Source organism: Flavobacterium sp. UBA7663 (assembly GCF_002483315.1).
Taxonomy (GTDB): Bacteria; Bacteroidota; Bacteroidia; order Flavobacteriales; family Flavobacteriaceae; genus Flavobacterium.
The window spans coordinates 1-46,163 of the sequence record NZ_DLHR01000006.1; the positions used below are offsets into that span (position 1 = coordinate 1).

Consider the following 46,163-nt stretch of genomic DNA (forward strand, 5'->3'; position numbering starts at 1 on the left):
GGACCAAGAGTTTTATGGAATACTAAACGCCTGCTTCAAATCTTTTTTAACATTATACCTTATATATATTGTATGGATTTTATTAAAGGTTTATATTTGCACCTTATAAATTTTAAAAAATGATAAAAGTTACTTTACCCGACGGGTCGGTTAAGGAGATGGCTCAAGGAGTTACTCCAATGGATGTTGCGAAAAGCATTAGTGAAGGTTTGGCTAGAAATGTAATTTCTGCTTCCTATAATGGTACCACTATTGAAACGACAACGACCTTAACGACGGACGGTACACTTATATTATATACTTGGAATGACAAAGAAGGTAAAAAAGCTTTTTGGCATTCGACTTCGCACGTGATGGCGCAAGCTTTAGAAGAAATTTTCCCTGGGATTAAGTTAACTCTTGGTCCTGCGATTGATAATGGTTTCTATTATGATGTGGATTTTGGTGATAAAAGAATTACAGATGCCGATTTCAAAAAGATTGAAGACCGTGTATTAGAAATTTCAAGAGAGAAACATGAATTTAAAATGCGTCCAGTTTCAAAAGCGGAAGCATTGGAAGTTTATAAAAATAACGAGTACAAAACAGAATTGATTTCAAACTTAGAAGACGGAACGATTACATTTTGTGATCATGCCAACTTCTTTGATTTGTGTCGTGGTGGTCATATTCCGAATACAGGAATTATCAAAGCGATGAAAATTTTATCGGTTGCTGGTGCTTACTGGAGAGGTGATGAAAAAAACAAGCAGTTAACTCGTGTTTACGGTATTTCGTTCCCAAAACAAAAAGACTTAACGGATTACCTTGAATTATTAGAAGAAGCAAAACGTCGCGATCATAGAAAATTAGGAAAAGAATTGGATTTATTCCATTTTTCTCCAAAAGTAGGTCAAGGTTTACCTTTATGGTTGCCAAAAGGTGCTGCTTTACGCGATAGATTAGAGCAATTCTTGAAAAAAGCACAGAAAAAAGCAGGTTATGAACAAGTAGTAACTCCTCACATTGGAATGAAAGACTTGTATGTGACTTCTGGACACTATGCTAAATATGGTGCGGATAGTTTTCAACCAATTCATACACCAGCTGAAGGCGAAGAGTTCTTGTTAAAACCTATGAACTGTCCACACCACTGTGAAATTTATAATGCAAGACCTTGGTCTTATAAAGATTTACCAAAGCGTTATGCTGAATTTGGAACAGTATATCGCTATGAGCAATCAGGTGAATTACATGGATTGACTCGTGTTAGAGGATTTACTCAGGATGATGCGCATATTTTCTGTACACCAGATCAATTAGATGCTGAGTTCAAAAATGTTATCGATTTAGTATTGTACGTTTTTGGTTCGTTAGGATTTGAAAACTTTACGGCTCAGGTATCAGTTCGTGATTTAGATAATCCGGATAAATATATAGGTAGCGTTGAAAACTGGGAAAAAGCTGAAAATGCAATTATCAGTGCAGCGAAAGACAAAGGATTAAATTATGTGATTGAATCTGGTGAAGCAGCTTTCTATGGTCCGAAATTGGATTTCATGGTAAAAGATGCTTTAGGTAGAAGTTGGCAGTTAGGAACCATTCAGGTAGATTACAATTTACCAGAACGTTTTGAATTGTCTTATAAAGGTGCAGATGACAAGTTACATCGCCCAGTTATGATTCACCGAGCGCCTTTTGGTTCGATGGAACGTTTTATCGCTATTTTATTGGAACACACGGCAGGAAATTTCCCAATTTGGTTGATGCCAGAGCAGGCTATAATCTTGTCTTTGAGTGAGAAATATGAAAATTATGCGAAAAAAGTTTTAGATTTGCTAGAAAATCACGAAATTCGCGCCCTAATTGACAACCGAAATGAAACAATCGGTAAGAAAATTAGAGAAGCGGAGATGAACAAATATCCGTTTATGCTTATTGTTGGCGAGGAAGAAGAGAAAAACGGAACGATTTCTGTGAGACAACGCGGACAAGAAGGAAAAGGAAATATATCGGTTACTATTGAGCAATTTGCGGCAATGATAAACGAAGAAATCAATAAAACATTAAAACAATTTTAAGTTTAACTAAAATTTTACAGCCATAGCAATTAGAAACAACAGAGGTTTTCAACCTCGCGAAGAGAAAAAAGCAGCACACCGTATCAACAATTTGATTCGTGTTCCTGAAGTACGTTTAGTAGGCGAAAATATTGAGCCTGGAGTATACAAAATAGCGGAAGCCCTTCGTTTTGCTGAAGAGCAGGAAGTAGATTTGGTAGAAATTTCTCCAAATGCTGAACCACCGGTTTGTAAGTTGATGGATTATGGGAAATTTTTGTACCAACAAAAGAAGAGAGATAAAGAACTTAAAGCTAAATCAACTCAAATCGTTGTAAAGGAGATTCGTTTTGGACCTCAAACAGATGAGCATGATTATGAATTTAAGAAAAAGAATGCCCTTAAATTTTTACAAGATGGTGCTAAATTAAAAGCATTTGTATTCTTTAAAGGACGTTCGATTATCTACAAAGAGCAAGGACAAATTTTGTTATTACGTTTGGCTCAAGAATTGGAAGAGTTTGGAAAAGTAGAAGCGATGCCAGTTTTAGAAGGAAAACGTATGATTATGTACATTGCTCCGAAGAAAAAAGGAAAATAGTTTTAGTGATTAGTGACAAGTAATTAGTGATTAGTCTCTAAACTAAATAAATAGTGATTACCTAGTAATCCTACATGAAAAATAATAAGTAAGATAGATTATAAATACAGGAAGAAAATGCCTAAAATGAAAACGAAATCTAGTGCTAAGAAACGATTCAAAGTTACTGGTTCTGGAAAGATCAAAAGAAAACACGCTTTTAAAAGTCACATTTTGACTAAAAAATCTAAAAAGCGTAAATTAGCTTTAACTCACTCTGCTTTGGTTCACAAAACAGACGAGAGAAGCATTAAACAACAATTGAATATTATTTAATTCGTTGTTTGGTTAAAACAATTTAGTAACCCTGGAGTGGGCTGAACGAAGTACGAAGTATGAAATACAAAGTACGAAGTTTATAAGTGTTGAGAAACCGCCTTACTGCAAAAAACATTTAAAATTATGCCAAGAGCAACAAATTCAGTAGCTACAAAAGCTAGAAAAAAAAGAGTATTAAAACAAGCCAAAGGTTTCTTTGGAAGACGTAAAAACGTTTGGACTGTAGCTAAAAACGCGGTAGAAAAAGCAATGTGCTATGCTTACCGTGACAGAAAACAAAACAAAAGAAATTTCCGTGCTTTATGGATTACGCGTATCAATGCTGGTGCACGTTTACATGGTATGAGTTATTCTCAATTTATGGGGAAAGCAAAAGCTAACAATATCGAATTGAACCGTAAAGTTCTTGCAGATTTAGCTATGAACCACCCAGCTGCTTTCACAGCTATCGTTAACAAAATTAAATAATTACGTCTAACTCAGTTTATCTTACTTATATATTAAACCCCGATTTTATCGGGGTTTTTTATTTGGTTGTGGTTTTGATTGTGGGCACGGAATGCAATTCCGCGCTAGCGAGTTTTGATTCTTATATAAAACACAAAATAATGTTAAAAATACATTTTTTACTTGTATTTTGTTTTTTTTATATATATTTGCATAGTAAATAATTTGATTATGGGTTTATTTGATTTTTTTAGAAAAAGTAAAAAGCATAATGTTGCTTTACATTCCGTTGCCAAAAAATTAAAGATTTCAGAAGAATCTATAGTTGCTATTTTAAAAGAAGCTGGCTTTGAGATTTATAATTTTCCATACACATTTTTAAATGAAAAGCATTTAGAAATTTTATCTCAAAAGTATGTTGAAGCAATAAAAAGTTTTTATAGTAGTTCAAGTAAGAATTTTTATGATTTAAACAACTACCAACAAATAGAAGTAAAAAAATTCTTTACAAAGTTTATTCGATATAATTTATCCTTTAATACTTGCAATCAAGAATTAATTGATGATAATTTTTTTAAATCAAAATTAGATTCTGAATTAATCAAAGATTTCTTTTACAGATTAATTGATGAAATTGAATTTGAAGCAATACATGGAAATATCTATCATACGGATAGCATAAGTATTGAAGGAAAAGAATTTACAAAGTTTCTTTATAAAATTAAACTTAAAACCAAATCAACTTTTAATAACATAAAATCAAAATTATTTTCAATTTTAACAACCTGTCATTATTACATTTTTTCAGATGATGAAGATCATATCGCAAAAGCAAAATTAGAATTGTGCTTCTCTGCGATGAGAGATTTATCAGGAGAAGCTTTAAAAAATATTAATTATTTAAAGTTTCGTATCAAATGGAAAAAATTAAAATACTCATAGAAAATATAAAAAATTGCAATTTATCTGATGAAGATAAACAAATATTATTAGAAAAATTAGAAAACGAAAATCCCGATATTAATGGTTTTTTAGAAGCCTTTATTATGATTTGCAAAGTCAGTAAAGAATTTTTAAAACTATTTGACATTGATTTAGGGGATAACTAAAATTTAAGTTATGGATATTGGAACCGCTATTAAAATCTTAAGAAAAGAAAAAGGTTTAGGTCAGAAACAACTTGCAGAAATGTGTGGGATTTCAGTAAATGCACTTTCACAAATAGAAATTAATTCAACTTTTCCACAAAAAGGCACGATAAAGAAAATTTGTGAATCTTTACAAATTCCTGTTTCCTACTTGTTATTTTTTTCAATAAGTGAAGAAGATATTCCTGATGATAAAAAAATAGTATTTAAATCTTTAAATTCAGCTATCAAATCGGTTTTGATTGATTAAAAAAGAGCTTCGGCTCTTTTTTTGTTTTACTAAAATCTCGCGTAATCACTATTTTAATTAGCAAAACACTAACTTTGCTTCAAATACTTTTACTTTGAACACTACCAAAACCATAAGCGGCTTTCATCCGAAAAACAAACACCACGGCAATTACGATTTTAAGACTTTAATTGCAGCTAATCCTGATTTAGCGCCATTTGTTGCGGTAAATGAATTTGAAACAGAAACGATTGATTTTGCAAATCCAGATGCGGTGAAAATGTTGAATAAAGCGTTGTTATTGCATTTTTATGGTTTGAAAAATTGGGACATTCCAAAAGGTTTTCTTTGTCCGCCTATTCCAGGACGAGCAGAATACATTCATCAAGTTGCCGATATTTTAGAAGACACCTATGGAACGATTCAAACCAAGCATAAAATTCGCATTTTAGATGTCGGAATTGGTGCGAATTGCATTTATCCGATTATTGGTGTGTCTGAATACGATTGGCGTTTTGTGGGTAGCGAAATTGACAAACAAGCTTTTGAAGCGGCTCAAGAAAACATCAACTCCAATCAGAAATTAAAAGAAAACGTCACGTTGCGATTACAAACTTCAAAACGTAATATCTTTAAAAATATCATTCTTCCAGAAGACAAATTTGATATGACGATTTGTAATCCTCCTTTTCACAGTTCGAAAGAAGAAGCGAATAAAGGCACGATTCGAAAAAATAAGAATTTAGGCATTGAAGATTCGAAAAAACCAACGTTAAACTTTGGTGGCGTAAATAACGAATTGTGGTGCGAAGGTGGCGAACTAACGTTCATCAGCAATATGATTTATGAAAGTGTTCATTTTAAATCGCAATGTAAATGGTTTTCATCGTTAGTTTCGAAAAAAGATAATTTAAAACCGTTGCTATCGCATCTTAGAAAAGTAAAAGCTACCTACCAAATTACAGAAATGAAACACGGAAATAAAGTGAGTAGAATTTTGTTTTGGACGTTTAAGGAGGAGAAGAAAGAGTAAAGAGCAAAGAAAAAAGAGAATAGAAAACCCGAAAGTGCTGCTTTCGGGTTTTGTGTTTTTATATGATAAGTAAATATTTCTATTCAAAAACTTCCTCATTTTCTCCATCAAAACTGGCAAAAACCATACTTGGATGCGAATCTTGATGAAAGATATTTCCTTGTTTATCAATTCCGATGGCACCTGCGAAACCATCGTATGGTTTTAATTCGGAAAAGGTTTTTTCAAAGGCTTTTTCTATTGAAAATCCGTCGGTAACGCGGGTTACAATTTTTGCTGCTGTGGCGTTACTTACAATGTCTTCTCCTACTCCTGTTAAACTAACTCCACAAAATTCGTTGGCATAATTTCCAGCTACGGTTGCTGAATCTGAGATTCTTCCTGGAATTTCAAATCCTTTTCCACCCGTTGAAGTCGCTACTGCAATTTTTCCGTTTTTGTCTAAAGCTACACAACCTACGGTTCCCGTTCCTAATGAGTCTAATTTGGCTTCATATTCGGCTCTTCGTTGTGGAATTTCAGTTGAAAAAGGTTCAAATCCGTGTTTTCTGGCAAAATTTGTTGCTCCGCTTCCACCTAAAATTCGGTCATCGACTTGCATTAAAACTTGTGCGACTTGGATTGGGTTTTTCACTTCTTCAATATTGATAACACCGCTCATTTTCTGAGATTCGCCATCCATTAAAGAAGCACTCATTCTTATTTTTCCATCGGATTGAATTTGCGAACCAATTCCGGCATTGAACAATTCATCGTCTTCCAATTGAGAAACCGCATACACCACCGTTTCTAATGCCGAATGATTTTGTAAATACGCATACGAATCTTTCACAATACGTAAAAGGGCTTGTTGTTTGGCAATTTTTGTTTCTATATTGGTTGATGATTCTGAGAAAAATCCGCCGTGAATTATAATTTTTGACATAACAGTAAATTAAAAAGAAACACAGATTAAAGAAATTTTTAAATTAATATCATTTCCATAATCTGTGTTCCAAAAATATTTTAAAATTTAAACATATTGCGAAGAATGAATACTCATTTTGTGTGTATTCAAATCGAACTTATCGTATTGACTCATAACGTGTGTCACCAAGTGATTGATTGATATTGGCTGACCTAATTCAACTTGAGTTAAATTGGTGTCTTTTACTTCTCTTCCATCCACTAAAATTACTAATCCAGAACCAATGGCTTCCATTTGGCGGCCATGAGTGATTAATAATCCTGTGTCTTCTCCTAAACCTATTCCTAATACTTTTGGGTTTCCTACCACCGCTTGAAACAAACGACCAATTCTTCCTCGTTGCACGAAATGCGTATCGATAACTACATCGTCAATTAATCCTAAACCAGAAGTGATTTTTACTTCACCTTTAAGCAAAGCTTCCGAACTACTTCCTTGGTAAATCATATTGTTCGAAGCAGCAGCAGCACCTGCCGAAGTTCCTGCGTATATGAATTCAGAATTTCTATATTTGTCAATTAACATGTCGTCAAAAGGCGTTCCTCCTAAAATAGAAGTCAAACGCAATTGGTCTCCACCAGTAAACATTACCACATCTGCTGCTTTTAATCTTTCTAAGATTTCAGGATCGTTAGCTTGTTCTCTTTTCTCAATATATAAAACATCTACATTGTGAGCACCTAAATAACTGAAGGCTTTTACATATTCTGGGCCAATTTCTCTCGGGATTTTTGAAGCTGTTGTAATAACTTCTATGCGAGATTCCTCTTTATTTTTTGATTCTTTAATGATTCTTTTTAAGATTCCTGTTTCGAAAAAATTCAAATTCTTTGAAGCATCTTTATCCAAATTGGTTTCTGTAAAACTTCCTTTATCTACAGCACCACCAATGATTATTAATTTTCCTTGTATTTCCATGCCGTAAAAATAACTATTTCTTAATACTACACAAATCAAATTGAAATAAAGAAATGAAACTTTTTAATGATTTTTCAAGAAAAGGTAAAGATTACCCGTAAATTCTTACCAAATCAAAAATGAAGTACAACAAAAGCTAAAATTTGATAATTTTATTCAAAAAGTATCGCACTATAATATTATTTTTCTATTTTTAACAAAATCATTATTCATTTAAAATACAACTTTCAATTTTTATGAAAATATTAAAAATACAAGCCCTTAGAGGTCCGAACATTTGGAGCGTTCAAAGAAAAAAATTAATTCAAATGCGATTAGATTTGGAAGAAATGGAACAATTTCCTACCAATAAAATCGAAGGATTTAGAGAGCGAATAGAAGCCATGTTCCCAACTATGATTGAACATCGTTGTTCAGAAGGTTGCAGAGGTGGTTTCTTTTCACGTGTTGAAAGAGGCACTTGGATGGGACATGTTATCGAACATATTGCCCTAGAAATCCAAACCTTAGCCGGAATGGAAACAGGTTTTGGAAGAACCAGAGAAACTAAAACTCCTGGTGTTTACAATGTAGTTTTTAGTTATACCGAAGAAAACGTAGGCTTATTTGCAGCTGAAAGTGCTGTCGCTATTGCCGAATCATTAATTGCAGGAACTGAATATGATGTGGAAGCGGATATTCAGAAAATGCGAGAAATTCGGGAACGTGTTCGCCTTGGTCCTTCAACGGGAAGTATCGTGGAGGAAGCGGTTGCAAGAGATATTCCTTGGATTCGTTTAGGCACCAATTCACTAGTACAATTAGGTTATGGTGTAAATCAAATGCGTTTTCAGGCGACAATTACTTGTAAGACGAGTAACATTGCTGTAGATATTGCTTGTAATAAGGAAGAAACTAAGCGAATGTTAGAGTTGGCATCGATTCCTGTGGCAAGTGGTGGCATTTGCGTTGATGAAGAAGATTTAGAAACGGTAATTAAGAAAATTGGTTACCCAATTGTAATTAAACCTTTAGATGGTAATCATGGAAAAGGTGCTTCTATTAATGTAAAAAAATGGGAAGATGCCGTTGCTGGATTAGCTTACGCGAAAAATTACAGCCGAAGAGTTATCGTAGAAAAATTCATTACTGGTTATGATTTCCGTGTTTTGATTATTGATAACAAATTGGTAGCTGCTGCTAAAAGAGAACCAGCTCACGTTAAAGGAGATGGAACACATACGATTCAGCAATTAATTGAAGAAACCAATAAAGATCCAAGACGCGGTTACGGACATGAGAATGTGCTTACCCAAATTGACGTTGATAGAGACACAACCGATTTATTAGAAAAATTAGGGTATACCTTAGAAACCGTTCCAAGAAAAGACGAAGTGGTTTATTTAAAATCAACTGCTAATTTGAGTACTGGTGGAACTTCGGTTGATGTAACCGATATGATGCACCCAGAAAATATTTTCCTTTGTGAGCGAATTTCTCGCGTAATTGGACTGGATATTTGTGGTGTGGATATTATGGCAGAAAACTTAACACAACCATTGAAAGAAAACGGTGGTTGTATTTTAGAAGTGAATGCAGCTCCAGGATTTAGAATGCATTTAGCTCCTTCGGAAGGTTTACCAAGAAACGTGGCTGCTCCAGTTATTGATATGTTGTATCCTCCAGGAAAACCAAGTCGTATTCCAATTATTGCAGTAACCGGAACCAATGGAAAAACAACTACTACCCGATTAATTGCTCATATTGTAAAAAATAACGGATATAAAGTTGGTTTCACGACTTCTGACGGAATTTATGTGCAAAATCACATGATGGAAAAAGGAGATACCACTGGACCTATTTCGGCAGAATATATTTTGAAAGACCCAACAGTGGAATTTGCTGTTTTAGAAACGGCTCGAGGTGGAATTTTAAGAGCAGGTTTAGGATTTAGCCGATGCGATATTGGAATTGTAACGAATATACAAGAAGATCATTTAGGATTGAATGATATTGATACGTTAGACGATTTAGCAAGAGTAAAAGCTACTGTTGTTAAAAGTATCAAGAAAGATGGCTGGGCTATTTTAAATGCCGAAGACGAATATTGTATGAAACTTGTTAAAGATTTAAGTTGCAATATTGCTTATTTTAGTATGGATGAAAATTCAACTGTTGCAAAACAATTAGCTAAAGAAGGCAAAATTGTAGCGGTTTACGAAAACGGTTTCATTACCATTAAAAAAGGCGAATGGAAAATTAGAGTAGAAAGAGCTACTCACGTTCCGTTGACGTTAGGTGGAAAAGCAAAATTCATGATTGCGAATGTTTTAGCAGCAACTTTAGCAGCTTATTTACAAGGATTCAAAACCGAAGACATTAGTTTATCATTACAAACATTTATTCCAAGTGCAGCACAAACTCCTGGAAGAATGAATATTTTCGAATTCAAGAAATTCAAAGTATTGATTGATTTTGCTCACAATCCAGCTGGTTATCGTGGTGTTGAAGAATATTTATCTTCTGTAGAAGCTACCAAGAAAATCGGAATTATTGCAGGTGTTGGCGACCGAAGAGACGAAGATATTAAAGAATGTGCTACTATTGCCGCTCGAATGTTTGATCATATTATCATTCGTCAAGAAAAACACTTACGTGGTAGAACAGAAGAAGAAATAAATAATCTTATTATGGAAGGAATTGCTGCAAGTGGCAAAACCGTTACACATGAAATCATTACAAAAGAAGTTGAAGCTTTAAAACACGCTATTAATAGTGCCGAAGATGGAAGTTTTATAACTGCTTTAAGTGATGTTATTACAAATGCTATTGAAGTAGTTCAAGACTATTTAGACAAAGAAAACGAAGAAGCATAATAAAAGTTAATTCTTAAATATAAATCCCAAATTCCATAATGGTCTTTGGGATTTTTTATACTTTTATCATATTAAAACTACAACATGCAAAACTTACAAAACTTAATTAGCCAGTTAGAATCTAAAATCTCACAATTTGAAACTACAAATCTTGCGGTTTCTGGCGGAAGTGTAGGTTGGCATATAGAACACAGTTTAAAAACGATTGACCAAATTGTTACAGCTTGCAAAAATTCGAATCCTTCAGATTACCAATGGCATTTCAATTTCAAACGCTTTTTAATTTTAACAGTTGCTAAAAAAATTCCGAGAGGAAAAGCAAGAGCACCAAAAATTGTTAGACCAGAAGGCGATATTTCTCTTGAAACTTTGGTTTTGAGTTTGGAAAAAGTGAAAGAAAATTTAAAGAATTGGGAAAGTTTAGACAAGAACGCACATTTTCCACATCCGTTTTTTGGAGTTTTAAATAAAAAAGAAACTGAGAATTTTTTAGTACTTCATACGAAACATCATTTGATGATTATCAATGATATCTTAAAAACGAATTAGGTTTTTAGTTTTTTCTTTCTCGCTGCTGGAAACAAAACATTATTCAATATCAAGCGATAGCCTGGTGAATTTGGATGTAAATCTAAAACTGTTGGAGCATCTCCTACTCTGTGTTGATAATCTTCTGGATCGTGACCACCGTAAAACGTGAACATTCCTTTTCCTTTGGTTCCATGAATGTAGCGTGCTTCTCCATTGATTTTACATTCGCCCATTACTAAGACATTTGATTTTATTTTCTCAGCATCAAAAGCAGTAGTTTGTCCCATAAAACCTTTTACTAATTGGGTATGATTTTGACACAACATCGTAGGAATAGGATCCCATTTTGCGGAATATTCCATTAAAGTGAAGTAGTCTTTATCCATAGAAAAAGCGCCTTTTCCGTGTTCTTCAGTTGTATCGATATCTGAAAATTCATAAACCATTGGATTACGAACTAACGTATAATCTTTAAAAGCAAAAGTATTCGAATAATCGATTCTAGTTTGATAATTGGCTTCAGCATCATCTCCGTCAAACATTGGTTCGCAAATATCAACACCTTCTGCTGAAAGCGCAATATCAAAGCTATCAGTAGCCGAACACATCGCAAACATAAATCCGCCACCGATTACAAAGTCTCTGATTTTTTTGGCAACTGCCAATTTCTCTTCTGAAACTTTATTGTATCCTAATTTCTTTGCTAAAGCTTCTGCTTCTGCTTTTTGTTGAATGTACCAAGGTGTGCTTCTGTAATTTCCAAAAAACTTCCCGTATTGACCTGTAAAATCTTCGTGATGTAAATGCAACCAATCGTATAAAAGTAATTGATCTGACAAAACTTCTTCATCATAAACTTCGGTAAACGGAATTTCGGCATACGTTAAGACCATGGTTACAGCATCGTCCCAAGGTTGTTTGCCTTTTGGAGTATAAACAGCAATTTTAGGAGCTTTTTCTAATACAACCGTTTCCATATTTTGAGATGGAGAACTAATATCTTCTAAAATAGCATTAGTTGCCGCATCAGATAGCACTTCAAAAGTTACGCCTCGAATTTGACATTCTTTTCTGATTTCAGGTGCATCAGGTAATAGAAAAGAACCTCCTCTATAATTTAACAACCAACTTACTTTGTAACTTTTATCTAAAGCCCAATAGGTAATTCCGTAGGCTTTCAAGTGATTTTGTTGTCCTTCGGCCTCCATTGGCAATAATACAAAGGACGCCCTACTCGAAAAAGAGTAAAGAAAAAAAAGTAGTATATATAAGCTAATCGCTTTAGATTTCATTGTTTACTATTATAATTGGACTAATTTATAACATTTCTAACAAATATCATTTATCAAAATGTTAAAGTCGTACCCCCGTAAAAATACCTGGTTACCCCCGTAAAAATACCTGGTTTGAAAATCAGGTATTTTTACTCTTACACAGAACTTTTTTTTGATTTAGTTTTGACCTGTATCTAAATAATAGAAAAGATGAACACAAACAGTAGTAATTTATCGTTAATAAACTCGAAAGAAATGAAATTGTTAAAAAGAATCGGATATATTGTACTTATAGTAACTATCCTAGTATATTTTATTTTAGTTTTTCAGTTCTGTAGAAATTATTAATTTCCACTAATTCATTAAACAGTTTAAGACTCAATATCATTATTAGAGTCTTCTAAGTTTATAATTTTATTTTGTATTGCAAATATGACCAATCCTGCCATATTTTTTGAGTTGGTCTTTAATAAGAGGTTGTTTCTATGACCATCAACAGTTCGCGCACTCAAACTAAGCATATCTCCTATTTCGGTAGAACTATATTGTTTGCAAATTAATTCTAATACTTCTTTTTCTCTTTCGGTTAAAAAATCTTCATCTAAAATTGTTTTAGGAGTTGCATTTGAAATCATATTTTGATGAATTACTTCCATTACGATTTCGTTGTAATAAAATCCTTTTTGAGCTACTTCATTAACGGTTTTAATCATATCAATTGGGGAAGCATTTTTTACTAAATAAGATGCCGCTCCCACGTTAATCATATTCGCAATAAATGATTTGGTGTTATAACTCGTTAAAGCAATTATTCTAATACCTGGAAAATCTTTGTGAATAAGTTTGGTAGCTTCTACTCCGTTTAATAATGGCATTTTTAAATCCATCATTATAATATCGGGAAGTTCTGTGGTAGTTTTTAGATGTTCAACTAATTCACTTCCGTTTGAAGCTTCGAAAATAATTTCAATATTAGGTTCACGTTGTAGCAAGAAAAAGATTCCCTTTCGGAATAATTCTTCATCATCAGCTAATATTATTTTAATCTTTTGTTCCATTAATTGAAATTAAATGTCATTTTTACTCCTTCGTTTGGTTTTGAAATAAAACTAAAATCACCTCCTAAAAAGTTAATTCTACTTTCTATATTCTTCATTCCCAAACCTTTTAGATTTCCCACACTCAAACTATCAAAACCAACACCATTATCAATGTAAGTACAAGTTTTTCTGTTGTCGAAAGTAGTAAATTGTATTGAAACTTTTGTGGCTTTTCCGTTTCGCAATGAATTATTTAACAATTCTTGAAGAATGCGAAATATATGTAAATGTTTTTCAATAGGATAGCATTCAAAATCAACACTATTTTCATACGAAACTTTAACAGTTTTGGTACTATTAAACTCTTCCACAAGTTCTTCAATTCCGGCATGCAAACCAAACTTCTCTAAAACAGGCGGTAATAAATCGTGTGCAATGCGTCGGGAATTTTCTAAAGCTTTTTGAGTTAACTCAATAATGTTATTTGTAATTTCTAATTGTTCCGTTTCGTTTAGATTTGGAGTTTTTAATAAATGACTGTTAAGTGAAACCACATTAAGTTTCGAACTAATATCATCATGCAAATCTTGTGCAATTCTTTTTCGCTCTTCTTCTTGAGTAATTAAAACTGAATTCAACAACTCTTTCTGATGGTCGATTTCTAAGTTTTTCTTATCTACTTCAATTTGTACAATTTTCTTCCTTGAAAAATAAAAAAACAAAATCAGCACCAAGAACATAGATATGAAAGCCAGTAGTGTAAAAAACACCACTTGAATTATTTCGCTATTTTCTAAATTAATTGAGTTCATTTTTATTAAAGTAAATTAATTTCCATTGATAAAAGAAAAATCCAAATTTTATATATTGAAGAATGATATTTATATCAACCATTACATCATTAAACTCATCAAACTCAAAAACAAGAACCAACTTATAAATTAAAAAAATGAAAGTACTTGTAAATAAATAAAATAACAATCCTACATTTATAAAGTAAAACTCCGACTTTTCTCCTAGATTATTATACAAATGCATACTTGCATAAATAATTAAGGGCATTGTAGTTAAATAAGTTTCTAAAAGATTATACTCTAAAAATAAATTCGGATTGAAGAGATATCTTGAAAACAAAAAAATTGGTAGCACAATTAATATGATGTATACCGTAAACAATTGTGCTTTTGTTTTTAATAATAAAGAATAGAAATAACTCAATATTACAAATTGAAATAATTCATAAAAATGATGCATAAAAACATTATAAATACGAAACCATCTCCACAAGTTTGAACCAATGTAGTCAATTATCAAAACACCTATTATATAAATAGTAAAAATCTTATAGGCTTTTCCATTTTTGAAAAAGCCTATAAAATATAGCAAACATAATATTGCCGAAGTAAAATATAAGTATTTAGATTCTAACAAATTATGGATTATATAAAGGACTTGATGGATCACAACATTTTGGACAAGGCTGTGTCGTGTCATAAATCAAATGGTTTGCATCTATTAAATCCTTCCCATCTGAGTCAACTCCTACAAACATTAATTTTTGTGTTCCTGTTTCATCTACCCCCATATAAGCTCTTACATCAACAACTCCTTCCGTTGCTAATAATTCTGTTAAAGCTCCACCCGGAATTAAATGTCCTTTTGCTAAATCAGTTGGAGGATTTGTTCTCCATGATGTTGCCCACTCTTTGGCTACATCTAGAGTAATAGTGTAATCTGGCATATTTTATTTTTTTATAATTGAATTATAAATGTAATAAAAAAAATAATAAAAAAAAACAGGCAAATTGCCTGTTTTTAACTTTATTTTGAATTATTTAAAATGGAACATCTGAATCATCATCAAATGAATTCATGGTGCTACCAAATGCTTCATTAGGTGTTGGTAAATTTGGTGTAATGAACGGATTAGTTTCATCCAAATTCATTTTAGAAGGTAATTCATCAAATGGAGAACTAAAATCGTCTAAGTTTTCGAACTTTCCTAAGTTTCCTACGAACTTTAATCGGATTTCATCCAAACCACCATTTCTGTGTTTTGCTACGATAAATTCGGCCTGACCTTGTGTTGGCGTACGTTCTTCATCATCCCATTCATCAATTTTATAATATTCTGGACGGTAAATAAACGATACAATATCGGCATCTTGCTCAATCGCACCCGATTCACGAAGGTCGGAAAGTAAAGGTCTTTTACTTGAACCACGAGTTTCCACGGCACGCGATAACTGAGAAAGTGCAATAACCGGAACGTTTAATTCTTTTGCTAAAGCTTTTAAGTTTCTAGAAATAGTAGAGATTTCCTGCTCACGATTTCCACCGCCTTTTCCATTTCCACCAGCTGTCATTAATTGTAAATAATCCACAACAATCATTTTGATTCCGTATTGCGATGAAAGTCGTCTCGCTTTTGCACGTAAATCAAAAATAGATAATGAAGGTGTATCGTCAATATATAAAGGCGCCTTTTCTAAGTTTTTTACTTTGATAGAAAGTTGCTCCCATTCGTGTTTTTCTAATTTTCCAGTACGAAGTTTTTCAGATGATAAACCCGTTTCAGATGAAATCAAACGTGTAATCAACTGTACAGATGACATCTCCAAAGAGAATAAAGCCACTGGATGATTATAATCAACCGCCATATTACGTGCCATCGAAAGTACAAAAGCGGTTTTACCCATACCTGGACGAGCCGCAATAATAATTAAATCAGATGGTTGCCAACCTGAGGTTAATTTATCCAAGTTATGAAATCCTGTTGCAATTCCACTCAAACCTTCTTTACCTGCAATTTCTTCAATACGTTTTTTAGCCTGAATTACTAAACTTTGAGCTGTTTCTGAACTACGTTTAATATTTCCTTGAGTTACTTCATATAATTTTGATTCGGCTTTGTCTAATAAATCAAAAACATCGGTAGCATCATCATAGGATTCTTCGATAATTTCGCTTGAAATTTTTATCAAACTTCTTTGGATGAATTTTTGAAGAATAATGCGTGAATGAAACTCAATATGTGCCGAAGACGATATCTTTTGAGTTAGCTGAATCAAGTAAAAATCACCACCTGCTAATTCTAATTTACCGTTTTTCTTCAATTGTGCCGAAACAGTTAATAAGTCAACTGGTTGGGTTTCATTAAATAACTGAACAATTGCTTCAAATATATGCTTATGAGCCTCTTTATAGAAGGCATCTGGTTGTAAAATATCAATTACCTCATCTACCCCTTTTTTATCAATCATCATGGCACCAAGTACCGCTTCTTCAAGGTCTAACGCTTGAGGAGGTAGTTTTCCTTTTTCCAAATTGATAATCGTAGTTTTATCTACTTTTATCGGGTTCATATTTCTGACATTTTCCATATTGCGAAGGTAACGAAATTTTATAAAATATACTTTTGAGTTCTTAATACCGAACTGTTAATAACTCCAATTTATTGTTAATAAGCCAAAAAAAATCCGAAACTTGAGGCTTCGGATTTTAATTTATAATGAAAATAAGTGGTTATTCTTTGAATTCACCCATTTTGCTGTATTTATCCATTCGTTGTGCCACCAAATCTTTTGTTGATAAATCTTTTAACTCATTAAAAGCTTTAGTTACATATTCGGCTACCGATTTAAATGTTGTTTCTTTGTCATAATGAGCGCCACCAAGTGGTTCAGGAATAATATCGTCAATTAACTTTTGTTTTTTCATATCAAACGAAGTTAATTTTAATGCTTCAGCTGCTTGCTCTTTGTATTCCCAACTTCTCCATAAGATAGACGAACACGATTCTGGAGAAATTACAGAATACCAAGTGTTTTCCAACATATATACTCTGTCTCCTACTCCAATTCCTAATGCACCTCCTGAAGCTCCTTCACCAATAATTACTGAAATAATAGGTGTTTTCAAACGAGCCATTTCGAAAATATTTCTTGCAATAGCTTCTCCTTGTCCTCTTTCTTCGGCTTCTAAACCTGGATAAGCTCCTGGAGTGTCGATTAATGTTAAAACAGGAATATTAAATTTCTCAGCCATTTTCATTAAACGCAATGCTTTACGATATCCTTCTGGATTTGCCATTCCAAAGTTTCTGTATTGGCGCATTTTAGTATTAATACCTTTTTGCTGTCCAATAATCATAAATGATTGCCCGTTGATTTGACCTAATCCACCAACCATCGCTTTATCGTCTTTAAAACCTCTGTCTCCAAAAAGTTCTAAAAACGTCCCATTAGTAATATTAGTAATATGCTCTAATGTATAAGGACGATTTGGATGACGCGATAATTGCACACGTTGCCAAGCCGTAAGATTTTTGTATATTTTCTTCTTGGTTTCTTCTAATTTCTTCTCAATTTGCTTGCAAGTATTAGACACGTCAACATCCGATTCTTGACCAATGATTTGACATTTATCTAATTGGTCTTCAAGCTCTTTAATTGGTAATTCAAAATCTAAATATTCCATAATCGGTTTATTTGGGTTTGTGTTTGTTGTGACAAAGATAAAATTTTCAATTAACTTTGGTAAACTTATCGTTAATTAGTTGTAACTTTTTTATAACTTTTTACAATTCCGTTAGCAATAACAGTGGCTAAAATTATCAAAGCGCCTACATAAAACAGAGGCGACATTTCTTCTCCATCTTTGAAAATCAGTAAGGCTAAAATGATTCCGTAAATTGGCTCTAAATTAATTGTTAACATAACGGTAAACGGACTTAAAAATTTCATCACTTTTACCGATGCTGAGAACGCATACGCTGTACAAATAGACGATAACAAGAATAACCAAATTAAATCGTTTACAGAAAGTGCAAAGAAAGCAGGTGTAAAACTTCCTGCAAAAAATAAATAGATACTTAAAAAGAATACACCACTTGATAGTTCATATAGAGAAATAACATTTGGGTCATATTCTTTGGCATATTTTCCATTGATAACCGAAAAAAGTGCTGATAAAAATGCAGAAGTTACGGCAAGATAAATTCCAGTCTTAAATTTAGTCTCTACATTAAAAATGATTCCTAATCCTACAACAACAATAATTCCAAAAAGCAATTCGTACCAAATGACTCTTCGCTTGTAAAAAATAGGTTCTAAAATAGAAGCAAAAAAAGCGCCCGTTGACAAACAAGCTAAGGTTATCGAAACATTTGAAACTTTAATAGCTTGATAAAACGTGAGCCAATGTGCCGCAATAATTATCCCAGAAACTATAAATCCAATTAAAACATTGAATGGAACTTTAATTTTTTCTTTATTGAAGAGCACTACAAAAGTCATAATTACCGATGCAAAAAGCATGCGATACCAAACCAAATCTAAAGCTTCTAATGAAATTAGTTTTCCAAGAATAGCGGTAAATCCCCAAATAAATACAATTACATGAAGATGTAAATAACTTTTTAAATTATCGTTTTGCATTGCGTAGTAAGTAGGCTGCTAAAATTCCAAAAACTATATTTGGAAACCATACGGCTAAAAACGGAGGAATACTCGATTTTTCAGCTAAAGTTCCGAAAACTTTATCGAAGAAGATAAAGGTAAAAGCAATAACAATTCCGATGGCTAAATTAATTCCCATTCCACCTCTACGCTTCATAGAAGAAACAGCAACGGCAATAATAGTTAAGATAAATGCAGAAATTGGTAAACTAAATTTCTTATAAAAAACTACTAAATACGTATTGATATTTCCGTTTCCTCTAGCTCTTTCTTTATTTATAAACTTATTTAATTCACCAATAGTCATGGTTTCTGCCACATAAATTACTGGAGTTAAATCATCGGGTTCAAAATTGTAATCAACTTCATTTTTATCAATAGATATAATTTGATCGTCGGTTTGACCTATTATTCTTTTGTTGTAATTGTGTAAGGTATATTTTTTAGTTTCTTCTTTATAATGAATTCTAGTTGCTGTTACTTTTTCAACCAAAACATTATCTTGAAACTTTTCATAAGTAAAATTAAAACCAGTTTGCGATAAATAATTATAGTTACTTACATAAATATTTTCTTCAAGCTTCCCATCTTTCTTAATTTGTCTAAAAATATCGGAAGTTTCTCTAGTTTGTGAATTCCCTTTTAAGTTTTGATATCTAAAATCGTTAAATCCTTTACTAGCTTTTGGAACCAGAAAAAATCCCATTAATAAAGCAAAAACAGAAACAATTACGGCACCGTAAATAAATGGCCTAAGAAATCTTGAAAACGAAATCCCAGAACTTAAAATAGCAATAATTTCAGTATTGTTTGCTAATTTCGAGGTAAACCAAATAATAGATAAGAATAAAAAAATCGGAAATAATAGATTGGCAAAATACACAGTAAAATCACCATAATAAATTAAAATATCCTTCAAAGGGATTTTCTTTTCAATCATTTTGTTTACTTTTTCCGAAACGTCAATTGTAATTCCAATCGGAATAAACATAATCAACATCACCGAAAAAGTGACCAAATAGCGTTTTAAAATGTATTTATCTATTATTTTCATATTTCAAGAGAAAAGAGATTAGAAAAAAGAGAATAGACCATTTTACTTTATCTATATCTCATTTTGTATTCTTTGTTCTATATTCTTTGTTCTATATTCTTTGTTCTATATTCTCAAATTATAATCGTTGACTCATTTGCACCACCATTTTATCTTTCCATTCTCTAAATGTTCCAGCAATAATTTGTCTTCTTGCTTCACGTACTAACCACATGTAGAAACCTAAATTATGAATGGTTGCAATTTGTTTTCCTAAGAATTCATCTGCTGCAAACAAATGTCTAAGATACGCTTTTGAATATTCAGTATCTACCCAAGTGTGTCCCATTTCGTCAATTGGCGAAAAATCGGCTTCCCACTTTTTGTTTTTCATATTCATTGTTCCGTGAGCCGTGAACAACATTCCATTTCTAGCGTTACGTGTTGGCATTACACAATCAAACATATCAATTCCTAACGCAATATTCTCTAAAATATTGATTGGCGTTCCCACACCCATTAAATATCTTGGTTTGTCTTCTGGTAAAATTGCTGTAACAATTTCGGTCATTGCGTACATTTCTTCAGCTGGTTCTCCTACTGAAAGTCCGCCAATAGCATTTCCTTGTGCACCAGCATTTGCAATATATTCTGCCGATTGTTCTCTTAAATCTTTATACGTACTTCCTTGAACAATTGGAAAAAACGTTTGTTCGTAACCGTATTTAAAAGGTAATTTTTCTAAATGATTGATACATCTATCCAACCAACGGTGTGTCATGTGCATCGAACGTTTTGCATAACGATAATCACAAGGATAAGGTGTGCATTCGTCGAAAGCCATGATAATATCGGCACCAATAGTACGTTGAATTTCCATTACATTTTCTGGTGAAAAGAAATGATACGAACCATCAATATGCGATTTGAATTTTACACCTTCTTCTTTAATTTTTCTGTTCGAAGAAAGCGAGTACACTTGGTAACCACCAGAATCAGTTAAGATATTTCTATCCCAATTCATGAATTTATGTAAACCTCCAGCCGCCTCTAAAATTTTGGTTTGAGGTCTTAAATATAAATGATAGGTGTTTCCTAAAATAATATCTGGATTAATGTCTTCTCTTAGCTCACGTTGGTGCACTCCTTTTACAGAAGCAACCGTTCCTACGGGCATAAAAATTGGGGTTTCAATAACACCATGATCGGTTGTTATTTTTCCAGCTCTGGCTTTACTTTTTGGGTCTTTGGTAATTAAATCAAACTTCATATTGTGCTTTTACGAACGGCAAAGATAATTTATTTTAGAATTTAGAAATTGGAATTTAGAATTATTTATGATAAGACAATACATTGGCACGCGGATGAAACAGATTCGCTGATGTGAAACGCGGATTACAACTGATTTTTAATTTGAAAAAACTTTATGGCTTTGCGAGCAAAATAACTAAATTTTCAAAAACTAAATCCGTAATTTTCAGCGTTGCGTTGCATCAGCGTCATCCACGTTCCATTACTTTTACCCATAACAAATCAATTCTTAATAACTTCTAACAAAATGATTTGTACCACCAAAAAAATAAAATTACTTTTGCATCAATTAACACATATATATCTTTTATAATGTCTAACACGCAACAACTACAAGATTTTACAACACAAGTTCGAAGAGATATTCTTCGTATGGTTCATGCCGTAAATTCAGGTCACCCAGGAGGTTCTTTGGGATGTGCTGAGTTTTTGGTTACCCTTTACCAAGACGTTATGAAACGTAACGAAGGTTTTGATATGAACGGAATTGGTGAAGATTTATTCTTCTTATCAAACGGACATATTTCTCCAGTTTTTTATAGTGTTTTAGCTAGAAGCGGATACTTTCCAGTAGCGGAATTAGCAACATTCAGAAAATTAAATTCAAGATTACAAGGTCACCCAACAACTCATGAAGGTTTACCTGGAATTAGAATGGCTTCGGGTTCGTTAGGACAAGGAATGTCGGTTGCAATTGGAGCGGCTCAAGCTAAGAAATTGAACAATGATAACCATTTAGTTTTTGCTCTTTTAGGTGATGGTGAATTACAAGAAGGACAAAACTGGGAAGCTATTATGTATGCTTCAGCAAAAAAAGTGGATAATTTAATTGCTACTATCGACTTAAACGGAAAACAAATCGACGGAACTACAGACGAAGTTTTGGCAATGGGAAGCGTAAAAGCGAAGTTTGAAGCATTTGATTGGATTGTATTAGAAATCAAAGAAGGAAACAACATTGACGCTATCAAAGCTGGTTTAGCAGATGCAAAATCAAAATCAGGTAACGGAAAACCAGTTTGTATTTTATTGCATACTGAAATGGGCAACGGAGTAGATTTTATGATGCACACTCACGCTTGGCACGGAAAAGCGCCAAATGATGAGCAATTAGCAAAAGCGTTAGAACAAAATGTTGAAACTTTAGGAGATTATTAAATCGCTTTATGCATTATGCTTTAAGCCTTACGCTTATTGCCTATTGCCTATAGCTTACAGCAAAAAATAAAATGAAAAAATATACCAACACAGGCAGTAAAGATACCCGTTCAGGATTTGGAGCTGGAATGACTGAATTAGGTCAAAAAAACGAAAACGTAGTTGCACTTTGTGCGGATTTAATTGGATCATTAAAATTTGATGATTTCAAGAAAAACCACCCAGAGCGTTTTTTCCAAATTGGAATTGCAGAAGCAAATATGATTGGAATTGCAGCGGGTTTAACTATTGGTGGAAAAATTCCTTTTACAGGAACTTTCGCTAACTTTTCTACAGGAAGAGTGTATGACCAAATTCGTCAATCAGTTGCCTATTCAGATAAAAATGTAAAGATTTGTGCTTCTCACGCTGGATTAACGCTTGGAGAAGACGGAGCTACGCACCAAATCTTAGAAGATATCGGTTTGATGAAAATGTTACCTGGAATGACCGTAATCAATACGTGTGATTACAACCAAACCAAAGCAGCCACTTTAGCTTTAGCCGATCATCACGGACCAGCTTATTTACGTTTTGGTCGCCCAGTAGTGCCTAACTTTATGCCAGCTGACGAACCTTTCGTAATTGGAAAAGCAATCATGTTAAACGAAGGAACAGATGTTACGATTATTGCAACTGGACATTTAGTTTGGGAAGCTTTAGTTGCAGCAGAAGCTTTAGAAGCAAAAGGAATTTCGGCAGAAGTAATTAACATTCACACGATTAAACCTTTAGACGAAGAAGCTATTTTAAAATCGGTGAAGAAAACAGGTTGTGTAGTTACAGCGGAAGAGCATAACATCATTGGTGGTTTAGGAGAAAGCGTTTCTAGAACGTTAGTCCAAAACCATTTAGCACCACAAGAATTTGTAGCAGTAAACGACAGCTTTGGAGAAAGTGGAACACCAGACCAATTAATGGAAAAATACAAATTAAACAATCAAGCGATTGTGGAAGCTGTAGAAAGAGTTATCAAAAGAAAGTAATTTTCTTTTAAATTTATATAGAAATCCCCAAGCAATTGGGGATTTTTTTTGTTAATGGAATTTGTAAATAATTTTTTATATTTGAAAGACGCAACTTTGTAGCTCCAATCTAACCTATTATTAGGTGAAATATGTGAAAGTCTGTTGCACATATTTACTAGTTGGCAGTAATGCTAAAAAGACTGCATAATAGAAGAAAGCTTATGACCGATTCAAATTATTTTGACAGAAAAGAATTAGACAAATTTCTTTCATTATTGGTATCAGCAAAAAAACTAAATACAATTGAGAGTTACATTTATATCAAGAATATTCTCAATATGGTTGAGTTTCCTGTACCTTTCTTTGTATATCCAAAAGGACAAAGATTTGTAAGAACACGTGTCCACACAAATAATGAAGACTACTTTAGAGAAGTTGATCAACTAACTTATCGAAAAGACATCCAAAATATAACAAAGTTTGGACGTGCAAATGAACCTGGACAATCATTATTTTATTGTTCAAATGATGACACACTATCTTTTGTAGAAACAAGCCACATTGCAAGAAACCTTGAAGAGAAAGAATTTGAATTTTCTACAAATAGTTTATGGATTGCACAAGAGAATTTATCTTTAGTAAGTTTACTAACAAATGATGATATAAAAGGAAAACATTCAGAAATTGATTCTTTGAGTAAAAGTTTTGAATCCTTAATAAATAGTCAAGGTGACGAAAGTGCAGAAGTAGTTCGTGAATTGCTTAATTTCATGTCTAAAGAGTTTTCACGTGTTGCTGAAAACGATTCTAATCATTATAAAATTACCGCCGCTTTTTCAAATTATATATTTGACGAATTTGAAAACGTTGATGGAATTTTATATCCAAGTACTTTATATCCAACAAAAGGTTTCAATTTTGTATTCAAGCAATCGACAGTTGAAAATAAATTGAAATTTTATGTTGCTAGTAGGCGAAAAATGGTCTTCAATGGAGAGAAAAGTTATTATGAAACTGAAATGATAGATTCTCAAGTTAATACTAATCAAAGCAACACAATTATTTGGTAAAACATTACTGCTAACAGCGGTTTCATACAATTGCGAATTTTGTAGTAAAATCACGTTTACATTTCGCAAGAAATTTTATCATTAACAAAATAATAGGTTACGAAGTCTACCACATTGTAATAATTCAAAATTATTCGTATTAATTAATGATAGGCTAAATTGAACAGCATATTTTATTTCAAAGGTTTTTTTATTTTAAAAAAATTATATTATCATTGTATTCAACTAAACTAGTATTAAACCAAGCTCCATAAATATGAAAAAAATCCTTTTATTATTAGCATTGACTACGTTTACCATGAATGCCCAAGAAAAATTCGATTTCCCATTGAATGAAAACGGGCAGATTATCTTCTCGGAAGTTGTATCTGCGGAAGGAAAAACCAAAGATGACTTGTTTAACAACTCCAAAATGTTCTTTGTAAATATCTATAAAGAAACACAGGATAAGATTAAGCAGGATAAGGAAGCCTTGTCGGTTACTGACACTCAGTATTCTTTCATGACGATTAAGGCAAACGGAAGCGAGACAAAAGTAAAATTATTTTATACTATTTCTATTATGTCAAAAGACGGCAAATACAAATACGAAATAAAAAATATCTTCATCAAGTCGAGTGCTGAAACAACTGTAGAGAAAATGTTTGATAAATTGGCTTCCGAAAAAGCGGTGGAAAATCCAAAATTAATGGAAACTCTTAAAGCTTATTATGCAGGAATCAATTCTACAATTGAAACCATTAAAAGCGACATTAAAAAGGAAATGGCTAAATCTAGCGCAGCAAAAAGCGACTGGTAGTTTAATTACTTACAAGATATACTAAAAAACGCTGTCAAAAAAAATTGACAGCGTTTTTTATTTTACTTAAATAAGTTTTAATTCAACCCTCTAAAAAACTCCAATAAAATCCCATTATTCTCTTTTTCGGGTGTAAAAATTTCTAGAATACTTGGTTTTTCGTTTTGGTTTAGGAATGCAGTATATTGTTGTTGTAATGAAGTTTCATCATTCGCTTCAAAATAATCAAAGCCATACATTTTGGCTAAATGTGATGCGTTTAATTGGTGCGAAGTCTCAAAATACGTGTTAAACGTTTCCGTTTCTTGATGACCTGGTAGGATTCTAAAAATCCCTCCACCGCTGTTATTCAGTAAAATAATCTTAAAGTTTTTTGGAATGTAATTGTTCCACAAAGCGTTGCTGTCGTATAAAAAGCTAATATCGCCCGTAATCAACATCGTTGGCAAATCAGACGCTAAAGCTGCTCCAATGGCTGTAGAAGTGCTTCCATCGATACCACTTGTTCCTCGATTACAAAAAACTTGAATGCTTTTATCTAAATCAAACAACTGTAAATAACGTATCGCCGAACTATTGCTTACTTGCAATTGACTATTTTTTGGAACATTTTGACAAATAAAATCAAACACTTTAAAATCCGAAAATGGTATTTTTGCAGTGTATTCTTGATGCTTTACTACTCTATCTTTCCAAATAGTAGAAATACTTGATTTATAAAAACTTTCAATCGTTTTTTCAGTTAATAACTGACTCAAAAATGTATTGATTTTCGTTTCAAAATGATTCGTAAGCGCTCCAAAAGTATCATACGCTCTTAATTCATCTACATGCCAATGATGTGCTGGTTTGTATTTTCGTAAAAACGCTTTGATACGTTTCGAAACCACCATTCCGCCAAAAGTCAATAGAATATCTGGTTGAAACGCTTTAAAATCTTCATCCGTAAAAGGCGTAATCAAAGTATCAATTTGGTCGAAGAATGTTGGGTGATGTAAGTTAGATGTTTTTTCGGTTAAAACCACAACACTTGGGTCATTCGCTAAAACATTCAAATAGGTTTGCTCAACCGAATTTGGGAACAACTCTCCTACTAAAACTAATTTCTTAGTGGCTTTGTTCCAAGTTTCAATAGTTGAATTTCCTAAAGAGAAAGTTTTGCTTTCAGTATTAAAATCGACAATTTCAGGTTGTACTTGTAATTCGGAAACGGTTTCATACAAAGGTTCTTCAAAAGGCGCGTTAATGTGAACTGGCCCTTTTTGGGTAACCGAAACATGCAATGCCATTTGAATGTTATTGTCGTTTTCAGTCGATACATTTTCTTGCAAATTAGCATTGTACAAACTGTGATTCGCAAACACGTTTTCCTGACGAATGGTTTGTCCGTCGCCAATATCAATCTTATTTTGTGGTCTATCCGCTGAAATAACAACCAATGGGATTTGGCTATAAAAAGCCTCCGCAATTGCAGGGTAATAATTCAGTAAAGCGGAACCTGATGTACAAACTACAATAACAGGTTCTTGCAACTGTTGGGCAATTCCTAAAGCAAAAAATGCAGCACAACGTTCGTCAGCAATACTGTAACATTTGAAATACGGATTATTTGTAAATCCAATAGTCAAAGGAGCATTACGCGAACCCGGAGAAATTACGATATGTTGGACTCCTTTTTGTTGGCAAATTTCGATAATGCTTTGCGCTAAAGGAATTTTTGGATACATCATTTTTAAAAAAATAACTGGACTACAAAGTTACGAAGTTGAAAAGGTTTTTAGTACTTTTACTACGTAATTTCTTTACAAAATGGATATAAAAATTAGAGACTACCAAATAGCAGATTGTACTGCAATTTTAGACATCATCAACGATGCAATTTTGCATTCGACCGCTTTATACGATTACAACGTGCGAACATTAGCCACGCAAGAAGCAATTTTTGAAGAAAAACTTCAGAAAGGGTTTCCTGTTATCGTTGCCGAAATAAATAATGAAGTCATTGGCTTCGGTTATTACAGCGAATTCCGTTTCAGAGAAGCGTATAAATTCACGGTAGAACATTCGGTTTATGCGAACAAGAATTCTATCGGGAAAGGCATCGGAAAATTATTATTGACCGAATTAATCGAAAGAGCAAAAAAACAAAATCTCCACACGATGATTGGTGTAATCGATTCAGAAAACACGAATAGCATCGATTTTCATAAAAAATTTGGTTTTGAAGAAGTTGGGTTTTTAAAAGAATCGGGATATAAATTTGAACGATGGTTGCATTCTGTTTTTGTTCAGAAAATGCTTTAAAATTAGTCGCAGTTCTCAGTCGCAGTCAACAGATACTGAAAACTGCAACTGAAAACTGAATACTAAATTATTTCCCTTCAATCCAATTTACGATTTCAGCATCAGTCGGCAACGTTCTTGGAGAAACTACTTTTGCTAATTCACCGTTTTCATTGATTAGGTATTTTTGGAAGTTCCATTGTACTTCGCTGTCTTCTAATCCGTTTTTGGCTTTTTGCGTTAAAAATTGATACACTGAATGCATATCACCACCTTTCACCGAAATTTTAGCCATCATTGGAAACGAAACACCATAATTTTTTTGACAAAAAGTAGCAATTTCTGAATTACTTCCGGGTTCTTGTGCTCCAAAGTTATTCGCAGGAAAACCTACGATTACGAAATTTTTGTCTTTATACTTTTCGCAAATCGCTTGTAATTGTTCATATTGCGGTGTTAAACCACATTCTGAAGCGGTATTGACTACTAAGATTTTCTTCCCTTTTAAGGTTGAAAAATCAAAAGTATCGCCACTCAAATCTTCTACTTTAAACTGATAAATCGTTTCTTTTGCCATAGGTGTTGTAGTTGCTGCTGCAGTAGCTTTTTGCTTTTTTTGTGCCTGATTTTGACAACTATAAAACAAAGCTACTACTGAAAACAAGGTTACTAATTTCTTCATCTCTTTTTTTATTTCAAATTTAGGGTTTTAAAATGCAATTTTTGATAAACATTTCTTAAAAAAAATGGTCGCTAATTAGCGACCAAATTCTTATTTTTTATAATACTTCTTGTACGGAAAGTAAGCTATTGCTGCAATTACCAAGACAATTGCTAAAATAATGAAGTAATAGGTTACGTTTTGTTTTTCACCCGAAGCGTAACTGTGCAAACCGCTTAAGTGGAAATTTACTCCAAAATACGTCATTAAAATCGAAGCAAAAGCTAAAACACTCATTACGTTATAAATCCATCTTCCTCTTAAAGCAGGAACAAAACGTGCGTGAATTACAAACGCATATACCATAATACTGATTAACGCCCAAGTTTCTTTTGGATCCCAACCCCAATAACGTCCCCAACTTTCATTTGCCCATTGCCCGCCAAGGAAGTTTCCTATGGTTAACATGACCAAACCTACGGTTAACGCCATTTCATTAATATACGTAATTTCGTCGATGCTTAATTTCATTCTTTCTTTGTTCTTTTCGTTGGTGAAAATCATTAAGAATAATGAGACTAAACCTAAAACCATCGCTAGGGTAAATGGTCCGTAACTAGCAACTATTACCGCTACGTGAATCATTAACCAATACGAATTTAAAACAGGTTGTAAGTTTCCAATTGTTGGATCCATCCAATTCCAATGTGCAATCATCAAAATCATTGCAGTTACAAAAGCTGTTGAAGCTACTGTTAGTTTCGAATCTTTTCCGAAAGCTAATCCAAAGAACATCGTTGCCCAAGCTACATAAATCATACTTTCATACGCATCACTCCAAGGCGCGTGACCTGAAATGTACCATCTTACAATTAATCCTGCTAAATGCAATATGAAAAACAAACCGATTAATCCATGAAAAACATTGATAATGGTTCGGATTACTTTTGAATCTTTGAAAATTTGAACAATACAGAAAACCAACATTAAAAGACCAGCCAACATATACATATAGTACAATCTCTTGAAAATATCGTACTTGTTGTATGTGATTTCAGAACTGATTTTACTTTCTGAAAGCATAACGGCAGAACCGTATTTCTTTTGGTATTCGTTTAATCCTTTTAAAAGACTATTTGGTAATTCGTAATTATTACTTTTCGAAGCTTTTTCTAAAGCATTTAAGTAAAACGGCATTACGTTTTTTATCGAATCTAAAGCGGTTCCTGTTGGTTGGTTGACTTCTAAAAACGAAACCCATTTATTCGATTTATCACCTGGAACTGGGAACACTTTTAAAATTTGTCCACTTAAAGCTGAATATAAAAGGTTTACTTTTTTATCAGCTTCAATAAAATCTTTTTGAAATTGATTTGGAACTGGTTCTTTGTAAGCGGTTTCTAAAAATTTGGCTAATTTGTAGTTTCCAGTTTCATCAAAAAATGAAATAAGTGGCGCATATTTAGCTTCTTTTTCAACACCAATTAATTTACGAATACTATCGTTTCCTCTCTTCAAATAAATGATTGGCAAACCATACCAATATTGAGGAAATTGAGTCATCGATAAAAACGCTTGGTCCGAATTCATCCCTTCATATGTATCGCTTTTTGATACTTTACGAAGTAATTCAGACGAAAACGTATTGATAGGCTTCATTCGCCCATTATCTTGAATTACTACTTTTCCAAATTCGCTCGCGTGCTCTTTCGAAATTTCGTGCTCCTTTAATAATTTTAGAATTTCTTCTTTACTTGGTTGGTGATTGTGCTCTTGAGCAAATGTCAACGTAGAGAATAAAATCAAAAAGACGCTTAATAAACCAGCTTTCTTTGTCTTTACTTTTTCTAATTTCTCTTTCAAACTAGCAAAACGAGTATTTTTATTGAATAAGATAGCCATCATTCCGAAGTATAATAAGAAATAACCAATATACGTAATCCAAGTTCCCCAGAAATCGTGACTTACCGATAAATTTGTTCCTTTTTCATCTGGATCAAATCCGGCTTGAAAGAATCTAAATCCTCTGTAATCTAAAATATTGTTCATAAAAACACTGTCTTTAAATGTTTTCTTTTGTTCGGTATCAATAACTTCGATTTTACTTTTGAAAGCCGAATAACTGTTTTCAGTTCCTGGATATTTATCGGCAATGAAATCGTCTAATTTAATTGTAAATGGTGTATTATATACTTTACTTCCGAAGAATAACGTAAATTCTAAATCACCAATTTTTACGCTTTGTGGCACTCCTTGTTTTCCTCTTGCTCCTACTAAAGTTAAAACTTCTTCTCTCCCTTGTGTTTTGATTTTAACTTTCAAAGCATCATCGGTTTGTTTGTCTTTGAAATCATTATTCGATTTAAAAGTCAATTCACCTTTAATTGCTGGCTCTGGAAATACAAACTGAGCACCGCCAATATTATACAACGAACGCAACATTAAAGGTTGTACTGAATCTTTAACAACTTTACCTTGCAATTTATCAGCCATTCGCATAAAATCACCCTCAAAAGGCGTTTGAATGGTATAAGCTTCCGCAATTTTAGTAATGTTTATTGCGCCTTCTGTATATTTATTAAAAGCAAAAAGTACATTGTGTAAATTTTGAACTTCGCCTTCTTTTAAATAGTGTTCGTGACGTGTTCCTCCACTCGACTCTACCATTTTAATCATCAACTGTCCGCTTTCTGAAGCTACAACAGTTTCCGTTGCGTTCATAACAAACTCTTGGTGTTCTACTTCGAATGGAATACCACTGAATTCACCACCCATTGAAAAATCATTGCTAGCAAACGTATTCAAAAAAGCATCATCTTTAATTTCTGGAGCTAAAATCAAATCTTTTTCAAAAGTCTTACGTCGCATTTGACCTTCATGATTTCCATCTACTAGAACAGTTAAATACGGTTTATCGGAATAAATGATATTTGCAGATTCTCCTTCTCTAATAGGCATCATTCCTTCGTAACTAATATAACGCGTAATAAAAGCACCTACAATAATTAGAATAAAAGAAAGGTGTAATAATAAGGTAGCCCAATTTTCCTTTTTATGTAACTGATAACGTTTGATGTTTCCAATAAAATTGATTACAAAAAACACCATAATGACTTCAAACCAAACGGCATTGTAAACAATAACTCTTGCAGTATCAGTATTATAAGCATCTTCAATAAAAGTTCCGGCTGCCATGGCTACAGCAAAAGCAATGAATAAAAAAGCCATTAAGCGTGTGGAAGATAACAGGGATAGTATTTTTTTCTCCATGAGTTGGGAATACGTTTTTTATAAATTGGCACAAATGTACTCAAAAACAAAAACTTTTCCGCGAAGTTTAACAAAGGTTTGAGTAATTTATATTCGAATGATTTTAATACAACATTTTTACTTCTTTGACATCGAAAAAGGTTACCGAATCATCTTCCAATAAAACTTCTAATTTACCTTCTTTTGTTACCTTTTGAATTTTTCCAACAAAACGATTTCCTGAAGCAGATTCGAAAGTTGAAACTACCTCTTTCTTAAACAAAATAGCATGATAAGCGTTCCAAAAATAATCTTCGTTAAGATTTTTCAGTTGATTTAAATTAAATTCTAATCGGTTTACGATAGAAATTAAAAGTGCGTCTCTATCAAATAATTGGTTTTCCAATAAAAATAAAGACGACGCTTGTGGCAAATTTTCAAACTGAGATTGATTCACATTCAAACCAATCCCGATTATCGATTGCACTTCATTCTGATTTTTGAATGTATTTTCAATCAAAATGCCAGCAATTTTCTTATTCTCTGCCAAGATGTCATTAGGCCATTTGATAGCAAAATTTAAATTACTAAAGGTTTTCAGTGCTTCAACCACACTTAAAGCCACAACAATATTCAAGGTAAATAAACTTGTAATCTCTTGTGTTTTTTGATTATATAAAACACTAAAAGCTAGATTCTTACCCACTTCAGAAGTCCAACCCGAACCTCTTTGTCCTCTCCCTTGTGTTTGCGATTCGGTGCTAACAACTGTGAAATTTTCACAACTTTCTTGAGCCGCAAGTGCTTTCAAAAAACTATTAGTAGAATCTATGGCATCGAGTTTGATTATCTTCATAATACAATAACAAAATTTAATCTTATGTTAAGGTTCAAAAATAATCACAAAAAATGATACCTTTGCATAAATACAAAAATAATAAATGGCGAAGAAGCAGATTAATAATGATGATTTATTAGCAAACATCATCAAAGGGATTGAAGAAGTAAAAGGCGAAAATATTGATATTCTTGATTTAAGAGAAATTGACAACACCGTTTGTGATTACTTTATTATTTGTAATGGAAATTCAAATACTCAAGTAAATGCAATTGTTGGTTCAGTACAAAAAATCGTTTCTAAAGAATTAAAAGATAAACCATGGCACGTTGAAGGTGCAGAAAATGGAGAATGGGTTTTAATGGACTACGTTAATATTGTAGTACATGTTTTTCAAAAACACATTCGTGAATACTACCGAATTGAGAGTTTATGGGGTGATGCAAAAATCACAACCATTGAAACTAAATACTAAAATTTCTTATGGCACAAAATAGTAATTCTAACTTTAAGTTTAGTCCATGGATGAGTATTGGACTGGTTATTGTCATTTTCTTTACCATTAATTTATTTACTACTGGTTTTGATTTAAGCAATCCTGCGCCAACCACATTATCAAAATTTTATCAATATTTAGATAAAAATCAGGTAGAAAAAGTAGTCTTTACAAATACAAAAGCAACAGTTTACTTGAAAAAAGCAGCTTTAACAGATAAAGCGCACGATAAAGTAAAAAATGATGTTTTAGGAAAACTAAATACGAAAGGACCTCACTATTTCACAGAAATTGGTGATTTAAAAACCTTTCAAGAAAATTTACAAAAAGCGTCAAGCGAAGGCAAACTTTCAGATTACGAGAAAGAGCCTGAAAGTATGTGGGGTGAAATCATCTCAATGCTTTTACCTATCCTACTTTTAGTTGGGCTTTGGATCTTTATGATGCGAAGAATGTCAGGTGGTTCTGGTGGTGGTGGTGGACAAATCTTCAGCATTGGTAAATCGAAAGCTAAACTATTTGATGAAAAGAACGATACTCGTGTAACTTTTGAAAACGTTGCGGGATTAGAAGGTGCAAAAGAAGAAATTCAAGAAATTGTAGAATTCTTAAAAACACCTGAAAAATACACTTCAATTGGTGGTAAAATTCCAAAAGGAGCTCTATTAGTTGGACCTCCAGGAACAGGAAAAACATTATTAGCTAAAGCCGTTGCAGGTGAAGCTAAAGTGCCTTTCTTCTCTTTATCAGGTTCTGATTTTGTAGAAATGTTTGTTGGAGTTGGAGCTTCTCGTGTTAGAGATTTGTTCAAACAAGCCAAAGAGAAATCACCATCTATCATTTTCATTGATGAAATTGATGCTGTGGGTAGAGCTCGTGGAAAAAACAACATGACAGGTGCTAACGACGAAAGAGAAAATACATTAAATCAGTTATTGACTGAAATGGATGGTTTTGGTACTAATTCAAATGTAATTGTATTAGCTGCTACTAACCGTGCTGATGTTTTAGACAAAGCTTTATTACGCGCTGGTCGTTTTGACAGACAAATTTATGTAGACTTACCAGACATTAGAGAACGTAAAGAAATTTTTGAAGTGCATTTAAAACCTTTGAAAAAATCAGAAGAATTAGATACCGAATTTTTAGCAAAACAAACACCAGGATTCTCTGGAGCTGATATTGCTAATGTTTGTAACGAAGCGGCTTTAATCGCTGCTCGTAAAGATAAAAAAGCGGTTGACAAACAAGATTTTTTAGATGCTGTTGATAGAATCATTGGTGGTTTAGAAAAGAAAAATAAAATTGTTACACCAGCTGAAAAACGTGCAATTGCCATTCACGAAGCAGGACACGCTACTGTTAGTTGGATGTTAGAACACGCAGCACCACTTGTAAAAGTAACGATTGTTCCTCGTGGACAAAGTTTAGGAGCGGCTTGGTATTTACCAGAAGAAAGACTGATTGTAAGACCTGACCAAATGCTAGACGAAATGTGTGCAACTATGGGCGGAAGGGCTGCTGAGAAAGTAATTTTCAATGAAATTTCAACAGGTGCTTTGAGCGATTTAGAGAAAGTAACGCGTCAAGCTAGAGCGATGGTAACCATTTATGGATTGAATGATAAGCTAGGAAACATCACATATTACGATTCAACTGGGCAATCTGATTACAATTTTTCTAAACCGTATTCTGAAGAAACGGCAAAGGTTATTGATACTGAAATTTCTAAATTAATTGAAGAGCAATATCAAAGAGCAATTCACATTTTAGAAACAAACAAAGAAAAGCTAACTCAATTAGCTGATATTCTGATAGAAAAAGAAGTGATTTTCAAAGATGATTTGGAAACTATTTTCGGAAAAAGACCTTTTGACAAAGAAGAAGAAATTCCTACTGCGGAATAAGGACTTATCAACAAAATAATATTAATAAAAAACTTAGTTCCTTAGGAAAAGAACTAAGTTTTTTTTTATCTTTGATTTTCACACAATAAAAAACGACTAAAGATACATGAGTCTTTTTAGAAAATTTTTTGGCACTTCGGGAGACGAAGACGAAAGCGACAAGAAACAAGAAGTTAAAAGTCCTTATGCGCCTGACACTACCTTGCCTATAGACGAACAATTTACTTTCAATTTTAAAGAAAATGGAGGTAAATTTATTTATTGTGAAAATTTAGATGAAATTGCCGAGAATTTTGAAAATATTTTAGAAGAAAACGATTGGTTTGAAAGTAACGCACAATGTTATGACAACAGATTACTTTATCTTCTTGACGACAATAAACTAACCTACAATAATACTACACCACCTGTGTTTTTTCTCTCTTCTTGCGAAAATTTAATTGCAGATGAAGGCTCTATCTTATTCTCATCTAATCAGTTTAAGCACTTCAAACCAAATGAACTGCCTACAAACATGATTATTTTCGCTACCACAAGTCAAATTGTAAATAGCAAAAGTGATGGCTTAAGGCGAATTAAAAACACACACGAAAAAAATTACCCTTCTAATATTACCACCATAAAATATTTTGAAGAAGTAAAAGAACAGGATTTTCTTCACTATGGAAGTTGCCATAAAAATCTTTACCTACTTCTTTTAGAGGATTTATAATGAATGAAACGCTAAAAAGAGCATTATCTGGAGCCGTTTATGTTGTTTTACTACTAGGCTGTATTTCTTATTCTAGAGAGGGTTTAGCCATTCTTTTTGGTGCTTTTTTGATTATTGGAGTCTACGAATTCTGCAAAATGTGTGGATTGAACCTCTATGTTAGCATTCCTGTTGCCGCTGCTTCCTATTATTTCTTATGGAATAAAAACTCCGATTTAAATTTAAATACAGCATTAACTGCTATAGCGGTTATAATTTCGGTTAAATTATTACTGTATCTTTTCAATACAAAAAAAACCAATTTTCAACTTTATACACGCTACTTTTTACTGTTTGGATACGTAATTCTTCCTTTTATCTTGGCGAATTATGTTGCTATGGGAGTAAAAGGATACAATCCGAAAATTTTAATTTCAATTATTGTTTTAATTTGGACCAACGATACTTTTGCTTATTTAGTTGGAAAAAACATCGGGAAAAATAAACTTTTTCCAAGTGTTTCTCCTAAAAAAACTATTGAAGGTTTTGCTGGCGGTTTAGTATTTACCATCATTGGCGGTGCTTTATTGGCTAATTATTACATCATGGCTTCAACGCTATACATTTGGATTGTGATTGCAGCTATCGTGAGTGTTTTCAGTACGTTAGGCGATTTAATCGAATCAAAATTAAAACGTGTTGCCGGCATAAAAGATACCGGAAATATAATGCCTGGTCACGGAGGTATTCTAGATCGACTAGATAGTATTATATTTGTAATTCCATTTATTAATTTATTTTATTTAATTTTATACTATGTTTCATAAAGAAGGTTCAAAAATCATTTTAATTACCCTGCTTTTAGTTGTGGGTATTATTTTCTTAACCGATGAATTTGTTGCTATAAATTGGTTACGAACTATTTTATACTTATTCGCATTAGTAATTTTAGTTTTAGTTTTACAATTCTTTAGAAACCCAACTCGAGTTGCTGATAACAGCGACAATCATATTTTAGCACCAGTAGACGGAAAAGTAGTAGTTATTGAAGAAGTTTACGAACCTGAATATTTCAAAGACAAACGTTTGATGGTTTCTATCTTCATGTCGCCAATAAATGTGCACGTTACGCGTTATTGTGTAAACGGAATCGTAAAGTACAGCAAATATCACCCAGGAAAATATTTAGTAGCTTGGCATCCAAAAGCAAGTGAAGAAAACGAAAGAACCACTGTTGTTATCAACAATAGAGTGTATGGCGAAATCTTATACCGTCAAATTGCAGGTGCTTTGGCAAGACGTATTGTAAATTACGCTCAAGAAGGCATGCGAGTGGTTCAAGGTAAAGATGCAGGATTTATTAAATTTGGTTCAAGAGTAGATATTTATTTACCATTGGGAACTGAAGTTAATGTAAAATTAGGTGATAAAGCTATCGGAAACAAAACCGTTATTAGTAAAAAAGCATAAAGAATGAGCGAAAAGGATATTAATACTTTATTTGACGAAGCATTTGCTAACGCACAGTTGATTCCGCAAGAATCTGTGCCACAGGATATGCAATTAATATTGTATGGTTTGTACAAACAAGCTACATCCGAAACCACAAACCCTTTATTATTTCAAAATCCTCAGGATATTAGAAATGCTTTCAAATTAAATGCTTGGATGCAAGTAAAACATCTGAAACCAGATGATGCCAAAGCAGAATACATCAATATCATCAATAAATTACTGAAAGAACGTAACTTATAATCTGCATTACAAATGAAAAAGTCATTATTGATTTTGGCTTGTATATCATTTATGATGACGAGCTGTAAAAAGGAAAACGAATTAGAAGAAGTTAAAATTCCAGATCCAGAAGTTGAAACTAAAATTTCAGCATTAGGAAATCCAGCCGATGTTAAAGTTACTGAAGGTGGTATTTTTCAAATGCGTGGACTTAAATACGCTTACGACGATTTACAACCTCATATTGATGGTCGAACGATGGAAATTCATTATTCGAAACATCATTTAGGTTACGCTAACAAACTAAACAAAGCCGTAATTGGTACTGATTTAGAATTAAAAACCGTAGAAGACATCTTAAAAAACTTAGATGTAAACAATAAAGAAATCCGAAATAACGCTGGTGGCTACTACAACCACAATTTATTTTTCGAAATTTTAAACCCAAAAGGTGGTGGCACTCCTACTGGCGCCCTTGCCGAAGCCATAACTGCCGAATTAGGTTCGTTTGACAACTTACAAAAACAACTTACAGAAGCCGCAGCAGGACAATTTGGAAGTGGCTGGGCTTGGCTAGTAGTTACAAGAGATGGAAAATTAGCTGTAACTAGCACCGCCAACCAAGACAACCCCTTAATGCCAAACGCCGAAGTAAGAGGTACGCCTATTTTAGCTATTGACGTTTGGGAACACGCCTACTACTTAAATTACCAAAACAAACGCAACGAATATTTAACCGCTATTTTCAATGTAATCGATTGGAATGTAGTGAATATTAAATACGAAACGGCGATTAGTAAGATATAATTTAATTAATTAAACGCTAAAAATAGCACTAATATAACCAATTTTGGATGTATATGCGAAAGTTTGTTTCGAATATATACTAATTATGTTACATATATGAGAAACTTTGTCTTAGCCATATTATTCTCGATTTCTTCTAATTTACATTGTCAAATTATTGGAAGAATGACACTTCATAATGAAGGAGCTTGGTCAATGATTTCAGTTAATGGTGAAACTCCATATAAAACGACCGATGGCGAAGGAAATTTTGAATTAAAACTTCCAAAAACTAAGAATGATATTTTCATCTTATCATCATGGATTTCAATTGAAATAAAGAATGTACCAAACTCAAAAAAAGTAAATATTGGAGAAATAAGTTTGCCGTTGAGAAAATCTATTTCAGTGAAAGAATATGAAGATTTATCGAGCAAAGAAAAAGAGTTATGTATTCCAGTTCGACATTGGACAGAGCTTCTTGGTTACGAATTCAAGAATCAACTATCAGAATCATGTTTAACCTTTAAATGTGGACAAATAAAATATGAAATTTGTGAATTCAAATTCGACATTGAAAATCAAAAAGTTATTATTGATTGGAAAAAGGTTAAGGTCTGTGAAGAATAAACGTTAAATAACTCATGCTAGCGCGAGCGTCACACTCGTGAACACAAACTAAATTTATAAAATCACAATGGTCACGAGCATAATACTCGCACCAGCCAATAAAAAAATCCCAATCTTTCGATTGGGATTTTCTATATTACTTCGTTAAGTACATTTTTCTTCTAGCGTACAAATCATAGAATTGATCGTCTTTTAAATCATCTATGAATAGGATGCTTTCTCCAGTTGATTTCATTTCTGGTCCTAATGCTTTGTTTACATTTGGAAACTTACTGAAAGAGAAAACGGGTTGCTTAATCGCATATCCTTTTAATTGCGGATTGAAAGTAAAATCGGTTACTTTATTGTGACCTAACATTACTTTTGTTGCATAATTTACATACGGTTCGCCATACGCTTTTGCAATAAACGGCACGGTACGAGATGCTCTTGGATTCGCTTCAATAATATAAACCGTATCGTCTTTTATCGCAAACTGAATATTGATTAAACCAACAGTTTGTAATGCTCTAGCGATTTTTTCGGTGTGGTCTTTGATTTGTTGCATTACAAATTCGCCCAAGTTAAACGGAGGCAAAGTCGCGTTACTATCACCCGAGTGTACTCCACAAGGCTCAATGTGCTCCATAATTCCTATGATGTACACATTTCCATCAGCATCGCAAATTGCATCTGCTTCTGCTTCGATAGCGCCATCTAAATAATGGTCTAATAGCAATTTATTTCCTGGAATCGATTTTAATAAATCAATTACGTGCTCTTCTAATTCTTGTTTGTTGATGACAATTTTCATTCCTTGTCCACCTAATACATAAGAAGGACGCACTAATAATGGGAAGTCTAACGAATCTGCTAATTTAGAAGCTTCTTCAGCACTTTCCGCAATTCCAAACTTAGGGAATGGAATGTTTAATTGCGTTAACAAATCGGAGAAACGTCCTCTATCTTCAGCTAAATCCAAAGCATCGAATGAAGTTCCTAAAATTTTGATTCCGTATTTGGCTAATTTTTCTGCTAATTTTAAAGCTGTTTGTCCACCTAACTGAACGATTACACCTTCTGGTTTTTCGTGTTGGATGATATCGTAAATATGTTCCCAAAAAACAGGTTCGAAATACAATTTATCTGCCGTATCAAAATCAGTAGAAACCGTTTCTGGATTACAGTTAATCATAATCGTTTCATAACCACATTCTTTCGCAGCTAAAACTCCGTGAACACAAGAATAATCAAACTCAATTCCTTGTCCAATTCTATTTGGTCCAGAACCTAAAACCACTACTTTCTTTTTATCCGTAACAATACTTTCATTGTGAACGTATTTCGTTCCGTCTGCTTTTTCAATTTCTGCTTCGAAAGTCGAGTAAAAATAAGGCGTTACCGCTTTAAATTCCGCCGCACACGTATCTACTAATTTGTAAACACGTTTGATATTTTGTTCGTCACGTAATTTATGCACTTGACTTTCCAAACAACCCATCATGTGCGCAATTTGGCGGTCTCCGTAACCTTTTTGTTTTGCTTCTAACAGCAATTCTCTTGGTAATGTATCTACTTTATAATTCGAAATTTCTCTTTCTAAGTGGAATAGTTCTTCATATTGTTTTAAGAACCACATGTCTATTTTAGTAATCTCATGAATTCTGCTTAATGGAATTCCCATTGCAATTGCATCGTAGATTACGAAAACTCTGTCCCAACTCGCGAAAGTTAATTTTTCGATGATTTGTTCATAGTTTTTATAACCTTTTCCGTCTGCTCCTAACCCATTACGTTTGATTTCTAACGACTGAGTAGCTTTGTGAAGCGCTTCTTGGAACGAACGTCCAATTCCCATCACTTCTCCTACCGATTTCATTTGAAGTCCTAACGTACGGTCTGAACCTTCAAATTTATCGAAGTTCCATCTTGGTATTTTTACGATTACATAATCTAACGTAGGCTCAAATAAAGCCGAAGTTGATTTTGTAATTTGATTTTGTAATTCATCTAAGTTGTAACCTAAAGCTAATTTCGATGCGATTTTAGCAATTGGGTAACCCGTAGCTTTTGATGCTAGTGCAGAAGAACGCGATACACGTGGATTAATTTCAATAGCCACAATATCTTCTTTATCATCTGGCGAAACTGCAAATTGAACGTTACAACCTCCAGCAAAATTTCCGATAGAGCGCATCATTAAAATCGCCATATCACGCATTTTTTGGAATGTCGTGTCTGACAAAGTCATCGCTGGCGCAACTGTAATCGAATCTCCAGTATGAATTCCCATTGGATCCATATTTTCAATCGTACAGATGATAACTACGTTGTCATTACTATCGCGTAATAATTCTAATTCGTATTCTTTCCAACCCATTAAAGCCTTATCAATCAACACTTCGTGAATTGGAGATGCTTCTAAACCATAAGTTAAAGCACCATCAAAATCTTCTTTTTTGTAAACAATTGCTGCTCCAGTTCCTCCTAAAGTAAACGAAGGACGGATTACTAATGGAAAACCAAACTCCTGAGCAATTTCTTTTCCTTGTAAGAAAGAGTTAGCCGTTTTAGCCGGAGCTTGCGGAATTCCGATTTTGTTTAATAAGTTTTTGAATTGCTCTCTATCTTCAGTAATATTGATGGCATTGATATCTACACCAATTAATCGCACTCCGAAATCTTTCCAAATTCCTTTTTCATCCGCTTCAATTGCTAAATTAAGTGCTGTTTGTCCACCCATTGTTGGTAAAACAGCATCAATTTGTGGATGTGCTTTTAGGATTTCAATAATAGATTTTGTGGTAAGCGGTTTTAAGTAAACATGATCGGCCATAGTTGGGTCGGTCATGATCGTTGCAGGGTTTGAGTTAATTAAGATAACTTCAATTCCTTCCTCTCGAAGTGAACGAGCCGATTGAGAACCTGCGTAGTCAAATTCGCAAGCTTGACCAATAACGATAGGTCCTGATCCAATAATTAATACCGATTTGATTGTTGTGTCTTTAGGCATTTTTTGTTGTTTTGTTGTTGTGGGTTGTAGTTATAATGCAAGTATAAAATTACTAATTTTCAAAGGGTTACATCAAAAAGAGCTTTAAAACTTATTAAATTTTATAAACAGTTTAAAAAAAAGCCGCTACTAATAAAAGTAACGGCTGATATATTGTTTTAAGCTAAAACATTATTTTTTGTGTCTTGGTTCGCAAGAAACAGTTAACTTATGTCTTCCTTTAGCTCTTCTACGAGCAAGCACTTTTCTTCCATTAGCAGAAGCCATTCTATCCATGAAACCGTGCTTATTTCTTCTTTTTCTTTTTGATGGTTGAAACGTTCTCTTACTCATTGTAGTATCTTTTAAAATCTATAAATAAAAATCTTTTTTAAAACTCATAGGTTTCCTGTCCTGAAAACCGAGTGCAAATATACAAAGACTTTTTTCATTCGCAAGTACTTTTTTAAAAATATTTTTAATTCATTTTATTATCTTTGCAGTCAACAAATATACACTATAATGTTTCATAAAAATATCAAATTAGTTCTTGCCGCTTTAATTATAGCATTTGGAATTTATCAATTTACAGAAAGTAATATCGGAAATGGTATCTTTTTGTTATTATTCTCTACTATTTTTATTTTCTTATACTTTAAAAATGAGTTTATTTTATTGGCTTTTTTAAAGTTACGAAAACAAGATTTTCCTGGAGCACAAAAATGGTTATCATACATTAAAAACCCTGAAGCTGCTTTGGTACAAAAACAACAAGGTTATTTTAATTACTTACACGGTTTAATGGTTTCGCAAACTAATTTAATTGAAGCTGAAAAATATTTCAAAAAAGCAATTGCTCTTGGTTTATCTATGGATCAAGATTTAGCTTTAGCTAAATTACAATTAGCTGGGATTGCGATGACAAGAAGAAGAAAAATGGAAGCTACCGCTTTATTAAACGAAGCAAAGAAGCTTGACAAACAAAATATGTTAAAAGATCAGATTAAAATGATGAAAGATCAAATGAAAAAAATGTAATTCATTCATTTTCAATATAAAAAAGCACCTTTCGAGGTGCTTTTTTATGTTATTTATTTTCCTAATAACATCTTTCCTGCAATTAATAAAAGAATAAATCCAAATACTTTCTTCAACATTTTTTGATCTAAATTAACCGCCATTTTACTTCCAAAATACCCTCCAATAACAAAAAACACAGCAATTATTCCTACATAACGCCAATCGATATAGCCTTCTTTGTGATAGGTATACACCGCAATTGCCGTTACCGGAACAACTAAAACCGCTAAACTAGTTCCTTGTGCTTGATGCTGATTAAATCCTAAAAGCAACACCAACAAAGGCACCATAATTACGCCGCCTCCTACTCCAACCAATCCACTTAAGATTCCTGCTAAAACACCAATTAATACTAAAGATAGAACTACTTGAATATCCATTGGGCGCTTATTGTTTGTTATATCCTGAAGTTGGTATTTCGATTTCATATTTTTTACCTGTTGTAACCGTTAATTTTTTATCTCGTAACCAAGGATTGTGGATTTTTAAAATCTTATAATTTACACCTTGTGTTTTAGCAAATTTTGCTAAATCGGTAATGGAAGAATCAATCACAATTTTTTTTGTTGGAATAGCATAATACAAGGCTTCATTTGGAATTCTAAATCCGTATTTATCTGAATTTTTCATGATTTCTTTCAGAGCTAAAATTCGGAAAACATATCGTGAAGTTTCTTCTGTAAGCAATAAATCATAGTAATTATCCACTTGTTGTTCTTCCATTTTTTTGTTAATTCCGTTCATTCCTCCATTATATGAAGCCGCTGCTAACGTCCATGAACCGAATTTTTCTTTGGCAACTAATAAATATTTACAAGCTGCTTCTGTAGATTTTTCTAAATGATAGCGTTCGTCTACCTCATCGCTCACTTCCATTCCTTTTTCTTTGGCTGTTGCTGGCATAAATTGCCAAACACCTCTTGCTCCTGCTGGAGAAACAGCGTTTACCAAACTACTTTCAATTACTGCCAAGTATTTAAAATCATCAGGAACTCCATATTTTGCTAAAATGGGTTCGATAATAGGAAAAACTTTATTCGCACGTTTGATTACCAAAGTGGTATTAGTGTGATAATTCATATTGGTAATCATTTCTTTATCTAAACGCTCCTGAACATCCGCCATAAATGTTGGCACTTCCTCTCCAGAAAAATCCATTTTCAAATTATATCCAATTGGAGAAAATTTTGCTTTATCTGAAACTACTCCATAAATAAGGAAACTTGCCAATACAGCAACCATTCCAATAATTACTACCTTCTTCGTCATATACTTTTTCATTTTTATTCGTTTAGAATTAATTTAGGTAAATTTTCATTCAACCACTTGAACTTATTTACAATCATTATATGTGTTCCACCTTTTAAGACAATACAATTTTGAATATGTTTTATTGGAAAAACTTCGTCGGCATCACCATGAATGTGAATTACATTTTCATTTGCTTTTTTTTGCGACCAAATCAACGCGTTTTCGATAGCCCAATCTAAATATTTTTTATCTCTTACCGACAAATATTTTTCATAAAGTTTTAATCTTTTTGCAACTATATTGTTTCCAAAGGCATATTTCACTAACAATTCTACATTCGACAACAATTGTGTTGGCAATAATTTGTAGGCTTTTGTTGCTCTTGCAATTTTTAATCTTGGCGGAAATTCGGAATTTGATTTTACACTCGAGATGATAATTACTTTACGAACTTTCATTTGCTTTGCTATTTCCTGCACCAAAATTCCTCCAAATGAAACTCCAACTAAAACAGGATTTTCATCTTGAATTTTATCAGTCATTCGAAGCGCGTAACTTTCGATACTTTCTTTATCATTGGGCAAAAACCATTCCAAAAAATGCATTTCAAATTGGTCTTCTGGTAATTTTATATTTTCGAAAATTGTAGGACTTGCCGCCAAACCTGGCATGAAATAAACTGGAATCTTACTCATTACCATTATATTAAAAAAGTTTCGTAAATTTGCACTCTAATTGAAGTTATCATGGAAATCAAAGATAATGAACTTTTAAGACAATTTGAAATTATTACGGAAACTGGTTTGGTTGCAATTGAGTACTCTGTACAAGAACGCAAGCTGTTTTTAACCAAATTTTGCAATAACAATAATGAAGATGAAGAGTTGCATCATGAATTTATTAAAACCGTATTAGAACTAGCTGAAGAACGAAAACTAAAAGTGGTGCCAACGCACGCAAAGTTCATAAGTTTCTTTAGAAAAAACAGAAAATATCGAGAGCTTTTGCCTCCAGGGTTAATGATTTAATCCAAAAAAAAATCCCAAGTTTAATAGACTTGGGATTTTTTTATGCTTCTACGTTTATGAATTCCATTCTTACACTTCCGTCTTCATCTATTTTGGTTAGATTAATTTCGTGTAATGTATTCACTAATTCTGGATTCCAAGGTGTTTTTACTTTTACGTAATTCTCGGTAAATCCGTGAATGTAACCTTCTTTATTTTCGCTTTCGAATAAAACTGTCCTGTTAGTTCCAATTTGACTTTCGTAAAACGCTCTTCTTTTCTTTACGGAAAGTCCGCGTAACATTTTACTTCTTTTTGAACGTACATTAGCTGGCACTACTCCATCCATGTCAACCGCTTCTGTATTATCTCTTTCCGAATAAGTAAAAACATGTAAATACGAAATATCTAAATCATTCAAAAAATGATACGTTTCTAAGAAATGTTCATCAGTTTCGCCTGGAAATCCAACAATAACATCCACTCCAATACAAGCATGTGGCATTACTTCGCGAATTTTTGCAACACGTTCTGTATACAATTCACGCATGTAACGACGTTTCATTTTCTTTAAAATATCATTAGAACCCGATTGTAATGGAATATGAAAATGCGGTACGAATGTTCGGCTTTGCGATACGAATTCAATAGTTTCGTTTTTAAGTAAATTAGGTTCGATAGAAGAAATACGTAAACGCTCGATACCTTCTACTTCATCTAAAGCTTTTACTAAATCTAAGAAAGTGTGTTCGTGTTTTTTATTTCCGAATTCACCTTTTCCGTAATCACCAATATTTACTCCAGTTAACACAATTTCTTTGATGCCTTGCTGTGAAATTTCAGAAGCATTTTTCAATACATTTTCTAATGCATCACTTCTAGAAATTCCTCTTGCTAAAGGAATCGTGCAATACGTACATTTATAATCGCAACCATCTTGTACTTTTAAGAAAGCACGAGTTCTGTCGCCAATCGAATAACTTCCTACGTAAAAATCAGCTTCTTCAATTTCGCATGAGTGTACTTCACCCATGTCGTTCTTCGACAAGTCATTGATATAATCGGTGATTTTGAATTTTTCTGTCGCTCCTAAAACCAAATCAACACCATCAACTGCGGCTAATTCTTCTGGCTTTAATTGAGCATAACAACCAACTGCTGCTACAAAAGCTTTATCATTCAGCTTCATTGCTTTTTTGACAATTTGCTTGAATTGTTTGTCGGCATTATCAGTAACCGAACAGGTATTAATTACATAAATATCTGCAATTTCTTCGAAATCAACACGTTCAAAACCTTCATTTTGAAAATCACGTGCAATAGTAGACGTTTCTGAGAAGTT

Annotated in this window: 46 protein-coding genes; 25 read left to right on the forward strand and 21 right to left on the reverse strand. The window is 33.0% G+C overall.

Annotated features, from left to right (window positions below):
* Positions 1-119: 119 nt before the first annotated feature.
* The 8 genes from thrS to rlmF all read left to right on the forward strand — a co-directional run bounded on the left by thrS (position 120) and on the right by rlmF (position 5,815).
* A complete protein-coding gene (thrS, locus tag B2741_RS00640; RefSeq protein ID WP_291134429.1) occupies positions 120-2,060 on the forward strand; it encodes a threonine--tRNA ligase in 1,941 nt (646 codons plus the stop codon).
* A gap of 28 nt (positions 2,061-2,088) precedes the next feature.
* The gene (infC, locus tag B2741_RS00645; protein ID WP_290822267.1) at positions 2,089-2,640 is read left to right on the forward strand and encodes a translation initiation factor IF-3; all 552 of its coding nucleotides are present in this window, start codon (positions 2,089-2,091) and stop codon (positions 2,638-2,640) included.
* Between the two features lie 117 nt (positions 2,641-2,757).
* On the forward strand, positions 2,758-2,955 hold the full coding sequence (gene rpmI / locus B2741_RS00650; protein WP_153200121.1) for a 50S ribosomal protein L35: 198 nt from the start codon (positions 2,758-2,760) through the stop codon (positions 2,953-2,955).
* Between the two features lie 126 nt (positions 2,956-3,081).
* Positions 3,082-3,426 (forward strand): 50S ribosomal protein L20, encoded by a 345-nt coding sequence (gene rplT, locus B2741_RS00655; protein WP_133610711.1) that lies wholly within the window; start codon positions 3,082-3,084, stop codon positions 3,424-3,426.
* Positions 3,427-3,636: 210 nt separating this feature from the next.
* Positions 3,637-4,347, forward strand: a complete 711-nt coding sequence (locus B2741_RS00660) for a hypothetical protein (protein WP_291134433.1) — start codon at positions 3,637-3,639, stop codon at positions 4,345-4,347.
* A complete protein-coding gene (locus tag B2741_RS00665) occupies positions 4,323-4,514 on the forward strand; it encodes a hypothetical protein (protein ID WP_291134436.1) in 192 nt (63 codons plus the stop codon). The genes B2741_RS00660 and B2741_RS00665 overlap by 25 nt, the downstream gene beginning before the upstream one ends.
* Positions 4,515-4,524: 10 nt before the next feature.
* On the forward strand, positions 4,525-4,803 hold the full coding sequence (locus B2741_RS00670) for a helix-turn-helix domain-containing protein (protein WP_291134438.1): 279 nt from the start codon (positions 4,525-4,527) through the stop codon (positions 4,801-4,803).
* A 94-nt stretch (positions 4,804-4,897) separates the two neighbouring features.
* Complete coding sequence (gene rlmF, locus B2741_RS00675) at positions 4,898-5,815, forward strand: 23S rRNA (adenine(1618)-N(6))-methyltransferase RlmF (RefSeq protein WP_291134468.1); 918 nt, start codon at positions 4,898-4,900, stop codon at positions 5,813-5,815.
* Positions 5,816-5,894: 79 nt separating this feature from the next.
* On the opposite strand, the gene B2741_RS00680 is transcribed toward rlmF, so the two are convergent.
* The gene (locus B2741_RS00680; RefSeq protein WP_291134471.1) at positions 5,895-6,740 is read right to left on the reverse strand and encodes an isoaspartyl peptidase/L-asparaginase; all 846 of its coding nucleotides are present in this window, start codon (positions 6,738-6,740) and stop codon (positions 5,895-5,897) included.
* Between the two features lie 87 nt (positions 6,741-6,827).
* Entirely contained in the window at positions 6,828-7,700 is an 873-nt protein-coding gene (locus tag B2741_RS00685) for a cyanophycinase (protein ID WP_133610723.1), read from the reverse strand.
* A 236-nt stretch (positions 7,701-7,936) separates the two neighbouring features.
* Between B2741_RS00685 and cphA the strand changes: the two genes are divergently transcribed.
* Together cphA and B2741_RS00695 are read left to right on the forward strand one after the other, a co-directional pair.
* Positions 7,937-10,555, forward strand: coding sequence for a cyanophycin synthetase (cphA, locus tag B2741_RS00690; RefSeq protein WP_291134473.1), 2,619 nt, complete (start codon positions 7,937-7,939; stop codon positions 10,553-10,555).
* An 84-nt stretch (positions 10,556-10,639) separates the two neighbouring features.
* Positions 10,640-11,104, forward strand: a complete 465-nt coding sequence (locus B2741_RS00695) for a DUF1569 domain-containing protein (protein ID WP_291134476.1) — start codon at positions 10,640-10,642, stop codon at positions 11,102-11,104.
* On the opposite strand, the gene B2741_RS00700 is transcribed toward B2741_RS00695, so the two are convergent.
* The 9 genes from B2741_RS00700 to tgt form a co-directional block, all read right to left on the reverse strand.
* On the reverse strand, positions 11,101-12,294 hold the full coding sequence (locus tag B2741_RS00700) for an asparagine synthetase B (RefSeq protein ID WP_414655292.1): 1,194 nt from the start codon (positions 12,292-12,294) through the stop codon (positions 11,101-11,103). The genes B2741_RS00695 and B2741_RS00700 overlap by 4 nt on opposite strands.
* A gap of 437 nt (positions 12,295-12,731) precedes the next feature.
* Positions 12,732-13,418: a response regulator transcription factor gene (locus tag B2741_RS00705; protein WP_291134480.1), complete on the reverse strand. Its 687-nt coding sequence runs from the start codon at positions 13,416-13,418 to the stop codon at positions 12,732-12,734.
* Entirely contained in the window at positions 13,418-14,212 is a 795-nt protein-coding gene (locus B2741_RS00710) for a sensor histidine kinase (protein ID WP_291134484.1), read from the reverse strand. Before B2741_RS00710 ends, B2741_RS00705 begins: the two co-directional genes overlap by 1 nt.
* Before the next feature lie 620 nt (positions 14,213-14,832).
* A complete protein-coding gene (locus B2741_RS00715) occupies positions 14,833-15,141 on the reverse strand; it encodes a hypothetical protein (RefSeq protein WP_291134489.1) in 309 nt (102 codons plus the stop codon).
* 94 nt (positions 15,142-15,235) lie between these two features.
* Positions 15,236-16,783 (reverse strand): replicative DNA helicase, encoded by a 1,548-nt coding sequence (dnaB, locus tag B2741_RS00720; RefSeq protein ID WP_133610739.1) that lies wholly within the window; start codon positions 16,781-16,783, stop codon positions 15,236-15,238.
* 142 nt (positions 16,784-16,925) lie between these two features.
* Positions 16,926-17,879: an acetyl-CoA carboxylase carboxyltransferase subunit alpha gene (locus B2741_RS00725; RefSeq protein WP_291134492.1), complete on the reverse strand. Its 954-nt coding sequence runs from the start codon at positions 17,877-17,879 to the stop codon at positions 16,926-16,928.
* Between the two features lie 71 nt (positions 17,880-17,950).
* Complete coding sequence (locus B2741_RS00730) at positions 17,951-18,838, reverse strand: DMT family transporter (protein ID WP_291134494.1); 888 nt, start codon at positions 18,836-18,838, stop codon at positions 17,951-17,953.
* Positions 18,825-19,913, reverse strand: a complete 1,089-nt coding sequence (locus B2741_RS00735; RefSeq protein WP_291134496.1) for an LptF/LptG family permease — start codon at positions 19,911-19,913, stop codon at positions 18,825-18,827. Before B2741_RS00735 ends, B2741_RS00730 begins: the two co-directional genes overlap by 14 nt.
* Positions 19,914-20,031: 118 nt before the next feature.
* Positions 20,032-21,162, reverse strand: a complete 1,131-nt coding sequence (gene tgt / locus B2741_RS00740; protein WP_291134498.1) for a tRNA guanosine(34) transglycosylase Tgt — start codon at positions 21,160-21,162, stop codon at positions 20,032-20,034.
* A 353-nt stretch (positions 21,163-21,515) separates the two neighbouring features.
* Here tgt and B2741_RS00745 point away from each other — a divergent pair, with 353 nt between their 5' ends.
* The 4 genes from B2741_RS00745 to B2741_RS00760 all read left to right on the forward strand — a co-directional run bounded on the left by B2741_RS00745 (position 21,516) and on the right by B2741_RS00760 (position 25,237).
* Positions 21,516-22,361: a transketolase gene (locus tag B2741_RS00745; protein ID WP_291134500.1), complete on the forward strand. Its 846-nt coding sequence runs from the start codon at positions 21,516-21,518 to the stop codon at positions 22,359-22,361.
* Between the two features lie 71 nt (positions 22,362-22,432).
* Positions 22,433-23,386, forward strand: a complete 954-nt coding sequence (locus B2741_RS00750) for a transketolase family protein (RefSeq protein ID WP_291134502.1) — start codon at positions 22,433-22,435, stop codon at positions 23,384-23,386.
* Between the two features lie 203 nt (positions 23,387-23,589).
* Positions 23,590-24,438: an RES domain-containing protein gene (locus B2741_RS00755; protein WP_291134504.1), complete on the forward strand. Its 849-nt coding sequence runs from the start codon at positions 23,590-23,592 to the stop codon at positions 24,436-24,438.
* Positions 24,439-24,694: 256 nt separating this feature from the next.
* Complete coding sequence (locus B2741_RS00760) at positions 24,695-25,237, forward strand: DUF4468 domain-containing protein (RefSeq protein WP_290821230.1); 543 nt, start codon at positions 24,695-24,697, stop codon at positions 25,235-25,237.
* A gap of 77 nt (positions 25,238-25,314) precedes the next feature.
* Here B2741_RS00760 and menD read toward each other — a convergent pair whose 3' ends face one another.
* On the reverse strand, positions 25,315-26,967 hold the full coding sequence (gene menD, locus B2741_RS00765; protein WP_291134507.1) for a 2-succinyl-5-enolpyruvyl-6-hydroxy-3-cyclohexene-1-carboxylic-acid synthase: 1,653 nt from the start codon (positions 26,965-26,967) through the stop codon (positions 25,315-25,317).
* A gap of 79 nt (positions 26,968-27,046) precedes the next feature.
* Here menD and B2741_RS00770 point away from each other — a divergent pair, with 79 nt between their 5' ends.
* On the forward strand, positions 27,047-27,541 hold the full coding sequence (locus B2741_RS00770; RefSeq protein WP_291134508.1) for a GNAT family N-acetyltransferase: 495 nt from the start codon (positions 27,047-27,049) through the stop codon (positions 27,539-27,541).
* Positions 27,542-27,608: 67 nt separating this feature from the next.
* Here B2741_RS00770 and B2741_RS00775 read toward each other — a convergent pair whose 3' ends face one another.
* The 3 genes from B2741_RS00775 to B2741_RS00785 all read right to left on the reverse strand — a co-directional run bounded on the left by B2741_RS00775 (position 27,609) and on the right by B2741_RS00785 (position 32,286).
* The gene (locus B2741_RS00775; protein WP_291134510.1) at positions 27,609-28,202 is read right to left on the reverse strand and encodes a glutathione peroxidase; all 594 of its coding nucleotides are present in this window, start codon (positions 28,200-28,202) and stop codon (positions 27,609-27,611) included.
* Between the two features lie 90 nt (positions 28,203-28,292).
* Complete coding sequence (gene ccsA / locus B2741_RS00780; protein ID WP_291134512.1) at positions 28,293-31,451, reverse strand: cytochrome c biogenesis protein CcsA; 3,159 nt, start codon at positions 31,449-31,451, stop codon at positions 28,293-28,295.
* 103 nt (positions 31,452-31,554) lie between these two features.
* Positions 31,555-32,286, reverse strand: coding sequence for a biotin--[acetyl-CoA-carboxylase] ligase (locus B2741_RS00785; protein WP_291134514.1), 732 nt, complete (start codon positions 32,284-32,286; stop codon positions 31,555-31,557).
* 85 nt (positions 32,287-32,371) lie between these two features.
* Between B2741_RS00785 and rsfS the strand changes: the two genes are divergently transcribed.
* The 8 genes from rsfS to B2741_RS00825 all read left to right on the forward strand — a co-directional run bounded on the left by rsfS (position 32,372) and on the right by B2741_RS00825 (position 38,512).
* Positions 32,372-32,743 carry a ribosome silencing factor gene (rsfS, locus tag B2741_RS00790; RefSeq protein WP_153201805.1) on the forward strand — a complete coding sequence of 124 codons (372 nt, stop codon included), beginning with the start codon at positions 32,372-32,374 and terminating at the stop codon, positions 32,741-32,743.
* 8 nt (positions 32,744-32,751) lie between these two features.
* The gene (gene ftsH / locus B2741_RS00795) at positions 32,752-34,671 is read left to right on the forward strand and encodes an ATP-dependent zinc metalloprotease FtsH (RefSeq protein ID WP_291134519.1); all 1,920 of its coding nucleotides are present in this window, start codon (positions 32,752-32,754) and stop codon (positions 34,669-34,671) included.
* 106 nt (positions 34,672-34,777) lie between these two features.
* Positions 34,778-35,383: an LUD domain-containing protein gene (locus B2741_RS00800; protein WP_291134521.1), complete on the forward strand. Its 606-nt coding sequence runs from the start codon at positions 34,778-34,780 to the stop codon at positions 35,381-35,383.
* Complete coding sequence (locus B2741_RS00805; RefSeq protein WP_291134523.1) at positions 35,383-36,189, forward strand: phosphatidate cytidylyltransferase; 807 nt, start codon at positions 35,383-35,385, stop codon at positions 36,187-36,189. Before B2741_RS00800 ends, B2741_RS00805 begins: the two co-directional genes overlap by 1 nt.
* Positions 36,179-36,832: a phosphatidylserine decarboxylase family protein gene (locus B2741_RS00810; protein WP_133610776.1), complete on the forward strand. Its 654-nt coding sequence runs from the start codon at positions 36,179-36,181 to the stop codon at positions 36,830-36,832. Before B2741_RS00805 ends, B2741_RS00810 begins: the two co-directional genes overlap by 11 nt.
* A 3-nt stretch (positions 36,833-36,835) precedes the next feature.
* Positions 36,836-37,117, forward strand: coding sequence for an acyl-CoA-binding protein (locus B2741_RS00815; RefSeq protein WP_133610778.1), 282 nt, complete (start codon positions 36,836-36,838; stop codon positions 37,115-37,117).
* 12 nt (positions 37,118-37,129) lie between these two features.
* Entirely contained in the window at positions 37,130-37,903 is a 774-nt protein-coding gene (locus B2741_RS00820; protein ID WP_291134527.1) for a superoxide dismutase, read from the forward strand.
* A 96-nt stretch (positions 37,904-37,999) separates the two neighbouring features.
* Entirely contained in the window at positions 38,000-38,512 is a 513-nt protein-coding gene (locus B2741_RS00825) for a hypothetical protein (RefSeq protein ID WP_291134529.1), read from the forward strand.
* A 136-nt stretch (positions 38,513-38,648) separates the two neighbouring features.
* Here the strand turns inward: B2741_RS00825 and carB are convergent, their stop codons facing one another.
* Positions 38,649-41,504 carry a carbamoyl-phosphate synthase large subunit gene (gene carB, locus B2741_RS00830; RefSeq protein ID WP_291134531.1) on the reverse strand — a complete coding sequence of 952 codons (2,856 nt, stop codon included), beginning with the start codon at positions 41,502-41,504 and terminating at the stop codon, positions 38,649-38,651.
* 171 nt (positions 41,505-41,675) lie between these two features.
* Positions 41,676-41,837 (reverse strand): 50S ribosomal protein L34, encoded by a 162-nt coding sequence (rpmH, locus tag B2741_RS00835; RefSeq protein ID WP_007136275.1) that lies wholly within the window; start codon positions 41,835-41,837, stop codon positions 41,676-41,678.
* Between the two features lie 168 nt (positions 41,838-42,005).
* On the opposite strand from rpmH, the gene B2741_RS00840 reads away from it, so the two are divergent.
* Positions 42,006-42,521, forward strand: coding sequence for a DUF2892 domain-containing protein (locus B2741_RS00840; protein WP_133610784.1), 516 nt, complete (start codon positions 42,006-42,008; stop codon positions 42,519-42,521).
* Positions 42,522-42,574: 53 nt separating this feature from the next.
* Here B2741_RS00840 and B2741_RS00845 read toward each other — a convergent pair whose 3' ends face one another.
* The 3 genes from B2741_RS00845 to B2741_RS00855 are packed head-to-tail and all read right to left on the reverse strand — an operon-like array spanning position 42,575 to position 44,509.
* Complete coding sequence (locus tag B2741_RS00845) at positions 42,575-42,943, reverse strand: sulfite exporter TauE/SafE family protein (protein WP_291134533.1); 369 nt, start codon at positions 42,941-42,943, stop codon at positions 42,575-42,577.
* 7 nt (positions 42,944-42,950) lie between these two features.
* On the reverse strand, positions 42,951-43,844 hold the full coding sequence (locus tag B2741_RS00850; protein WP_291134535.1) for a lytic transglycosylase domain-containing protein: 894 nt from the start codon (positions 43,842-43,844) through the stop codon (positions 42,951-42,953).
* Between the two features lie 2 nt (positions 43,845-43,846).
* The gene (locus B2741_RS00855; protein ID WP_291134538.1) at positions 43,847-44,509 is read right to left on the reverse strand and encodes a YqiA/YcfP family alpha/beta fold hydrolase; all 663 of its coding nucleotides are present in this window, start codon (positions 44,507-44,509) and stop codon (positions 43,847-43,849) included.
* A 51-nt stretch (positions 44,510-44,560) separates the two neighbouring features.
* Here B2741_RS00855 and B2741_RS00860 point away from each other — a divergent pair, with 51 nt between their 5' ends.
* Complete coding sequence (locus B2741_RS00860) at positions 44,561-44,842, forward strand: GNAT family N-acetyltransferase (RefSeq protein WP_133610790.1); 282 nt, start codon at positions 44,561-44,563, stop codon at positions 44,840-44,842.
* Positions 44,843-44,882: 40 nt separating this feature from the next.
* Here the strand turns inward: B2741_RS00860 and mtaB are convergent.
* A partial coding sequence (gene mtaB / locus B2741_RS00865; RefSeq protein ID WP_291134544.1) for a tRNA (N(6)-L-threonylcarbamoyladenosine(37)-C(2))-methylthiotransferase MtaB occupies positions 44,883-46,163 on the reverse strand: 1,281 nt, incomplete at its 5' end.

What these genes read in the sequence shown, in the direction of transcription:
- thrS (WP_291134429.1), top strand. Translation starts at nt 120, where the DNA reads ATGATAAAAGTTACTTTACCCGACGGGTCGGTTAAGGAGATGGCTCAA.
- rpmI (WP_153200121.1), top strand. Translation starts at nt 2,758, where the DNA reads ATGCCTAAAATGAAAACGAAATCTAGTGCTAAGAAACGATTCAAAGTT.
- rplT (WP_133610711.1), top strand. Translation starts at nt 3,082, where the DNA reads ATGCCAAGAGCAACAAATTCAGTAGCTACAAAAGCTAGAAAAAAAAGA.
- B2741_RS00660 (WP_291134433.1), top strand. Translation starts at nt 3,637, where the DNA reads ATGGGTTTATTTGATTTTTTTAGAAAAAGTAAAAAGCATAATGTTGCT.
- B2741_RS00665 (WP_291134436.1), top strand. Translation starts at nt 4,323, where the DNA reads ATGGAAAAAATTAAAATACTCATAGAAAATATAAAAAATTGCAATTTA.
- B2741_RS00670 (WP_291134438.1), top strand. Translation starts at nt 4,525, where the DNA reads ATGGATATTGGAACCGCTATTAAAATCTTAAGAAAAGAAAAAGGTTTA.
- B2741_RS00680 (WP_291134471.1), bottom strand. Translation starts at nt 6,740, where the DNA reads ATGTCAAAAATTATAATTCACGGCGGATTTTTCTCAGAATCATCAACC.
- B2741_RS00685 (WP_133610723.1), bottom strand. Translation starts at nt 7,700, where the DNA reads ATGGAAATACAAGGAAAATTAATAATCATTGGTGGTGCTGTAGATAAA.
- cphA (WP_291134473.1), top strand. Translation starts at nt 7,937, where the DNA reads ATGAAAATATTAAAAATACAAGCCCTTAGAGGTCCGAACATTTGGAGC.
- B2741_RS00695 (WP_291134476.1), top strand. Translation starts at nt 10,640, where the DNA reads ATGCAAAACTTACAAAACTTAATTAGCCAGTTAGAATCTAAAATCTCA.
- B2741_RS00700 (WP_414655292.1), bottom strand. Translation starts at nt 12,294, where the DNA reads ATGGAGGCCGAAGGACAACAAAATCACTTGAAAGCCTACGGAATTACC.
- B2741_RS00705 (WP_291134480.1), bottom strand. Translation starts at nt 13,418, where the DNA reads ATGGAACAAAAGATTAAAATAATATTAGCTGATGATGAAGAATTATTC.
- B2741_RS00710 (WP_291134484.1), bottom strand. Translation starts at nt 14,212, where the DNA reads ATGAACTCAATTAATTTAGAAAATAGCGAAATAATTCAAGTGGTGTTT.
- B2741_RS00715 (WP_291134489.1), bottom strand. Translation starts at nt 15,141, where the DNA reads ATGCCAGATTACACTATTACTCTAGATGTAGCCAAAGAGTGGGCAACA.
- dnaB (WP_133610739.1), bottom strand. Translation starts at nt 16,783, where the DNA reads ATGGAAAATGTCAGAAATATGAACCCGATAAAAGTAGATAAAACTACG.
- B2741_RS00725 (WP_291134492.1), bottom strand. Translation starts at nt 17,879, where the DNA reads ATGGAATATTTAGATTTTGAATTACCAATTAAAGAGCTTGAAGACCAA.
- B2741_RS00730 (WP_291134494.1), bottom strand. Translation starts at nt 18,838, where the DNA reads ATGCAAAACGATAATTTAAAAAGTTATTTACATCTTCATGTAATTGTA.
- B2741_RS00735 (WP_291134496.1), bottom strand. Translation starts at nt 19,913, where the DNA reads ATGAAAATAATAGATAAATACATTTTAAAACGCTATTTGGTCACTTTT.
- tgt (WP_291134498.1), bottom strand. Translation starts at nt 21,162, where the DNA reads ATGAAGTTTGATTTAATTACCAAAGACCCAAAAAGTAAAGCCAGAGCT.
- B2741_RS00745 (WP_291134500.1), top strand. Translation starts at nt 21,516, where the DNA reads ATGTCTAACACGCAACAACTACAAGATTTTACAACACAAGTTCGAAGA.
- B2741_RS00750 (WP_291134502.1), top strand. Translation starts at nt 22,433, where the DNA reads ATGAAAAAATATACCAACACAGGCAGTAAAGATACCCGTTCAGGATTT.
- B2741_RS00755 (WP_291134504.1), top strand. Translation starts at nt 23,590, where the DNA reads ATGACCGATTCAAATTATTTTGACAGAAAAGAATTAGACAAATTTCTT.
- B2741_RS00760 (WP_290821230.1), top strand. Translation starts at nt 24,695, where the DNA reads ATGAAAAAAATCCTTTTATTATTAGCATTGACTACGTTTACCATGAAT.
- menD (WP_291134507.1), bottom strand. Translation starts at nt 26,967, where the DNA reads ATGATGTATCCAAAAATTCCTTTAGCGCAAAGCATTATCGAAATTTGC.
- B2741_RS00770 (WP_291134508.1), top strand. Translation starts at nt 27,047, where the DNA reads ATGGATATAAAAATTAGAGACTACCAAATAGCAGATTGTACTGCAATT.
- B2741_RS00775 (WP_291134510.1), bottom strand. Translation starts at nt 28,202, where the DNA reads ATGAAGAAATTAGTAACCTTGTTTTCAGTAGTAGCTTTGTTTTATAGT.
- ccsA (WP_291134512.1), bottom strand. Translation starts at nt 31,451, where the DNA reads ATGGAGAAAAAAATACTATCCCTGTTATCTTCCACACGCTTAATGGCT.
- B2741_RS00785 (WP_291134514.1), bottom strand. Translation starts at nt 32,286, where the DNA reads ATGAAGATAATCAAACTCGATGCCATAGATTCTACTAATAGTTTTTTG.
- rsfS (WP_153201805.1), top strand. Translation starts at nt 32,372, where the DNA reads ATGGCGAAGAAGCAGATTAATAATGATGATTTATTAGCAAACATCATC.
- ftsH (WP_291134519.1), top strand. Translation starts at nt 32,752, where the DNA reads ATGGCACAAAATAGTAATTCTAACTTTAAGTTTAGTCCATGGATGAGT.
- B2741_RS00800 (WP_291134521.1), top strand. Translation starts at nt 34,778, where the DNA reads ATGAGTCTTTTTAGAAAATTTTTTGGCACTTCGGGAGACGAAGACGAA.
- B2741_RS00805 (WP_291134523.1), top strand. Translation starts at nt 35,383, where the DNA reads ATGAATGAAACGCTAAAAAGAGCATTATCTGGAGCCGTTTATGTTGTT.
- B2741_RS00810 (WP_133610776.1), top strand. Translation starts at nt 36,179, where the DNA reads ATGTTTCATAAAGAAGGTTCAAAAATCATTTTAATTACCCTGCTTTTA.
- B2741_RS00815 (WP_133610778.1), top strand. Translation starts at nt 36,836, where the DNA reads ATGAGCGAAAAGGATATTAATACTTTATTTGACGAAGCATTTGCTAAC.
- B2741_RS00820 (WP_291134527.1), top strand. Translation starts at nt 37,130, where the DNA reads ATGAAAAAGTCATTATTGATTTTGGCTTGTATATCATTTATGATGACG.
- B2741_RS00825 (WP_291134529.1), top strand. Translation starts at nt 38,000, where the DNA reads ATGAGAAACTTTGTCTTAGCCATATTATTCTCGATTTCTTCTAATTTA.
- carB (WP_291134531.1), bottom strand. Translation starts at nt 41,504, where the DNA reads ATGCCTAAAGACACAACAATCAAATCGGTATTAATTATTGGATCAGGA.
- rpmH (WP_007136275.1), bottom strand. Translation starts at nt 41,837, where the DNA reads ATGAGTAAGAGAACGTTTCAACCATCAAAAAGAAAAAGAAGAAATAAG.
- B2741_RS00840 (WP_133610784.1), top strand. Translation starts at nt 42,006, where the DNA reads ATGTTTCATAAAAATATCAAATTAGTTCTTGCCGCTTTAATTATAGCA.
- B2741_RS00845 (WP_291134533.1), bottom strand. Translation starts at nt 42,943, where the DNA reads ATGGATATTCAAGTAGTTCTATCTTTAGTATTAATTGGTGTTTTAGCA.
- B2741_RS00850 (WP_291134535.1), bottom strand. Translation starts at nt 43,844, where the DNA reads ATGAAAAAGTATATGACGAAGAAGGTAGTAATTATTGGAATGGTTGCT.
- B2741_RS00855 (WP_291134538.1), bottom strand. Translation starts at nt 44,509, where the DNA reads ATGAGTAAGATTCCAGTTTATTTCATGCCAGGTTTGGCGGCAAGTCCT.
- B2741_RS00860 (WP_133610790.1), top strand. Translation starts at nt 44,561, where the DNA reads ATGGAAATCAAAGATAATGAACTTTTAAGACAATTTGAAATTATTACG.